This window comes from Paenibacillus sp. Y660 (genome assembly GCF_057221575.1).
Map to the genome: position 1 here is coordinate 1 of NZ_JBXBBJ010000020.1, position 57,671 is coordinate 57,671.

The window sequence follows — 57,671 nt, forward strand, 5'->3', positions numbered from 1 at the left end:
ATATTTCCCATAATGAAAAATGGGATTAAATGAAAAATCCCCCTACCCAAGTAGGAGGATGCTAATAAAGATGGTTCGAGGAAACCCTTGTCCCATCAGCCTCGGCAAATGCCGAGAGGCTATTTATCTATAAAAGGAGGCCGTGAAATGAACTATCGCATTGAAGAAAAAGAAGCATTTCGCATCATCGGGCTTAAGAAAAGGGTTCCGATTGTATTCCATGGCGTTAACCAGGAAATTGCTTCGATGTGGGGAAGCTTAAATGAAGAGTTGATTAATGTGCTTAAAAGCTTGTCAAATGTCGATCCGCTTGGTTTGCTTAGCGCATCCACCAACTTTTCTGAAGGCAGAATGGAGGAAAAGGGGGAGCTTGATCATTATATCGGCGTTGCAACGACGAGCGAGTGCCCAGCTGACTTGTCCCAGCTTGAAGTGCCTGCATTGTCATGGGCCGTATTCGAAGCGGTTGGACCGTTTCCTGCTGCGCTTCAAGAGGTGTGGGGACGCATTTATTCCGAATGGTTCCCATCCTCAAATTACGAACAAACAATGGGGCCAGAACTTCTGTGGAACGAGCATAAGGATGTAAGCTCACCGGCTTTTAGAAGCGAAATATGGATACCGGTTTTAAAAAAAGGAATGTAAGTGGACGATAAGAGCGGATGATTTTCCTGAGAAGATGGGACTCATCTGCTCTTGTTTTTTTGGAGATGGGGAGGGGAGTGAAACTTGAACATGAAAGGCGGTTCATTCGATCTTTTGGTTAGCGGAAAGCGGCAACATTTTATCAAGCGCGATGATTGCCACTCAAGTAAATTCGCATGCTACTTTTTTACGCAGGGTGATGCAGGCGCTTGCGACAGCAGGTATCGTAGAGTCCAAGGGAGGGAGAGAGGGAGGATATACATTAAGGAAATCCGCAGATCAGATTACACTAGGGGAGATATACTCGGCTGCTGAGCCCGAAGTCGATGTGGATTGTGGAGAAGCCGGACAGCAGTTGGATACGGAACTAGAGAAGATTCTCTTTGAAGCCGAGCAGAGAACGATTGAATATTTACAGAAGTATACCATTGTTGATGTGATGAAGAGAGTTGATTTTTTTTGCGATTTAACCATATACATCTAGGCGCTAGTAAAGCGCTTATCAACAGCAGTCAAACCAATGCGCATTTAAGCACATAGTTGGCGGAGGCGTAAACTGGGACTTCAGCGGAAAGAGAAACCTTTATTTTTTCTAATTCAACGATTATTGTGGCGTTCGCGGACTCAGGTTCCGCTAATCACTCAGAAAACCCCATTTTAACCTTGTTTAAGTGGACGGATCTCCTGTCCGCTCTTTCTCTGACACAAAACCGAAATACGGAATAAGCCAGACTCAAATATTTAATTGAAAAAGCCTCCAACCACACCTTGACAGTGGAGTTGGAGGCTCAGCTCTTTTATAATCCTCACTTCAACAGTGGACGAAAGAAACCATGATAAGGCTTTGGACCGCCTCTTTTTTAATGTGGGAAGCTTATGGTGACGGGACTTCAATTACGTAAGAGGTGATCTCTATTATTTTGGCATTTTTGGCTGCACTGCTGAACATATATACATTGCAAAAAGCATAGGTTTTGGACTTTTCATATTTGATTATTCCGTTTGCAGCTCCGGTATTTCCATGCGTAATGATGGTATTGATTTGTAATTCAATCGCTTTATTATTTTTCATTTGTTCCAGCGTTGCGGCTAGAACTTCTTTCCCTTGAATAACCAGCTGCTCACCGACTAAATTCCAGCGAACCTCACCCGAAATATTTTCATTAATAAAGCCAATATCGTAATTTGCAAAAGCGATGTTAAAATCCTTGATCAGCATTTTTTTAGGCGCATTTCCGCAATCTTCAGCGCAAATCACGTTTAGCTCTCCGTTTTTGAGTTGAGTATTGGACATTATTCACACTCCTAAGATTTGGTCGTATATTTGTTGCTGAACGAAGCAACATATGTAAAAGATGTTTGACATTTTATCAATTAATGCTATTCTGAATGTGAAAATATATTTCCATTATGTAGGTGTTTGTGTCGAAAAATACCATTAGAGATCAAAAAAGACGAAGGGCTTGTCGCAAATAACTAGTATGATCCTAGTTTACAATTTGCACTTACTTTGTCCAGAGTCTTAGGTCTTCCTATAGAGAAATTATTTATATTTCATTCGAAGGGAGTAATGAGTGAGAAGTGACAATCGTAAAAAAAATAAGTGTTATCTGCTCTCTGATTATAATCATTAGCACCGGTGGTTTAGCTGTATTTGAATGGATGACCAAGGAGACAATAAATTCTTCCACAATCTTTTTTGTTTTTTTAGGCATTGTATTTTTGTTTCAATCTATGACTTGGGGAGAACAGAATGGAAAACATGAAGGTAAAAAGGATGAATTGGATAAACAAATCACATTGATAAGTTCAAAAATAAGTTATTATGTATTACTTCTATTCATGCTAATCGTATTAATTGTTTCGGAAAGAGTTTTCGAAATAAATAACATTAAAAATATTCCGCTAGTCATCGCAATTGGGCTTGCATTTATAACACTTCCGATTACAGAGTTTATCGTTTCTAAAAAATATCGTTAGAAGGAAGAATGAAAAGGATACGAATAACACGATCCGAACCGCCTAGGTCTGGATAGAAGAAACCGTAACTAAGTCACAATGAAAAAAACAATCTGTCTCAGCTTAGATTTGTCCCGGAGCACCGGACATTCATGCCATGCATATACTATTCTGAAAGGGGATTTCATCCTAATGAATAGAAATTACGCATTAAGCCATGTGACTAGTGTTTATTTAGAAACTTACTACAATATCTTGAGTACGATGATAAGGAATATGACCATTGTACCCCTCACTACAAGTATTTCGAGCAACTTTATTAAGCAGATGATTCCTCACCATTTTGCAGCGATTGAAATGTCCAACAATATACTTAAGTACACAACAAATCTTGAGCTGCAAAGTATTGCCACATCAATTATTTCTGAACAAACAAAAAGCATCTCCAGCATGCAGGCCATACAATATAGCTGCAGCTTGATGACAAATACGAACCCCGATCTCTATCGATATCATAATCATTTCAATGAGATAGCTGAATCGATGTTTAGTAAAATGGCGTCAGCTCCTGTTACGAATGGTGTAAATGCTAATTTTGTACGAGAAATGATTCCTCACCACGAAGGCGCTGTTCAAATGTCAAACAACGCGCTTGCGTTTCCGATCTGTCCAGCACTTCAGTCTATTCTAAATGCCATTATCACTTCTCAGTCTGAGGGTATAGAAAAAATGAAATTGCTGCTTCTACAGCTTGATAACTGTTAAAACTCAAGAAGAGGGCCTTATTATTCAATTGAATAATGGTCTTCTTTTTCAATTCAAGGGCAATGCTATCTATTAAAAATAGTTCTTAGAGCGGAATAGTTGAGCTGAAAGTTCTATTCCTTATCTCGCAACATTGACACTAAAGTCCCGGATTTTACAATCTCTTAATATCCCCATAATACAACTAGCTTAATTGAAACTTACAATAACCTTAATTAGACAATTTCCTGTTTAATTCGACATTATACTCAATGGGGGCATGTAGTAATATGAAATCATTTCGATTCCTTATTCTTTTCCCGCTCATGATGACCATCTTACTGAATGGATGCGGATTAAAGGAAGAGCCTGCCGCACCCAAACGCCTGAAAGTTGGCATTATGCTTTCCAATGACGGTCTAGGAGACCAATCTTTCAGCGACGGGGCTTTCTCGGGACTGACGAAAGCGCGCGACGAGCTAGGCATTGAATTAGATTATCGAGAATTGGCGGATATAGAAAGCTTTGAACAAGGACTAACTGAGCTTGTTAACGAACAATGTGATCTGGTTGTAGGGCTAGGCTTCGCAGTAAAAGAAAGTTTGGAAAAGGTAGCAGAGCTATATCCGGAACAGCAATTTATTTTAATTGACGATGTTTCCGAGCTGCCTAATGTTGCATCATTAACCTTTAAAGACGATGAAGGCAGCTTCTTGGTCGGAGTTGTCGCCGGATTGAAAACACGTACCGATACGGTTGGATTCATCGGTGGGATGGACGTTCCCGTTATACATAAGTTCGGTCAAGGTTTTGTATCCGGCGTTAAGGCCGCGAATCCGAATGCAAAGGTCATTGTCGAATATGCCGGCGACTTCGGCAATGCTGAGCTCGGCAGCCAGCTTGCAGCCAAAATGAATGATGATCAAAACGTCGATATTATTTTCGCTGCTGCCGGATATACGGGTGTAGGCGTACTGCAAGAGGAGCAGAAGCGGGGCAAGTTTGCTATTGGCGTTGACAATGATCAATTTTTTATTGCTGAAAAAGCGGTCATTACGTCTATGCTGAAAAATGTGGATGTCGCCATCTATTCCGCTGTTGAAACGTTTCTCAAGGAGAAGAATTTCCCGGAAAAGCAGATCGTTTACGGGCTCAAAGAAAATGGCGTAGGAATGGCACCGCTCCGAATCACTTCATTTACGCCGGAAGAAAAGAAAACGTTTGAAAGCCTCAAAAGCACACTGCTCAGCGGAGGAATTACAATAACGACAAGCAAGCCTTAAGCGGAAAATGGAGGTAATGGACATTGAAACTTCGCGAAAAATTGTTAATGAACGCATTAGCTTCCTTAGTTCCTGCGATTTTAATTATTGTTTATATTATCGTTCGTATGACGAGCTTGCAGACCTCTAGCAATGGACAAGTCGAAACGATGATGAACATCCAACAACTAAAGGGAACGATGATTTTGAGTCAGCAATCACTAAGCAACTTTTCCTTCGTGACGAGTGAAAATAATAAATCGGAAGCAACAAGCATCTTCAATCAGTTGAATCAGCAAATCGAAGCATTAAACGGACAGATCACAGATCCTCATGAACAGAAGAGAATTATCGCGATTTCGGTGAAATTCCAGAAGCTAAAGGCTGATGCGGACAAAGCGCTAAACGAGGGGAATAGTGCGGAAGCAAAGCGGCAATCACTGCGTGCTGCTGGCATCCTGAACGATATTCATGAACTGGTTTTAACCTCTAACGACAATTACAAAACTGCAAACGAGCAGCTTAAGAAGCAGCTAAACCAAATATGGACGGTATCTGCGATCAGCGGAATCGCGCTTCTGTTACTGGCAGCCGCCTACAGTATAATTATGACCAAGCGGATGACTGATCCGATTTCCCAGCTCAATCAATGCGCAAGAGAAGTGTCCTCCGGCAACTTAAGTGTCCAGGTACCGCAGCTTAAGGGACGCGATGAAATCGTCGAGATGAGTCAATCATTTGCACTTATGGTCGGCAATCTGCATGCTATGGCGCAATCCTTAGGCGAAGCAGGTTCAAAAATTGATATCAATGCCAAGGAGATTGATTCCGACAATCAAATCTTATCGGAAATTGTCAGCCAAATTTCAATCGCAACCGATGAGCTGGCTAGAGGCAGTCAGGTCGTCTCCGAGGATTTGATGACTGTCGTTGGCTTAATGGAGGATGTACAGCAAGGCTTTACAACGAATGTGAAAGCATCGCTTCTATCAAGCCATTATAGTGAAGAGGCTGCGAATGCGGTGTCTATAGGCCAGGAGGCGATGAAGCAGCAGCAGCGATTAATTGGTCAAAATCGTGAATCGATGCAGACGATGCAGCAATCGGTGAAGGATTTGGCAGAAAGCGCCGCAGAAATTCAAACGTTAACAGGACTTGTTACCGGATTTGCACAGCAAACGAATTTGTTGTCCTTGAATGCTTCCATTGAAGCGGCACGGGCAGGTGAAGCGGGCCGCGGCTTCGCAGTTGTTGCCACCGAGGTCAAAAAGCTGGCGAACCAATCTACGCATACAGCATCGCACATTTTAAATTTAGTGAATCAAATTACAGAACGCATGGACAAGATGACGACCCTGATGGAAGATGGGCTCGAGCTTGCTAAGCAGCAAGTTTGCGCTATGGATGAAACATCGGATTCTTTCCAAGTCATTGAAGAGAAGGTAAAGTACATCGTTAATCAGCTCCAAAATCTAACGCAAGATATGAATGTCTCACAGGAAAAGAGCAGCCGTGTTCTGCAATCCGTAGAAAACATCAGCGCAGTTACACAGCAGTCGGCCGCCGGCAGCGAAGAGATTTCCGCATCTACGTTGGAACAGCAGCAAGCTTTCGAGTCTTCACGGAATAAAGTCAAGCATCTCATGCAAATTGCAAGCGAGCTTCACAGTCAGCTTGAACGATTTAAATTGCATGAAGAGAACACATTATGAAGCTCTGGCAGAAATTTGCTTTTAACGGGATTTTCCCATTAATGCTTGCCATCGTTATGGTCGCTTTCATTATTATTTCAATGCTGCAAATTCAAACCTCGACCAAAGAGGAAATGACTCGACTAATACGCGTCGAGAAACTAGAGAGCTCATTCGTTTCCTTGCAGCAAACGTTATCCAATTATTTCTACTCGACCTCGAATTACAACGAGGGCGAAATACGCAGCAAGCTGCAGCAGATCCATTCGGATATCAGGAATATGAATGAGATGCAGTTATATGCGGATGAAAAACAGTATTTGACTCACATAATGAAAAAGTTTGAGCAGCTTCGCAACGATGCGATGAAAATAATCGAATCTCATAATTGGTTGGAGGCTAGGCGCGTTTCATTTCGTGTGTCAGGCGTTTTGAACGATGTGTCACGTCTTAAGCATACATCTCAATTTTATTATGATGATAAAAACAATGAAATGCAGAAGCGCGTCCATTTAATCATTTCTTTTGCGATTATTAGCAGTATCGTAGTCTTATTTCTCTCCTCCGTTGTTTCGTGGCGAATTTATCGCACCATTTCAAGATCCATCAATGAGCTGCTGCAAGTGATTAAGCAGGTTGAGGTTGGAAATTTGGCGGTGCAATCCACGATATTCGATTATGACGAGCTTGGTGTTCTGGCAATCAAGTTCAATACGATGATTAGAGAACGAAAGGCATCGGAAGAGAAAGTCGCATATATGGCTTACCATGATCAATTGACGAATCTGACAAACCGTCATTTTTTCTACAAAAAGCTAAATGAAGCTATGGATGATGCAGAGCAAAGCCGGGTATTGGTTGGCATTATGTTTTTTGATCTCGATTTTTTTAAAAAATTTAACGATTCGCTCGGTCACACCTTCGGTGATAAGGTGCTGCAGCATGTGGCTGGTCGGTTAAGCGAATGCGTGGGAGAGCAGGCGACCGTATCACGCGTAGGGGGTGATGAATTTATGGTCATTATCCCGCATGCGGAGCAGTCGGAAATATCGTTGCTAGCGCATACGATGCTTACGGAAATCAAGAAGCCATTCTCCTTGCAAGGGATGAACATTCATCTATCAACAAGCATTGGCGTTTCAATCTACCCTTATGACGGTACGGATTCCGAAACGTTAATCAAAAACGCTGACATAGCGCTTTATCAAGCCAAGGAACGCGGCAGAGGCAGTATCCAATTTTTTAATCCTGAAATTACGGAGGAAGGGTTCGATTATTTGATTTTGGAGAGTGAGCTGCATAAGGCTTTGGCTTGTCAGGAGCTAGTCGTTTACTATCAGCCTCAGATTAACGTACATACGAATAAATTAAGCGGTTTGGAGGCGTTAGTACGTTGGCATCATCCGGAACGCGGAATGATTCCTCCTGGGAAATTCATACCGATCGCGGAGGAAACGGGACTTATCCACCAGATCGGCTCATGGGTACTGCTAGAATCATGTTTGCAAATGAAGCGTTGGATTGACCAAGGGCTGGCGCTTGATGTAAAAGTTTCGGTGAATATATCGACGAGACAATTTGTTAAGCAGAATCTTGTCGATGAGGTTCGGAAAGTATTGCAGGAAACGCATTTGCCACCGCATCTATTGGAAATTGAAATTACGGAAAGCATGACCATGAACGTCGAACATGCAATCTCTATGATGAGAGAGCTCACTCAATTGGGCGTCCATATCGCAATCGATGACTTTGGAACCGGGTATAGCTCGCTGCATTACCTGAAAAAATTTCCAATCGATAGATTGAAGATTGATCAATCCTTCGTCAGAGATTTGACATTCGATGAGAATGACCGAGCGATTGTCAGTACCATTATTTCTATGGCAAAGCATCTCGATCTGCTCGTAACCGCAGAGGGGGTAGAAACGGAAGAACAGCTCTCGTTCTTAAAAGAGCATCACTGCGATGAAGTACAGGGGTATCTGTTCAGCCGCCCGCTGCCTGTCGAAGATATGGAAAACTATATCCAACTCGCTGTTATGAAATCATAATGTTGATTTAAGCAACTTTGTTATTTTGCATTTATCTTTCCATGTACAAATATACAAAAGCCCCCATTCTCTTGTTGCAGAGAATGGGGGCTTTTTCTTGCTATTTCATTCGAAGCAGCATCGTCCAAAGATCAGAGCTCTCGTAGCCGAGCCGCCATGCAGCGACACCAGCAAGATCGTAAGCCTTTGCTAGATTGATGCGTGCTTTGACTGTGGCTTCCGTTTCCGCCCAGAATAGATAGGTGTAGCCATCCTTGATATATTTATATTTCATTTGTCCCGATTCTTTGTCTAAAACGCCTTGAGCGTTCGTATCAGCGATTAGCTTTGGAACTTCCTTCATGAAAATCGCACGGTTCCCGACCAGCTTGTTATTGCTATCGAGCTTCCACTCTCTGACATAGAACGGAATGCCAAGCATGAGCTTGCTCCGTGGAATACCATAGCTTAAAAATTGCTGTACGCCTTCCTCTACCCATTTCAAGCCCGCTACGGAGCCTGGCGTACTGCTCCCGCTCCAATGCTCGTCATAGGCCATAATGATGACCGTATCTACCACCGCTGAGAGAGAAACATGATCATATGCGGTCTGGTGATTCCAGCTTAAGCTTCCTCTTGGCAGGTCGATGGATAGCTGCATGCCTTTGGCATGAACCGCTTTCGCTAGTGCGGTAACGAAGGCGGTGTATGCCTTTCGATCGCTGCCTGCTACTTCCTCAAAGTCGAGATTGACGCCAGCTGCTCCAAGCTTTGAGAGTTTAGCTGCGAGATTGCCAATAAACTTCTGCTTTGCAGAGGCGTTGGCAAGAAACGCTGAGGTTAGCTTCTTATTGAATTGATTATGAACAAGCGGCATTACTTTAATGCCTTGCTTCTTAAGCATGCTTGCAGTGGCTTGATCCGATGTATCCGAAATGGAGCCATCTGCTGCGGCAAGCTCGAACCAGGTAGGAGAATCAATCGATAATCCTTGCGTATTGGCCACGTGACTTAAAACCGTTTGGCTTGTCGCGCTGCCATTCCATCCCAGATAGACGAGGGTTTTGGCGTTGCTCCACACTTTGCGGCCCTCACTCGTTCTTACGCTGCTGTTAGCATACGCTTTTGCAAACGCAATTGCGCTGCTTCGCGTGTTAAACGCTCTTCGTTTTATTTCACCTTGAAAAACGGATAGATAAGGAATGCCGGACCAATAGACGTAGCCTTTAAAATAAACCTCTGCATTCGGTGTTTTTTTTGCAAGCTGTACAGCGGCATCTAAACTGATGGTAGCGCTGACAACGGTACCATTTTGCTTAACGACATAATCTTGAACATTCGAATGAACGACCTTGCTTGTTGCTGTGTTAAGGACTTCACTGCCTGGGATATCAAAAGAAGCATTGATCGCATCAAGGAGGAAAGAAAAGAGCGGCTGCCCCTCAACAGGGATCCCATCCACCGTCATTTGATAGACAGGTCTCGCCTCTCGCAGCGCTTTGATTTGAGCATCCGTTTGGTTGCCCCAAACCCATTTGTTCGTCGACAGTTCGATTACATGCGCGTTGCCCCAATTTTCGGCTTCCTGTTTAGCTGCTGCAAGCGTAAGGAAGGACCAGCTCTCCTTTGTGTTATCGCCTTGGTATAGCTTGAATTTCGCATAAGATTGATAAGCCCAGCCGATGTTTTCAAGATCGCGAATATGTACATTGGTTAATTTCTTAGCAGCTGCCCATGCTTGATCATAGGTTCTAAACTCCCATTTTGAGTTCGTTTGGCCATTTTGATAAAGCTTATAGCGCGGGAAGTTATCCCATACCCAGCCGCGGTCAGCAATTTTCTCCACATGGCTGTATCCAAATTTTTTGGCATAAGCGATCGCCTGCGCCTGTGATGCGAATTCACGCAGCGCTTGGTCATTCTGGAAGACTCGAAATTTTGTCATTTGCGTCGCTGCAGCGTCTACGATACCGACAGTGCCTGTCATTAGCGTTTGGCAGAGCAACAGCAGCATCAAAGCTGCGCTCATTTTTCTTCTCATTAGCTGTCTCTACACTCTCCTCTCGCACATCTATAGTTAGACGCAAGAGGAGAAGGGAGGTTGCTGGAAATCTATCTTTATTTCACTAGTAATAATTAACAGACGAAGCGAATAGTCGGAAAAGCACAAAAAAAACATCCATGAGCCGCTTTATCAGAATGATAAAGACAAGCTTCTGGATGCTTTCCTGTTCTTACTCGGCAATGTCAGCCCAAAACTCCTCGTCAGCGTCCAGCGTAATGTTAGAGCGGAAGACGCGGAGATTATATTGCTTATAGATATATTGCTCGATAGCCTCGAGTATATTTGCCTCTATGATGAACTGGCTGCGGCCATTTACCCAAACCTCGGCCGTATATCCATACTCCTCTTCCCATGAGAGCTGCACTTCCACGTCCGTAGGGCTTACGCCCCTTCGATCGGCCATGTTCAGGCAGATGGCGTTTATAATTTCATCCGTATAAATACGCACGATTAGTAAGGTCTCCGTTGATCTGGAGGGTTACGCTTGCTGCGCAGATAGACGAACGCTACGCGGATCAGCATAATGATCGCGAATATAGCGAGCAAGTTAATCATTAAACCAAGAATATTGCCGAATGCGCCCATTCCGGCGAACAAGCTGCCGAACATCAGACCAGCCAAGCCGCCGATCATTAGGCCTTTCATTAGGCTGCCGCCGCTAAAAAAGCCTGGTTTTGTTGCTCCTGCATTCGTACCCGCATTTTTGCCGGGATTAGTTTGGCTAACATTTTCTGATTTCTTTGGGTTTTGCGTAACGCCTTGCTTTGGAGATTTAATGCCGCCGCGTGGTTTTGCATCGGCATATTGTCCGAACCCTAACGTAAAGAATAGCGCGAATGCCAGCATGACCATGAATCCCTTTTTCATCTGTCTTTTCTCCTCCTGATATGCTTGATAAGTCAATTGCTTACCAACTAAAATACGGCTAATAGGGGTTGCAGGTTTCATTTATTTATATAGGATTGGTTTAAATGTATGAAAGTATAAGCGACATATGCTAATATTTTTATAAAATAATGACAAAGCGTCATTACAATTTCGGCTTGCATGGAGGATGAAATGAATAATTTTCCCAATGCTTATATCACTTATTTGGTTGAATTCCATGCAACTCGAGATTATTTTGAATGTCACGAGCTGCTTGAGGAGTATTGGAAGGAGCATCCTGAAGATCCGTTAGCGGATACTTGGGTAGGGCTTATCCAACTGGCGGTAGGACTTTATCATGAACGGAGAGGCAATTTGCAGGGAGCTTTAAAAATGTTAGCACAAGCCCAGCGGAAATTATCGGCATCTCCGCTTGAGGAGCTTGGCATCGATAAGGACAGCTTGCAAAAGCAATTGATTCAGAGAATTGCTGCGCTTCAGATGGACAAAGATTCGATGTATGCGGATTTGAATCTGCAACTCTTGAGCGGGGATGTTTTTTCTTTATGTCAGGAAGCTTGCGAAAGCCGAGGCCTAATATGGGGTGCGCCTAGTCCGATGGACGATGATTCGATTATTCATCGACATACGAGAAGAGACCGCTCCGATGTTATCGCTGCAAGAATGGAAGCTTATACAGCAAAGAAAAGGGAGCGCAGCGGTCTGTCTTAACAGCCGTTATGCTCCCTTTTTCTATTAAACCTGTTGATAAGCGGGGTCAACCAGTTCTAGTCCGCCCGTTTCCGAATCAATGATTAATCCATGGACGAGGATGTTGGCCGGCAGCAATGGATGGTTGCGAATGATGCTTACGCTATTTATAACGCTGTCCCGCACATTGTCAAAGCCAGTAAGCCAGCGCATAAGATTTAGCCCGGAGTGCTTGAGCGTAGTAATGGTCTCGGTTGAAACGCCGCGTTCTTCCATGTGGTGAATAATTTGCTCGGGATTAATTCCGGTCATGCCGCAGTTCGTATGGCCCACGACAAACACCTCATCAGCTTGCAGCTCATATAACGCAACGAGGACACTTCGCATGATGTTGCCAAAGGGCTGAGTGACAATTGCACCTGCGTTTTTAATGATTTTGGCATCGCCATTTTTAAGATTCATCGCTTTAGGAAGCATTTCGGTTAGACGCGTATCCATACAGGTGACAATGACCATCCGTTTGTTCGGATATTTGCTCGTTGCATATTTTTCGTATTCGCGATCTTCTACAAATCGTTTGTTATAGGTTAAAATTTCGTCGATTTTGTTCATGCTGCACTTCCTTTTGTTATGAATCGAAGGTTAATCGTATATATTTGGCTGTCGCTCTTTAGACTAAAGCTGTCATTAACCGCGTTGTAATCGACCCGGAGCTGAGGCTCATAAAAAATCTCATGACGAGGTTCATAATAGAAGGGGAATGGTTCGCCTTGCGCAAGCTTGTCGTCGACCGATGGCTCGCTAATGAGCTGAAGCGCCGGAACGCCGCTAACGACACAGCCGCAGCCTTCCGTATCATGGAGCAGCTTTAGCTGATGTTTCCCGTCTTGTAAATAGGGAGATAACCGATCAATGGCTGCTTTCGAAAATAGGATATGCATATGGTTCCCTCTCTTTCTCTCTATTGCACAGTCTGTCTAGCAGGTTTAAGATGATTATAAGGATTGGAATAATGAAGATCAAGTGAAGTTCAGATGAATGGGACTAATCCGATAACAATATGGAAAGGCGGAATAACTGATGTCGACAAATCATAACGATGCTCTGCAGAGCTTTAAAGAAACGATTCGCAAAATATCCAGCTATGGAGAAGCGCTCGGGGTTCTCTACTGGGATTTGCGTACAGGCGCACCTCGCAAAGGGATGGATAATCGTTCCGAGGTTATAGGAGCCTTGTCCGCCGACCAATTTAAGCTTTCTACTTCGCCTGAGCTGGGCGAATGGCTGTCAACGCTTGAGGATAGCTCGGTTTATTCGGAGCTTACAGATATTGATCAGAGACTAGTGACGGAGACTCGCAAGGAATACGATCGCAGCGTCAAAATTCCTCCTAAGCTTTATCAAGAATATGTTGTTCTATCCTCGCAATCCGAATCGAAGTGGGAGGAAGCGAAAGCAAATAACGATTATGCGAGCTTCCAGCCGTATTTGGAGAAGGTTATTTCATACACGAATCAATTTATCGATCTTTGGGGGCTGCAAGCGACTCGCTACGATACGCTTCTCGATCAATATGAGCCAGGCATGACGGTAGCCGAACTCGACCGTGTATTCGGCGGCTTGCGTGCGCAGCTGGTTCCGCTCGCAGCAGCGATTGCAAATTCACCGCATCAGCCGGATGCATCCTTCCTTAAGCAGAATTATGATAAATCTGCGCAAAAAGCATTCAGCTTATACATATTGGAGCAAATGGGCTATAGCTTCGAAGCGGGACGATTGGATGAAAGCGTCCATCCATTTGCGACTGGTCTAAGTCCAGGCGATGTGCGCATTACGACCCGTTATCTAGAAGACGATGTAACGAGCGCCTTATTTGGCACAATTCACGAGGGCGGCCACGCGCTCTATGAGCAAAATATTATGGAAGAGCTGATCGGCACGACGCTATGCACAGGCACTTCCATGGGTATCCATGAGTCGCAATCCCGATTCTGGGAAAATGTGATTGGCCGCAGCAGGCCTTTCTGGAATCGTTATTTCGGTGAGCTGCAAAAGCGTTTTCCTGGTCAGCTTGATGTTAGCGTCGATCAGTTTTATCGCGGAAACAATGTTGTGCAGCCATCGCTTATCCGTATTGAAGCCGATGAGCTGACTTACAACCTGCATATTATTATTCGCTACGAAATGGAGAAGCTCATCTTCAATGAAGGTGTGAAGGCTGCTGATTTGCCTGCGATATGGAACGAGAAATATAAAGAGTATTTAGGCATAACCCCGCCAACCGATGCGGAAGGCGTCCTTCAGGACGTACACTGGTCAGGAGGAGCATTCGGCTACTTCCCATCCTACTCGCTTGGCAATATGTACGCGGCACAGATTGCAGATACGATGGAGCGTGAGCTGCAGGGCTTTTGGACGAATGTAAGCAATGGCGATTTGCTGCCCATCAAAAAATGGCTCGTCGAGCGCATTTACAAATACGGCAAGCTGAGAACGCCTTCCGAGCTTATTCAGAGCGTAACGGGCAAGCCGCTGGACCCACAGCATTTGGTTACGTATTTAACGAACAAATATACAGATATTTATAAGCTGTAAGCTGTACGGTATATTTCATCAAGAGTTCTGTTCCAGTTTCAAATCGAAGGCTGTCCGACCGTCAAATTGACGACACGCGGGCAGCCTTCTTTTTTTGCGCGCATTCACCGCGTATGGCACTACCGCATAGGCTGGAGTACATCTATTTAACGCAAAATGCGCAGGAGGGACCCAAAATGAAAAGACGTATGGTAATGTCGCTGCTGCTTTGTGTAACACTCGTCATGACTGCTGTATTGGCAGGCTGCGGCAAAGGGGATTCGGATAAAGTGAAAATCCGAATCGGAGAAGTAACACGCTCATTGTTTTATGCACCGGAGTATGTAGCGGTAGCGAAGGGCTTCTTTGAAGAGGAAGGGCTAGACGTGGAATTGACGACGACGCCGGGCGGCGACAAAACGATGACGGCATTGCTCTCGAACGCCATTGACGTTGCGCTAGTCGGCTCAGAAACGTCTATTTACGTCTATCAGCAAGGGACGGACGATCCAATCATCAACTTTGCTCAGCTTACGCAAACCGATGGGACGTTCCTTGTAGCCAGAGAGGCGGACGCCAATTTTGATTGGAATTCGTTAAAGGGAAGTGTTTTTCTAGGACAGAGAAAAGGCGGCATGCCTCAGATGGCTGGCGAATTTGCGCTGAAGAAGCTGGGCATCGATCCGAAGGCCGATTTGGAGCTGATCCAAAACGTTGATTTTGCGAACATTCCGGCAGCATTTGCATCAGGAACAGGCGATTATGTCCAGTTATTCGAGCCGACGGCTTCGATTTTTGAGAAGGAAGGCAAAGGTCAAGTTGTCGCATCATTTGGCGCTGAAAGCGGGCATCTGCCTTACACGGTCTTCATGGCGAAGCAGAGCTATATCCAGAAAAATAAAAAAGCGGTTCAATCGTTCACGAATGCGATCCATAAAGCGCAGCTTTGGGTTCAGGACAACGACGCCGAAGCGATTACGGAAGTCGTGCTTCCTTATTTTGAAAATGTAGATCGCGATATTTTAAAAAGCTCGATCGATCGTTACAAGCAGCAGGGCTCGTTCGCCACGGATCCGATCATTGACGAAGCGGAGTGGAATAACCTGCTTGACGTCATTACAACAGCGGGTGAACTGGAAAAACGGACGGAGCATAGCGAGCTGGTAGATACAAGCTTTGCTGAAAAAGCGATCGAAGCGGTGAAATAACCGCGAGGGCAGGAAATGGAGGCTTAGGCATGACGCATGTACCGGTGCTTGAGCTGCAGCAATTATCACATGTCTATGTGAATGAAAAGGGAGCCTCGCTCGCAGTTGAGCAAATAGAGCTAACGGTTGATCGCGGGGAGTTCATCAGCCTGGTCGGGCCAAGCGGCTGCGGTAAGACGACAGTGCTCAGCTTGCTCGCAGGCTTGTTTCCACCGACAAAGGGTCAAGTACTGCTTAATGGCGAGCGGGTGGTCGGCCCCTCGCCTAAAGTAGGCTATATGCTGCAGCAAGATTATTTGTTTCCATGGCGTTCGATTAGAGAAAACGCCGCAATCGGACTTGAAATAAGCGGCCAGAAGACAGAGAAGGCACTGCATGTCGTAGATAAGCTGCTAGGCGAGCTTGGCTTGCCTGAATCAGGCCGCAGATATCCGCATGAGCTTTCAGGGGGCATGCGGCAACGGGTAGCGCTGGCAAGAACGCTTGCGACTGAGCCGGAGGTGCTTCTGCTCGATGAGCCGTTCTCGGCGCTTGACCTTCATATAAAGCTTCAGCTTGAGGATTTGGTCCATCAGACGCTGAAGCGGCTTGGCAAAACAGCCGTACTCGTGACGCATGACTTGGCAGAAGCGGCTGCGATGAGCGATCGTGTAATCGTGCTTGGACGCAACCCGGGCCATATTAGATGCGAGGTAGAAATACCTGAAGAAATTCGCCGGGCAGCGCCAATGGCGGCCCGCAAGCTGCCGGGCTTTCAAGAGCTGTTCGAGCGCTTATGGGCGGAGCTGGAAAGGGATGAATTGGAAGGAGGTGGACAGAATGGATGAACGCAAGGGGACTGGACCTAACAAGGCGGAGAAACCGGATACCGCGGCTATCTCCGGCATTCATGAGGATCGGAGCCACTGGATGAGCGATCTGCATGCCCGCTTCAAAGAGCGGAAGCGACGCATTACGGCTGCGGTAGTGGCAACCCAAGCTGTCCTTCTCCTTTTATTTGTTAGTCTGTGGGAAGCTGCAGGGCGCAATGATTGGATTGATCCTTTGCTATTCAGTTATCCGTCCAAAATGTTATTGCAGCTTTGGAAAACGATGATAGACGGCTCGATTTGGCCGCATGTCGGCATGACGGTTACGGAAACGATTGTCGGTTTTGTGCTTGGAACGCTGCTTGGGACCGCGGTTGCGGCTGCGCTTTGGTGGTTTCCGTTTCTGTCGAGGGTGTTTGATCCTTATTTGGTCGTGCTAAACAGTATGCCGAAGGTGGCGCTTGGGCCGATTTTCATCGTGGGGCTTGGTCCGGGCTTTATGTCGATCGTGGCGATCACCTTGTCGGTTACTGTAATCATAACGACTTTGAATATATACAATCGTTTCCGAGAGATCGACTCGGGTTATATCAAGGTAGTTAGACTGTTCGGAGCCTCTCGCTTGCAATTGTTCAAGCTTGTAATTTTGCCTGGCTCATTCCCTGTTATTATATCGACCTTGAAGGTAAATGTCGGTTTGGCGTGGATCGGAGTGATCGTGGGCGAGTTTCTCGTTGCGAAGCTGGGTCTTGGCTATTTGATTATTTATGGCTTTCAAGTCTTCAACTTCACACTCGTATTATCCAGCTTGATTGTAATCGCATTAGTCGCAACGGTTATGTATCAGCTCGTTGCTGCGCTTGAGCGGCGGTTGACGGCTGGCTGGCGCGAGCGGTAGGATGTAGAAATAAATCCTATTGTACGCGAGGTTGAATCATGGGCATTCGTATTATCAAAACGGCGCTAGCCGCCATCGCAGCTATTTATACTGCTGTATATTTTGGGCTGGAGCCGCCGCTTGGCGCCGGTATACTTGCTATACTCGGCGTTGAAGTGACGCGGATGAAAGGGCTGAAGAGCGCATTTGTGCGATTTATCGCCTCAGTGCTCGGACTTTTTTTTGCATCGCTAATCTTTACGCTGTTCGGCTTTCACATTTGGGCGGTTGCCGTATTTATTCTCATCACCTTTCCCATATTGTCGCGATTTCAATTGAAGGATGGTATCGTCACAAGCTCTGTTATCGTCTTTCATCTATTTAATCATGGTGAGGTGACGACATGGGTTATCGGCAATGAAATCATGCTGCTGTTCGCCGGACTCGGATGGGCAACGATCTTGAACATCATCTACATGCCGAAGGATGAGCATCGTCTTAGCTCTTATCGTTCCGCAATAGAGCAAAACTTCGGCGTTATTTTTCAAGAAATGGCGTTCACGCTGCAAAATCCAGCGCATGTGTGGAATGGCGGCGAACTATTGGAAGCCTACAGGGCCATCGACGAAGGTGCGCTCCAATCCGTTCGAAATCGGGAAAATCGGCTTTGGGGTCAAGAGGAGTACTGGTCCAGTTATTTTGAGATGCGGAGGCAGCAGCTTGAATCGGTGCAGCAGATGCTCGTTGAGCTGGCGTTCGTCTATCAGAAATTTCCTCAAGCGGTCATGATTGCCGATTTGCTGGATCAGCTCTCGAGCGATGTGAAATCGGATGTGTACGAGGGAAATGTCGAAGATCGGCACACGAAGCTGGCGGAAGCATTCCAAGCGATGGAGCTGCCAAAAACACGCGATGAGTTCGAAGTGCGCGCGTCGCTTCTCATGCTTCTGCGAGAGCTGGAGCGGTATTTAGCCATTGCGAAGCGATTAAAAAAAAGAAAAGTCATGTCGTCCGAACTTTTGCCATAGAATGTAAAGGGAAAAATTCGTTGCGAAGGCAAGCGTATACGGCTGTGGCGGCAAGGGAGACGCAGCTATCGTATCGCGGAGAAATACAAGCGGAATTATAGTTCCAAACTGTAATATCTTGTATTTCAAGCGTATACGGCTGTGATGACCATAGGAGTCCCAGCAATCGTATCGCGGAGAAATACAAGCGTGATTATAGGAATAAACCTATAATATCTTGTATTTCAAGCGTATACGGCTGACGTCTACTAAGGCGGCGCAGCATACGTATAGCTGAGAAATATAAGCATCGGTATAAGTGTGAGACTTATGTATTCGTATTTTTCAAGCGTAACGGCGATATGAAGGCCTTGGGCGGTCTAGTATACGTTCCGCAAAGATCTATATGGATCGCTATAAGTATGAAACTTATATAATCTTATATTTCGAGAAAATAAACAGTCACCCTAGACGAATGTCCTGCATACACTTTAAATGAATGATTGTATGGAGGAGGTTAAATCAATGACTATTGCAGATAAGCAGCTCCAGTACAGAGAAATAATTACGAAAGCTGTCTGCGGCAAAGGTCGTAAGTTTTCCACTGTAACCCATACCGTAACGCCGCCTCATCATCCGACCAGTATTCTGGGCGCATGGATAATCAACCATCAGTATGAAGCGGTTCGTTCGGGCGACGGCATTGAGGTAATTGGTACTTACGATATCAACATTTGGTATTCGTACAGCAAAAACTCGCAGACAGACGTAGCTAAGGAATCCGTGCATTACGTCGAGCATGTCAACCTCTCCTATGTAGATCCGAAGCATCGGCCTTCTACAGTGGAAGTGTCTGCCGACGTGATTCAGGAGCCGAACTGTATTGAAGCGAATATTTCTTCGAACGGTTCTGGCGTAGTGATTCGTGTAGAGCGTGAGTTTTCGGTAGAGCTAATTGCCGAGACTAAGGTTTGCGTAGCAGTACTTCCAGGCGGTTGCGGCGACCTGGACGGCAAGGATTTGGAGTTCAGCCTCGGCGATAACGATTATGAGGATTTGGATCCAGACTTGCTGGACGACGAGCTGTAAGCAAGCCGGGAAGCTTTGCTGCCCTAAGGTATCATATGCTGCGGCTGCAGCAAATTCGAGGGCGAAAGCCCTCTTTTTTTTTGAAATCTTTGGAGGCATGACTTACCTTCAAGTAAAAAATGATTAAAGGCGGGAAGCAGGATGGCTTCGACGTGGATATGGCGAGGCAGCTACGATCGGCTGGAGAGCGTTGCACATAGCGGAAATGATCCGGCTGTTTCGGGTGAGCGAAGCGGAAAGCCGCTTCGTTCGAAGCCATGGACTGACGTGCTCGCGGGCGATGCGGTAATCGCGTGGTCGGATTCCCGAACGATCGATTGCAGCCGGTTCCCGGGCGCTTGGGTGCTGAATGTCAATGGCTTCATCGCGGCTAAAATGACGGATGAAAAGAAGCGGCATATTTGGCGAAGGGCGGGTCTTTGCGGCGGCTCTCCTATAGAGAGCGAGCGTTTGTTCCGCGTTGGCATCGTTCATTTGGAGCCGGTGGAGATGCAGCGCATCGACTCCTCAGGCAAAACGATGCCAAGCAAGCCGCTGCTGGCTGCGGGAACTGGCGGCTGGCCGGAGGACCCGGCGCTGCGGCGGGTGGTTCGAACAGCGGTATCTGCGCTGTACACGCTTGGCCTCGATATCGGTGAGGCCGAGATCGCCCTTGGCGGGGACGGGCGCACAGCCGTCCGCGCTGCCTGGCCGAAGTTGAGGGATACGAGGCTGGAGGCGGCGGCGCTGAAGCGATTCGCCGCTTGGCATGCGGCGGCGAGAGCGGGGGCTGCGGATCGGCAGCTGCTTATTGGCGCTGATCCGGAGTTTGTGCTTGTGACGCCGGCTGGCAAGATTGCGGCGGCGTCGCGTTTCTTTGGCGCTGGCGTCGGCGGGGCAGCCGGGGCCGACGCCGTCCTTGTGGGGCGACGGCTGCTGTATCCCGTCGCCGAGCTGCGGCCCGAGCCGGCCGATAGCCCGGCCGCGCTCGCCGCGAACGTGCGGCGGCTCCTGCTGCGCGCCGCCGACCGCATCAGCGAGCCCGCGCTGCGCTGGGCCGCTGGAGCCATGCCCGTGCCGGGGCTAGCGCTCGGCGGGCACATCCACCTCAGCGGAGCGCCGCTAACGAGCCGCTTGCTCCGCTTGCTCGACAGCTACGCGGCATTCCCGCTCGCGCTCGTAGAGGACCCCGCCGGGCGGGCCCGCCGTCCCCGTTACGGAACGCTCGGGGACTTCCGCCAGCAGCCGCATGGCGGGTTCGAATACCGGACGCTGCCGAGCTGGCTCGTCTCGCCGGCAACGGCCAAAGCCTCCTTCGCGTTAGTGCTGCTATGCGCCCGCGAAGCGCTAAACATTTCTTACATGCCAGCTTTGGAGGAGCGGTATGTAGAAGCTTATTACGCCGGCGACCGCTCCGAGCTGGCCGGCTGCCTGGACGGCCTCGCGAGTTCCATCGCCGCCACATCAAGCTACCCCGCGCTTGCCCCCTGCATCGAGCCGCTCTTCGAGGCGGCAAGGCGCGGAACGACTTGGGATGAGAACTCGGATATTCGCGTCAAGTGGCGGCTTCCGCTGTAATTCATTCCGTAAATTCTTATGTGTGTCAGATCACTTGAACACGTATACCATTCTTCCTTTCCAAGCGAATGCCTAACGTTCTTTCCTAGCTAAACCGTTTCGCTTATGGCGCACATCTGTTCCGCTTGCTATAATGGATATCTAATGTTTACTGCGTGGGAAGCAGCGCTTTAATGGGCTTGCGTATGTAATTAATGATATTAACTATAGGAATACGTACGATGCGTCATGATAGATACGTTATTGAGGAGGATCGGAATGGCTGGGTATACTCCAATGATTTTGCAATATCTTGCAATTAAAGAAGAAGCGAAGGACGCTTTTTTGTTCTTTCGATTAGGCGATTTTTATGAAATGTTTTTTGAGGATGCCATTGCGGCATCCCGCGAGCTGGAAATCACGCTGACGGGAAGAGAGGGCGGCGGCGAGCAGAAAATTCCAATGTGCGGCGTGCCGTATCATTCCGCCGAAAACTATATTAGCAGACTCGTTGATAAAGGCTACAAGGTAGCGATATGCGAGCAGGTAGAGGACCCGGCGGCGGCTAAGGGCGTTGTGCGCCGGGAAATTGTACGCATCATTACGCCGGGCACGGTTATGGAATCGAAGGCGCTTGAGGGCAAAACCAATAATTTCATTGCTGCCATTGTCAGACTTGGCGGCATTCTCGGCCTGTCCGCATGCGATTTATCGACAGGCGAGCTTTATGTCACTTCGTTTCCCGAGCATATCGAAGCGCTGATCGATGAGATAAACGTCTATCAGCCTTCTGAGCTCGTAGGCGACAGCGAGCTGCTTAGCCTTGTGCAAGCGGCAACGGTTTGGAATAAGCAGCTGCTGCTGACAGCTCGCGAGCCGATGGCCGTGGACAAGCTGGCAGAGCAGTTCGGCGAGCAAGAGCTTGCCAAAGTAACAGGCGCTCGGCTGCAGGCGGTCAGCGTCCTAACAGGCTACTTGGAGGAAACGCAAAAACGCTCGCTCGGTCATGTGCGTACAATAACGAGCTACGAGCCTAATCAATATATGATTTTGGATCATTATACAAGAAGAAATCTGGAGCTCACCGAAACCGTACGCGACCGCAATAAGAAGGGCTCGCTGCTTTGGCTGCTTGATCGCACGCAGACGTCGATGGGCGCGCGCATGCTGCGCCGCTGGATCGATAAGCCGCTGCTGAGCAGCGCCGCTGTAGAGGCACGCCTTGATGCGGTTGAGACCTTATACCTTGATTTGATATTGAGAGATGATATTCGATCGGAGCTTCAGCCGATTTACGATCTTGAGAGGCTGGTTGGCAGAGTAGCCTTCGGCAGCGCAAATGGACGCGATCTGAATGCTCTTCGCAGCTCGCTGCGACGTATTCCGCAGTTGACAGCATTATGTGAGCAATCCGGCTCGAAGGTGCTTCAGGCGCTTGTTGACGGCACGGATAACTGCTCTGAGCTGGCTGATCTTATCGAGACGGTGCTGGTCGACGAGCCGCCTGTAACGATTCGAGAAGGCGGGCTTATCCGGCCTGGTTATGACGCGTACTTGGATCAATTGCGCGAAGCGAGCACGAACGGCAAGAAATGGCTGGCTGAGCTCGAGCGGCAGGAGCGCGAGGCAACCGGCATCAAGACGCTCAAAATCGGCTACAACCGTATTTTCGGCTATTATTTAGAGGTTTCCAAGGCGAATTTGTCAAGCCTGCCTGAAGGCAGGTACGAGCGCAAGCAGACGCTTGCCAATGCAGAGCGATTTGTAACGCCCGAGCTGAAAGAGAAGGAAAGGCTAATTCTTGAAGCTGAGGACAAAATGGTCGATTTGGAGCATGAGCGCTTCATCGAGCTGAGAGACCATCTGTCGCAGCATTTGCACAGGCTTCAAAAAGCTGCCGCGATCATCGCCGAGCTTGACGTGTATCAATCGCTGGCAACGGTCAGCGCGGAGCGTCGTTTCTCCCGTCCGCAGGTGACGGAAAGCTATGACTTGCACATCGAGGATGGCAAGCATCCGGTCGTTGAAGCGATGATGGATGGCACGCCTTTTATATCGAACGGCACGGAGCTTCACAAGGACAAGCAGTGGATGCTGCTTATTACAGGTCCGAATATGGCTGGCAAAAGCACGTACATGCGCCAAGTGGCGCTTATTTGCATCATGGCGCAATTGGGCTGCTTCGTTCCGGCCAAGTCAGCGGTCATTCCGCTAATCGATCGCATTTTCACCCGTATTGGCGCAGCCGATGATCTCATTGGCGGCCAGAGCACGTTTATGGTGGAGATGAAGGACATTCAGCTGATGACGGAGAAGGCAACCTCGAACAGCCTCGTCATTATCGACGAGCTGGGCCGCGGCACCTCAACCGGCGAAGGAATGGCAATCGCGCAGGCGGTTATCGAGTACGTGCATCATCATATCGGCTGCAAAGCGCTCGTATCCACGCACTTTCATGAATTGGCGCATCTGGAGGAATCTTTGCCGTCGCTCACTAACGCACGTATGGCTGTTGAGGAAAGCGGCGATAATGTAACGTTTCTACGTAAGCTAATACCGGGCGCGGCAAGTACAAGCTACGGCATTTATTGCGCGCAATTGGCAGGCTTGCCGCAGTCGATTATCGGCAGAGCGTATGAGCTGCTGGATGAGACGGTTGAATTGGATTCGCAAAAGATAGCGCCGGTCGCTAAAGCAGCTTCACTTCATGCTGATTCTACCTATTCATATGAGCAGATCCCTTCCTTGCAAGCGGAAGGGAAGAAGCAAGCTGAGATGGCATTGGAGTCTCGCGGGATCGTTCAGCTCTCGATCTTTGACGAGCCTGCGGCTGCAAGGGAAGCTGAGCCCGCAAAGCGGAAAGCGAGTCCAAAGGCCGAGCAGCTTGCGGAGCAATTACGGAAGCTCGATCTGTTTAATTTAACGCCAATGCAAGCGATGCAATGGCTGAATGATATGAAAAGCAAGTTGAACGACTAGCCATGCGAGAGGGGGAGAGGTAACGAAATGGGAAAAATCAAAGTGCTGGACGAGCAGCTTGCCAACCAGATTGCAGCGGGCGAAGTAGTCGAACGACCGGCTTCGGTCGTAAAGGAACTGGTCGAGAACGCGGTAGACGCAGGCAGTACGACCGTCGATATTATGATTGAAGAAGGCGGACTGACGCTCATAAAGGTTATCGATAACGGCTATGGTATAGAAGCCTCAGATATCGTAACGGCTTTTCAACGGCATGCCACGAGCAAAATTTCGACGAGCAGCGATCTCTTTCGCATTGCGAGCTTGGGCTTTCGAGGCGAGGCGCTGCCGAGTATTGCCGCCGTTTCGCGGCTGCAGTGCATCTCATCGGAGACGTCAACGGGTCTTGCGCGCCGCATCGTCATAGAAGGCGGCAAGGTGACGATCGATGAACCGGCGAATGCGCCGCAAGGAACGGAAATGATCGTGCGGGACTTATTTTACAACACGCCTGCGCGGTTAAAATATATGAAGGCCATTCAAACCGAGCTTGGCCATATTTCCGATTATATTAACCGGATCGCGCTTGCTCACCCTGGCATCGCCTTTACGTTTAAGCATAACGGAAACGTGCTGCTGCGCACGCTTGGAACGGGCGACAGATTGCAAGTCATTGCTGCCGTGTACGGCTCTAATACAGCGAAGGTAATGCTTCCCATTGAAGCGGAAACCTCCGATTACGAGCTTCGCGGCTACATATCGAAACCGGAGCTGACCCGTGCGAATCGCAATGGCATTACCGCGATCGTTAACGGGCGTTATATACGCAGCCTTACGATTAACCAATCGCTGCTGCAAGCGTACCATACACTTTTGCCGATCAATCGTTTTCCGCTGGCGATATTGGAGCTTGGGATGCACCCAAGCTTGCTTGATGTCAACGTACATCCCTCCAAGATGGAGGTTAGATTCAGCAAGGAGCCTGAGCTTCGCGTGCTGATTGAGGATGCCATCAAAGCGGTGCTCGGACGCCAGCGGCATATTCCGGGACCGGATTCGAGCAGCAAGCAGGAGCGCTCCAAGCCGTTGTTCGTGCAGGACGCGATATCGTTTCACCGTCCTGAGCCGGCGGCGGATTCCTTTAAGCCGTTTCAGCCATCTCCATCGTCGAATAAATCGAATACTTCCTCGTATAAGCCGCCGGTAATTGAGCGAGAATACGTGCCGCGGAATGCTGCGGAGAAGCTGTATGCTCCGCCTGTCGCGAATGCGGAGCCGCTTGCCGTTCGGGAGGCTTCAGCTCCTTGGGCGCAAGCGGCAGCATCCATAGCCGAGCAGTCGATTGCAGAGACCGTGCAGCAGGATTTAATGAAAGAGACAGTAGAAGCAGAACCGCCTGTGGTTGACGCTTCCGTTAAAGAAGCAAATGCTACGCTTGATTTGCCTCCGGTTGAAGCGCCAGTCGCTCAACTGCCATCCGATGACGATGCTCCAAGCGGCGAGCCATCGTTCCCTGAGCTGTACTGGATCGGGCAGCATCACGGCACTTACATCGTTGCCCAGTCACAGGATGGACTTTATTTGATCGATCAGCACGCGGCTCATGAACGGATTAACTATGAATATTATTTCCATAAATTTGGCCATCCCGAAGCAGCGAGCCAGCAGCTGCTCGTTCCGCTTACACTTGAATTTACGACGGGCGAGGCTTCTCAGCTAAGAGATCTTATTCCTATGTTTGCACAAGCGGGAGTAGAGCTGGAGCCCTTCGGCGCGCAAACGTTTCTCGTTCGGTCTTATCCGGAATGGATGCCGCAGGGCGAGGAGCAGTCCTTGCTTGAGGAAATGGCGGAGCTGCTTATAACCGAGCGAAAGTCCATTGACATCGGCAAGCTGCGCGAGAAAGCGGCCATTATGTGCGCATGCAAAGCATCGATCAAGGCGAATGACCGGATGAACCGGGAGGAAGGCGAGACTTTGCTGGCAAGGCTTGCAAATTGCAAGCAGCCGTACACTTGTCCGCATGGACGACCTATCATCGTGCATCTTTCGACCTATCAGCTGGAGAAAATGTTCAAGCGGGTGATGTCGTGATCGTCACTACGACGGCCAAGCCGTCTGCCCGCGCGCTTGAGCAAGCGGAAAGGCTTTCTGCCGAGCTTGCTTCACCGCTCAAAGCACGCGGTAATTTGACGGTCAATAAGCTTCTAACGCTTAGCCATGACAGGAGATTGATTGTCGTGACCGAGGAAGAAGTCCGTTATTATGACAGTCAATCGGAGACGCCGCTTTATTTTCACCCGAGCATGGCTTTTGTCCGGGTCAAACGTTTGCGTCGAGGGGAGACCGATCCGCTCATACAGCTCTCTGGCTGCGCAGAAGGGGATCAAGTCATCGATTGCACAGCAGGATTTGCATCGGATTCGCTCGTATTCTCCTATGCCGCTGGACCTAGCGGCTTGGTTACAGCTCTCGAAAGCGAGCCTGTCCTTTGCGCAATCGTTCGAGAAGGATTGGCTGGCTATCAGACAAGTCTTCCCGATGTGAATGAGGCAATGAGACGCATTGCGATGAAATGCATGAATCATTTAAAATATTTGACAGGATTGCCTGACAACAGCGTTGACATCGTATATTTCGATCCGATGTTCAGACAGCCGATTCATGAATCAAGCGCCATGGAGCCGCTTCGCGCCGTTGCCAACATGGATGCGCTATCGAGTGAAGCGATTGAGCAGGCGAAGCGGGTTGCCCGCAAAAGCGTTGTGCTCAAGGAGCATCAAGCAAGTGAAGAATTTGCAAGGCTCGGCTTCGAACGTCGGCATGTAAATACTTCGAAAATCGCATATGGAGTGATACAGCTTTGAGTGAACAACTAAACATCGCGCAGGCAAATCATGATGGGAGCCCGACACGCAAGCTGCCGCTGCTCGTCCTTATTGGACCAACTGCGGTCGGCAAGACGCGCATGAGCCTCGACATAGCCAAAGCCTGGAATGCCGAAATTATTTCCGGTGATTCGATGCAGGTCTATCGGGGCATGGATATTGGAACAGCCAAAATCGCACGAGATGAGCGCGAGGGCATTCCGCATCATCTCATCGATATTTGCGAGCCGGATGAATCGTATTCAGCAGCCGATTTCCAAGCGGGGGCAACGGATGCGATTGCGCAAATTGCTGCAAGGGGAAAGCTGCCTTTTATCGTTGGCGGAACAGGCCTATATGTTGAATCGGTTTGTTATCAATTCCAGTTCGCTGACATTGGCTCCGATGAAGCGTTTCGCTTGGAGCAAGAGCGTTTTGCGGCAGAATTCGGTGCCGAAGCGCTGCATCAGAAGCTGGCCGCGATTGACCCGCCTGCCGGGGAGCGGCTGCACCCGAATGATCTGAGGCGTGTGATTCGCGCGCTTGAGGTATATCATTTGACAGGGCAGACCTTTTCTGAGCAGCAAACGGGGCAAACGAAGGAATCTCCCTACGAGCTTTGCATCATCGGTTTGACTATGGACCGTGCAGCGTTGTATCGTAGAATAGAGCAGCGGATAGATTTGATGATGGAGCAGGGTCTGGTAGATGAGGTGAGGCAGCTGCTAGAACGAGATTTGCCGCCTGCGGCAGTTGCAATGCAAGGTCTTGGCTACAAGGAAATCGCAGATTATTTGCGCGGTAATTGTACGCTGGAAGCAGCTGTCGAGAGGTTAAAAAGAGATACGCGCAGATTTGCCAAACGCCAGCTTTCATGGTTCCGCCATATGAATGACATTCATTGGATCGACATGGGGGAAAATTTTCACAACAATTTGGAAGTCGTTCATGCTATAATAGCAGGAAAGTTTCAAGTTAATCTTGAATATACTTCTAATCAATCTTTTTAAGACGGGGGTAACGTCCAATGAACAAATCGATCAATATTCAAGATACGTTCCTAAATCAGCTTCGCAAAGACAACATACCGGTTACGGTTTTTTTAATGAATGGCTTTCAAATTCGGGGCGTTATTAAAGCGTTCGATAACTTTACAATCATCATAGACAGCGAAGGTCGTCAACAAATGGTATATAAACACGCTATTTCGACGTTTACCCCGCAGCGCAACGTTTCTCTTATGCAGCAGGACCATAACGGATCCGACTCATAGGCAGGAGCAGTAGTGAAACTTTCTAACAACGTGTATCGTTTAACTAGATAGCGGCATGCAAGAGCAACCCGCTCCAAGCTGGGTTGCTCTTGTCGTTTTATGGCAAAAATAGATAGACGAACTTTGGATCAACAGGAGGGGAGTCGGCAATGGCTGAACGACCACGCAGACAGACTGCACCGAAACAGAAGAAGAAAAAGAAAATATCGGGGAAGAAATGGTTTTATGGTTTGTTCTTTACGGCGGTTATCGCTATCGTATGCGGTATTATCGGCTACTTGCTTATTGTATTGAACGGTGAGCGCGTGTTGACCGAGAATGCCAATAAGCTGGACTTTGGCGAAGCTTCAATTATTTATGATGCGAAAGGTGAAGAAGTAGCGAGATTGTCAGATCCGAACGAAAATCGCGAGCTTGCCGAGTTCTCGGAAATTCCGAAGCAATTGCTTAATGCGATTGTCGCAACGGAAGATCAGCGCTTCTATGAGCATTCGGGAATTGATTTCTTTGCCATCGGGCGAGCAGTAGTGAAGGACGTTATCGCCCGCAGTGCTGTTGAGGGTGCAAGTACGATTACCCAGCAGCTTGCCAAAAACGTATTTCTGACGGCAGACAAAACGTTCTTTCGTAAAGCGACTGAAGCATCAATCGCCGTAGCGCTTGAGAATCAAAAGTCCAAGGAAGAAATATTAGGCATGTATTTGAACCGGATCTTTTTCGGCAAAAGGGTTCATGGGGTCAAGGAAGCTGCGAGATATTATTTTGACAGCGATCTTGATAAGCTGGAGCTGTGGCAGATCGCTACGCTTGCAGCTATGCCTAAAGCGCCTAACCGCTACAATCCGATTAACCATCCAGAGGATTCGATGAACCGGAGAGCGGTCGTATTGAAGCTTATGTATGACCAAGGATATATTACGGCTGCTGAGATGGAGGAAGCGAAGGCGGTCGTATACGAGGTTCCAAAAAACTTTGATGAGAGAAATACGGACAAGTATGCCGCTTTTGTGGACTACGTTGTCGAAGAGGCGATGCTGAAAACAAATAAATCCGAGGAAGAGCTTCGGATCGGCGGCTACCGCATCTACACCTCTCTTAACCAGCAAGCGCAAATCGCGCTGGATGCGCAGTTTGCCAATGATAAAAACTTTGAGAAGAGCAAAGATGATCAGCAGGTGGAAGGCGCGATGATTATTATCGATCACCGCGACGGCACCATCCAGGCTTTATCAGGCGGCAGGGATTATGTGAAGAAGGGGCTCAATCGCGTTGAGGTTGCCCGTCAGCCCGGTTCTGCCTTCAAGCCAATCATTTCATACGGCCCAGCGCTTGAATCAGGCGATTACTACCCATGGACCGTACTTGCTAATGACCAGAAATGCTACGGCAATTATTGTCCGACCGATAGATGGGGAGCAACGCCGGTCTCGATGACCCAAGCGATCAAGGATTCGCGAAATTTGGCATCGGTCTGGATGCTGAATCAAGTAGGACTCAAGAGCGGATTTGCTTTTGCGAGCAAGCTTGGCTTCGCCTTGGAGAAGGATGACCGTAATCTAACGGCAGCGCTTGGTGGTTTGACTAAGGGCGCGACTCCTATGCAAATGGCAACTGCGTTTAGCGTCTTTGCTAACGGCGGCAAATCGGTAGATACGCATACGATCACTAAGATCGAAGGGAAAAAGATCACGCCGTACATCTATAAAGCTCCTGCACCGAAGCAGCTGATGTCTGCCGATACCGCCTATTATTTAACTGAAATGATGCAAACGGTCGTTCAGAAGGGCGGTACGGGTACGCGTGCGGCAATTGATCGTCCTTTGGCTGGCAAAACAGGCACAACTCAGCACGGTATTCCGGGTTATACAGGCTCGGGTATCCGTGACGCTTGGTTCGTCGGCTACACGCCGGAGTGGACAGCAGCGGTATGGATGGGATACGATAAGACAAATAAGGACCACATCCTAAAGACTGGCAGCAGCCAAGCCGCATCCATGTTCTCGAAGGTTATGAAGTCCGCAATGAAAAATGTACCGAAATCTAGCTTTATTAAACCGCAAGGCATTAAAGAAGATAAGCCGCCGACAGCTGTATCGAATTTTAATGCGATATACATTCCTGAAGAGATGAGAGTTCAATTGTCATGGGATCCTTATCCGGATGGAAAGGTCACTTATCAAGTATTCCGAAAGGAAGCTTCGGAGAGTGAATTCATTCAATTCGTAGATTCGCTTGTATCAACAGGGGTTGATGATATGAGCGCATTCCCGGGAATGACCTATGAATATTATGTCGTTGCTTATGATGCTAAGAATGATCAGGAAAGCCCGCCATCCCAGAAAATCAAGGTTGTCATTCCGGAGACGGAGATGATTCCTGAAATTCCGATGGAGCCTGATCCGAACAACCCTGACGGCGGTGAGATAACACCTCCAATCGACGGGGGAGAAGGTGAAGTCACACCTACTCCAGGTGACGGGACTGAACTTCCAGAAGTAACGGACAATCCCGTAACGGATATTCCAAGTCCTACACCAACTCCTGGAAATGGCGATGGTAACGGCAACAGCACCAATGCATCAGGAAACTCTGAAACCGGCGGCAATTCGCAAGGAACGGGTGGTTAGTAATGTTGAATAGAAAGAGAACGCGATTCCTTTCTTTGATCGCTATTGTCGCAGTCGTCATGCTTATGGCAAGCTGCGGCAAAAGCGGTTCAGGTCAAGCAGGCGGGAAGAGCGAAGCAGCTTCGACTAAGACGATGAGCTGGGACAAGATGCCGGAAATGCAGATTGATCTTGATAAATCGTATTTGGCGAAGTTTCAAACGACGAAAGGCGACTTTACCGTCGAGCTGTTTGCTGATGCAGCACCCGTAACAGTGAATAATTTTGTGTTTTTATCGCGGGAAGGTTTTTATGAAGGGTTGTCATTTCACAGCATTATCGAATCCTTTATGATCCAAAGCGGTGATCCCAAGGGCAATGGAACGGGTACGCCAGGCTATTCCATTCCGGATGAGCTGAGTACGGAAATCAAGTACGAAGAAGGCATTGTCGCAATGGCAAATGCGAGCAAGCCGAATTCAGGAGGCAGTCAGTTTTTTATTTGCACGGGGCCAGATGCGGCGAATTTAAACCGAGAGCCTAATTATACAATTTTTGGTAAAGTAAAGAGCGGTATGGATGTCGTACAAGCTATTTCGAAAACACCATTGAAAAACAATCAGCCTACCGAAAAAATTGTAATTCAAGCTATTGAAATTATCGAGCAATAATGGAAAATACCGCCTAATCGTGGCGGTATTTTTTCATTTTAGGACGAATAGCTTGGTTTATTTTGTCTGTCGGCTGGAGATGGACGTTAAGATATGGTAATCTTTTTTTATAGGTAAATTTCAACTGTCGTTAGTCGTGATTGGTTCATTGCTCAATCAAACCAAGGAAGAGCTGCGCATGTGATGGCATGCTATTCCCAAATGAACGGAAAGGTACGTTCCGTATGAAGAGAAAATTTTCAGACCGGGCAAACTGGCGGCGTATCTTGCGCAAAAGCTATTCGTGCCTAGCGCTTGACGGCGATGAGTTCAAAGGGCTCGTGACGTTTTATCGGATTCATGAATTGCGTGAGCCGTTATGGAAGGAATATAACGGACGGAAACTTTGTTTGGCCGATCGCGGCTATTTATGGATGCAGCATTTCCCGCGAGGCGAGCATTTTGTCGTGACGACGATGTTTGATGATAAGGGACGCGTCGTGCAATGGTATATCGATGTATGCAAAACACAAGGCTTAACGGATCAACAGGTGCCTTGGTTTGATGATCTTTATTTGGACGTAGTCGTGCTGCCAAGCGGTGAAGTATTCCTCATGGATGAAGATGAGCTGGAGGATGCGCTTAGGCAGGGAGACGTAAATGGCAAGGATGTGGCACTAGCGCGCAAAACAGCCGGCAAATTGCTCTCGAGCATCCGCAACGGCCGCTTCCGTTATTTTACGCTTAGTCTTAAGCATCGGAAGAGCCTGCTTGAGAGAACCGGGGAATTAAGCGAATCATGAACACGGCAACAGGTAGAAGGAGCAGACCGCGGAAACGAATGAAAAAGCGCCGTCCGTGGCTGCTCCTGTTTCGTGTTGTTGCCTGGACCATTTGTGCAGGCGTCTTTTGGTGCGGATATTTATTGTGGTTAATTAATGGTTTTCCTATGGATAAGCAGCTGGTCAAGGCGGATGCCGGCATCGTGCTGGGGGCTGCAATATGGAATGACGTACCGAGTCCAGCACTTAAGGAAAGATTGGACTTCGCGTACCGATTATACAAGACGGGATTGGTGGACAAGCTTATTTTGTCCGGCGGTCTTGACGGCAACGGTTCGGTGAAGACGGAAGCCGAAGGGATGCGCGACTATCTGATAGCAAAAGGTATTTCAGCTGACAAGCTGTTGCTAGAAAATAAAGCGACCAGCACCTATGAGAACCTGTCGTTCAGCAAGACGATTGCCGAGCAGCATAAGCTGTCTGAGCTAATGATTATTACGCATGATTATCATGCAGCCAGGTCAAAGGAAATTGCGAAAAAGCTTGATTTCAAGCCGTTTCAAGTCGCTGCGACAAAATCCAAAGTGCTCAATCCCGTATATAATGAGTCCCGTGAAGTACTTGCTTTTACCAAATGGAAGATTGATTCCCTGCTGCTCACTTTCGGTATTTCCTCTTCCGATTCGGCGCTGTAAATCTGCTAATATGCTGCTGCAAGGTAGAATAAACTTGTAGTGCGGTTTAGCCGCTACAGCTTTCGATGCAAAGGATAGGTGATGCGACAGATGAGTGGACACGTCATATCGGGACCCGGAAATGGCACCGCAAGGCCTTCCCGTCAAATTAATGTGGTCCTTAGAAGTCAAGAAACGTTTCAAACAGGTGCATCTGCTCATGCATTAGAAGCAGACCCGCTGCCGGCGGTCAAGCCGCTTCCAAGCGTAGATCATTATGCCGATATTCAGAAAGAGCTTGAGCCGATGATCGGCATGGAAAACGTGAAATCACTTGTATACGAAATATATGCCTTGCTCTATATTAGCCGAATGCGTTCTGAAGCGGGGCTATTTGGCGGCTCACATGTGTACCATATGATCTTCAAGGGCAACCCGGGAACGGGGAAGACGACGATCGCCCGAATAGTGGCGAAGCTTTTTCAGAAGATGGGCGTCCTTGCAAAGGGGCATTTAATCGAAGTTGAACGGGCTGACTTGGTTGGCGAATACATTGGCCATACGGCACAGAAGACGCGTGATCTTGTTCGCAAAGCGATTGGCGGCGTATTATTCGTGGATGAAGCCTATAGTCTAGCTCGTGGCGGAGAGAAGGATTTCGGCAAGGAAGCTATCGATACGCTGGTTAAAGCGATGGAGGATCATAAAAATCAATTTGTGCTTATTCTCGCCGGCTATCCAGCAGAGATTGATGATTTTCTGTTGACGAATCCTGGCTTGCCGTCTCGTTTTCCGATCCAGATCGAGTTCCCGGATTATTCGGTTGATCAATTGATTCAAATTAGCGAGCTTATGGCTAAGGATCGTGACTATATTTTGCAGCCGCAGACCCTATTTAAATTAAGGCAGCATTTGATGCAGGAGAAGCTCGGCACGATGTTCTCGTTCAGCAATGCCAGATACGTTAGAAATGCCATTGAGAAGGCGATTAGGTTTCAGGCCGTTCGTCTGCTTACGCAATATGCCAGCTCCGTTCCTGCCAAGCAGGAGCTTATGACGATTAGGCCTGAGGATTTGAAGTGGGACGCGAAGTCATAATGACAGCGTAGTTTAGAAGGAGTATGAGATGAGCGAGAAAACATACGATACCAATCCGGATATGATTGAAAAAGCAATACTGATAAGCTTAGTTACTTCGAAAGATAAGCGTAATGGCGGAGACCCTGAAATGTCGCTCCAAGAATTGGTGCAGCTAACCGAAACGGCTGGGGTCGAGGTCCTTACAACAATTACGCAAAATAAGGAAACGGTTGATTCCAAATGGTTTATTGGCAAAGGCAAGGTGCAGGAGGTTAAAGCGCTGGCAGATGAGCTTGGCGCGACAACGGCCATTTTCGATCAAGAGCTCTCTGGCGCCCAGGTCCGTAATCTTGAAGAGTCGCTTGATCTCAAAATCGTTGATCGGACGCAGCTGATTCTAGATATTTTCGCTGGCCGCGCCAAAACGCGTGAAGGCATTATTCAGGTTGAGCTCGCACAGCTCAGCTACCTGCTGCCGCGACTATCTGGGCAAAGCAAAAACCTGTCGCGTCTAGGCGGCGGCATCGGTACACGGGGACCGGGGGAAACGAAGCTTGAGACCGATCGCCGTCATATTCGTGATCGGATCTTTGATCTCAAGACAGTGCTTGAGGAGGTTGTTCGCCACCGGAAGCTTCATCGCGAGCGCCGTAAAAAATCAGGTGCGATCCAAGTCGCCTTGGTTGGCTATACAAACGCCGGAAAATCAACGCTGCTGCGGGAACTGACGCATGCAGACGTATACGTAGAGAACCAATTATTTGCTACGCTTGATCCGACATCAAGGACACTTGAGCTGCCTAATGGCAGAGAAATCGTACTTACAGATACGGTAGGATTTATTCAAAATCTGCCGCATGACCTCGTTGCTGCGTTCCGGGCAACGCTGGAGGAAGTATGCGAGGCAGATCTTGTGCTTCATGTCATTGACAGCAGCTCGCCGATGCGCGATGAACAAATTAAGGTCGTTAATAAAATATTAGGCGAGCTTGGCGCAGCAGATAAACCTTCCGTGATGGTCTATAATAAGAAGGATATGTGCGTCAATAATGGCACATTAACTGATTTGCCCATTACGGGCGGGGATAATCTTGTCATCAGCGCCTATGAATCGGAAGATCTTGAGCTTCTAAAACAAACTATTCAAGATAAGCTAAGCGGCGATACATTAACCTTCATCGTTCCAGCTGAGCGCGGCGATCTCATTGCGCTCGCCTATCGAAGCGGCGAGGTTATTAATCAAGAGGTCGATGAACAGTCGCTGCGTCTAACCGTTCATGTCAGTAAACAAGAATACGAGCAGCATGGGCATCGATTGAAACAATTTATAGAGTAGAGTTTTGCTTACGAAGTAAGTTTTGCATTCGCAAAACTAATCATATGCTTACGAAGTAAGTTTTGCATTCGCAAAACTAAGCTTATGCTTACGAAGTAAGTTTTGCATCCGCAAAACTAAGATTATGCTTACGAAGTAAGTTTTGCATTCGCAAAACTTTTTAAGGAGAAGATACCGGAATGAATTTGCAACATGAGAACCAGAAGCTGTGGGAGCATCTTGAGCAGCTGGCAGAGCAATCTGAGCTGCTGGCAGCAGATGCCTTTCGCAGTGTAGAACGGATAGCGGAGCGCAATCAGTGGAAAGTTATTGAAGCGTTTCAGCGGCATAAAGTAAGTGATTTTCATTTTACCGGCTCAACGGGCTATGGCTATAATGATCGCGGCCGTGAAATTCTCGATCTCGTCTATGCAGATGTGATGGGGGCAGAAGCTGCGATCGTTAGGCCTCATTTTGTTTCAGGCACGCATACGATCAGTTGTGCGTTGTTTGGGGTGCTTCGGCCGGGAGACGAGCTTCTCTATGTAACGGGAAGACCTTATGACACCCTTCATAAGGTAATTGGCAAGCCAGGTGATGGTTCCGGCTCCTTGCAGGACTGGGGTGTGAAATATTCTGAGGTTTCTCTGCTAGAGGACGGCGGCCTGGACTGGGAGCGTATTGAGCAATCGATTACAGCTGAAACGAAGGTAATCGGAATTCAACGCTCTCGCGGTTACGACTGGAGAGCATCATTCAACGTTGCCGAGATTGCTGATATTGTCAAGCGGGTAAAAGCTCTGAAATCGGATCTGCTAGTATTTGTTGATAATTGTTATGGGGAGTTTACAGAGCTGCTTGAGCCCACCCAAGTAGGTGTGGATCTAATGGCTGGCTCGCTAATCAAAAACCCGGGCGGAGGCTTAGCCGAAACCGGTGGTTATATCGCGGGTACAGCAGCAGCTGTTGAAGCGGCAGCCTATCGACTGACGGCGCCAGGTATTGGTGGCGAGGTTGGTGCGATGTTAGGAACGCTTCGCCCTATGTTCCAAGGATTGTTCTTGGCACCGCACTTAGTGGGCCAAGCCATTAAAGGCAGCGTGCTGGCTGCAGCTTTGTTTGAAGAGCTTGGATTTGTAACTAAACCAAGATGGAATGAGCCGAGAACCGATCTTATTCAAGCGGTTCGTTTTGGACAAGCTGAGCATCTGATCGCTTTCGTGCAGGGCATTCAGCAAGCAGCAGCTGTAGATTCACATGTCGTACCCGAGCCTTGGGACATGCCGGGCTACGAGAATGCCGTCATTATGGCGGCAGGTACGTTCATACAAGGAGGCAGCTTGGAGCTGTCGGCTGACGCGCCTATACGTGAACCTTACATCGCTTATATGCAAGGCGGCCTAACTTACGCTCATGCAAAGTACGGTGTTCTAACTGCGTTATATCGCCTTGTGGATAGCGGTTTAATTGTGATTAAACCTTACATAACTTGACACATTTGCATAGTAACGTTTAGAATGTAAGTATAAATGAGCGAGTGGAAGGTTGATGCGGCTTGGCTGATGATATTCGCAGAAATATGGCCTTATTCCCTATCGGCATCGTAATGAAGCTGACGGATTTAACGGCAAGGCAAATCCGGTATTATGAACAGCATGAATTGATCGTACCTGCAAGAACGGCAGGAAACCAGCGGTTATTTTCATTTAATGACGTAGAACGGCTTTTGGAAATAAAATCATTGATAGAGAAAGGCGTTAACATCGCTGGCATTAAGCAAGTGATGAATCCGGTATCGAAGGAATCGGATGATGCGACGATTGTCAGTGAGCAATCGGAAGTGAAGCGTCGCGAGCTGTCTGATCAGCAGCTGCACCGTTTGCTAAAGCAGCAGTTGCTCGAGAAAAGACCAGGTCAAGCATCGCTTATTCAAGGTCAATTGACTCGTTTCTTAAATAAGCGCTAGTTTGACTAATATAACAATCGATTTGCAAACTAAGGAGATGATTCTGTGAGTTACACTAAAGAGGATATTAGACGTATAGCACAGGAACAAAATGTTAGGTTTATTCGTTTGCAGTTTACGGATTTACTAGGAACGATTAAAAATGTTGAAATTCCAGTCAGTCAGCTAGAGAAGGCGCTTGACAACAAAATGATGTTTGATGGCTCTTCCATTGAAGGTTACGTACGTATTGAAGAATCAGACATGTACTTATACCCTGATTTAGATACTTGGGTTGTATTCCCATGGGTTACACAAGATCGTGTTGCCCGTTTGATTTGTGATATTTATATGCCAGACGGAACACCGTTTGCCGGAGATCCTCGCGGTATTTTGAAGCGTGCCTTGAAGGAAGCAGAAGAGCTTGGCTACACAGCAATGAATGTTGGACCTGAACCGGAATTTTTCTTGTTCAAAACCGATGATCGCGGTGAGCCGACTACTGAGCTAAATGACCAGGGCGGCTATTTCGACTTAGCACCGATGGATATGGGTGAAAACTGCCGTCGTGAAATCGTACTTACGCTTGAAGAGATGGGCTTCGAGATTGAAGCTTCTCACCATGAGGTAGCTCCTGGACAGCATGAAATCGATTTTAAATACGCAGATGCGATTAAAGCTGCTGACCAAATTCAAACGTTTAAGCTGGTAGTTAAAACGGTTGCACGCGAGCATGGCTTGCATGCATCGTTTATGCCAAAACCATTGTTCGGCGTAAATGGTTCTGGAATGCATTGCCACCAATCGTTGTTCCAAGGCGACACAAATATGTTCTACGATGAGAAGGACAAGCTTGGTCTTAGTGCGGTAGCTCGTCAATACATGGCAGGTATCTTGCTTCATGCTCGTGCTATGGCTGCTATCACGAATCCAACAATCAATTCCTATAAGCGTCTTGTACCTGGCTACGAAGCGCCTTGCTATGTCGCTTGGTCCGCAAGCAATCGCTCGCCAATGATTCGGATTCCAGCATCACGCGGTCTTAGCACGCGCGTCGAAGTTCGCAACCCAGATCCAGCTGCTAACCCATATTTGGCACTAGCTGTTATGCTAAGAGCTGGTCTTGATGGCATTCAGAACAAGCTTCCGTTGCCGGCTCCAACAGACCGCAACATCTACATCATGACGGAGGAAGAGCGTCAGGATGCAGGCATTCCAAGCTTGCCGCTTGATTTGAAGGAAGCTCTTGACGAAATGTTAAGAAGCGACATCGTTTGCGATGCGCTTGGCGACCATGCGCTTGCCCATTTCTATGAACTGAAAGAAATCGAGTGGGATATGTACCGGACACAAGTTCACCAATGGGAAAGAGATCAATACTTGACTCTTTACTAAGATCTGAATCCCTAAAGTTCATAACCTAATAATGACCCGCAAGAAAGACACTTTTCCAAAGGTGTCTCTCATGCGGGTCATTCTGTTTCTATCTCATTTTCGGATGTATTTTTCCCAATATAGTGTAGATAAATCAATTAAGTTTTATAAAAGCAAAGGCGTTCCTTCTAGTAAACTAGTAATCGGGGGAGCATTCTATACGCGCGGTTCGCAAAATGACTTATCCTAATTTGATTGGTTTGGTGGGGGTGTATATGGAGTGGGATTTACGGCCCGCCCATTCCTACTTTTGTTCACAATTCGTTGCAGAAACGATGCGGAAAAGCGGGATTCCGGTCTGTAACCGTCCATCGACGCTGGTTACACCTGATGATTTTCTGAATTACAGTCAATTTCATGTCGTCTATGAAGGACTGCTATATGATTATCCACAGCTTAATCTACAACAGCTTGTCCATCTTTCAAAAGCAAAAATGACTGTAGGCCAGCTTCGGAAGAGAGCCATATAAGATCTAGAATAGTGCGCAATAAAAATATGAGTCCACACAAAAAGACCCATAGTATGGGTCTTTTGCGAAGTTTAATGGTTGAATTAGTAGCCGCCGAAGCCGCAGCTGCATGCGATAATCACCAATAAAATGAATAGGACCAAAATTGTACCTAAGTTTGTAAAAGCTCCACCAACGTAACCGGACATTTTTTAGGTGCACCTCCTTACGTGTTGAATACATTATAGGTTATGCGGGCTAATCACTCATTGATTGGGTGTTTGTCATAGGGCAGGCAGGAGTGGGGAGAAAAAATTTACATTATTTGTGAAGAAAAATGAATCGAATGCCGAAAGATACACAATAGAAATAAATAGCAAAGAAGAGGCTGAGTCGACTATGCTTGCGCATATCGGATCAGCCTCTTCTTTATGTACGTTTACTTGCTTTAATGGATATCCCGGAAAAGTCCGATGACTTTGCCTAGAATGGTTACATTTTGGAGTAAAATCGGCTGCATTGTGGAATTTTCCGGCTGCAGGCGAATGTGATTTTTCTCCTTGTAGAACGTCTTGACCGTTGCTTCGTCATCCTCAGTCATTGCAACAACGATTTCTCCGTTATTAGCTGTTTGCTGCTGACGAACAATAACGTAATCTCCATCGTGAATACCGGCTTCGATCATACTCTCGCCCATGACATTCAAGATGAATACGCTGCTGTCACCTACAAAGTGTGAAGGAAGAGGGAAATACTCTTCGATGTTCTCTGTTGCGGTAATAGGCACACCCGCAGTAACTTTACCAACGATAGGTACTTTGGCAACGGAAAGGGGGATCATGCCATCCACACCTTCTTGATCTAAAATTTCAATAGCACGTGGTTTAGTGGGATCCCGGCGAATTAGGCCTTTCTTCTCCAAGCGGTCCAAATGACCGTGAACGGTTGAACTGGATAACAATCCAACAGCTTCGCCGATTTCTCGAACGGAAGGTGGATAGCCTTTCTCCCGGACTTCATTCTTAATAAATTCAAGAATAGAATGTTGTCGGTTAGAAATCTTCGACACTGTGATCACTCCATTAGTAGGTTTGTAGCAAATTATAACATAGAACCGGAGTTCGTACAAACATAAGTTCTCAAGTACAGAAGTTCGTATTTTTTTGTTGACTCCAAACGTTTGTTCGTGTATTCTAAAAACAGAACAAACGTTTGGGGTGCTGAATAATGATAACTAGTTCAAGTTTTAATAGAACGATACACAAACAAGAAACAGTTAAAACAACGGTGTTTAACCATTTGATCAGACGATTGATGAAGCGCCATGCAGCAAAGATTGTAGTCTGCTCAGCTGTGTTCGCACTTTTATTTACTAGCTTTCTGTTTATAGGAACAGCTGCTTCCGGCAGTTATCCAGCAGAAGCGACAGCTGGAGAAAATATGGTTATCGTGCATTCGGGTGACACACTTTGGGAAATCGCTAAGCAATATACCGATGGCAAGCAAGATATTCGATATGTCATTTATTTGATTAAAGATCGCAACAACCTGCAATCCTCGGAAATTATGCCAGGGCAAAAGCTAATTATTCCTAGCATTTAATTTGAGAGTCATTTACAATTAATAGAATTGTTTCATCATATACATAGCTTTCTGAATCAAGTAGATCAATGGAATCTACTTCTTTTAGAAAGTTTTTTTGTGTGAACTGCAGGGTTTTCCCTAGGTAAGTTCGTCTATTGAAGGGGATTGAAAGGAGAGGCTGAATTGTTACGTGTTGAAGAGCTATCCCATTCCTTCATGAATGGGAATGAAGCGACTGCTGTACTGCAGCATATTAGCTTTGATGTACATAAGGGAGAAATGATTGCGCTTTTAGGAAGCTCCGGCTCTGGCAAATCTACGCTGCTGAACTTAATGGCCGGCTTAATGAAGCCTACAGAGGGGCAAATCTTTATTGCAGACCACAATATCGTTACGATGAACGAAAATCGGTTGGCTGAGTTTAGACGAAAGCATATCGGGTTTATTTTTCAAGCGTATGAGCTGATTGCCAATTTGACCGTTAGAGAAAACGTCGAGCTGCCGCTCGTGTTTCAATCGATTCATCCTTCTATAAGGAAGAAAAAAGCGCTTGCTTTGCTTGAACAGGTGGGAATTCCGGATAAAGCGGAATTATTTCCATCACAGCTCTCAGGAGGACAGCAGCAGCGTGTCAGTATAGCCCGGTCATTGATCACTGAGCCATCGGTCATTTTTGCGGACGAGCCTACTGGTAATTTGGATACAAAAACAGAAGAAGAAATTATTATGATTTTGAAGCATTTGAACAAATCGATGGAAACGACTTTTATCATCGTTACACATGAACGTGAGGTTGCAGCCCAAACGGAAAAAATTATTACGCTGCGGGATGGTTACCTCGTGACGGAGCAGGAAGCCGCTCAAGAAAGATTGCTTGCGGGGGGAACGCAAATTGAGAATAAGTGATATTACACGATTGTCTTGGGATCAAGTCAAGCGCAGGAAGGTCGTAACGGCACTTTGTGCGGCAGGTATTTCGATTGGCTGTGCTGCCATTATTGTAGCTATGAGTATAGGCGAATCTGCGCAAATTTATGTCGAGCAGCAGATGAACAGCTATTTAAAAATGGATGAGATTACGGTAACAGCAAATACAGGTGCTGGAGCTGGCAGCAAAACCCCTGCAAATGAAAGTGAAAGCGAATCGCTGAAACAAGGGAAATTGACGCAGCAAAAGCTTGATATTATGAAGAAAATCAAGCATGTGACGGCAGCAGCTCCTTTTCAGCAGCTTGAATATATGGAGCTGACGACTTTAGATGGGCTTGCTTCACAAAATCAAACCCAATTGATCGGTACGGATTTGGAGATGCTTACAGCTTTCGGAAATGAATTCATGCAAGGCGGGCCATCTAATCTTGAGGACATGATTGTGCTTAACTATGGCGCTACTATGGGTCTGATCGATGATATAACCAAACAAAATATACAAGAGCAGCTAAACTCGAATCCATATGATGATGCAGTGTTCGAGCAATATCAAAGCTTAAACAGTATTCCAACCGTTTTATATCAGAAGCAAATACAGTTTCGCTATTATTCGTCTGAAGGTCAGGTTCTAAGCAGGCCGCTGCGTGTTGTTGGTGTCCTGAAAAAACCAAGCGGTCTCAAGGATGATCAGATTATGTACGACAAGAAGGGCTACATATCGATTGAGACGGCAGCGCTCCTTAAGAAAGAGCTTAAGCTGCCTGGCGATCAGCAGGAATCCTATAATTCGATTATCGTGAAGGTCGATAATCAATCCAAAATCGAGCAAGTAGAGCGACAGCTTCAAAAGCTTGTCGTGTCAACGCAAACTAATTTATTTCAAAAGGAACGGCTTGCGAATGAATTTAAAATTATAAAAGCAGCCGCACTTGGCATCGGTGTTTTTATTCTCATTATCGCTTCTATTTCAATTGTCGTAGCTATGACGATGTCTACCTATCAAAGGCGAAGGCAAATTGGCATCATGAAGGTGCTTGGCGCTAACCTTAGCCAAATTCGAAATATGTTTATTGTAGAAGCAGCGTTGCTGGGTCTGCTTGGCGGATTGCTTGGCGTATTATTTTCATACTGGATCGTATGGGGTATTAATGGTCTGATTACGAACTTATCCAACGAACAGGATTCGGTCATTATATTTGTTCCTTTATTAACGATTCCAATCGGTATGGCATTCGCGCTTGCCACTGGCATATTTTCAGGAATTTATCCAGCTATTAGCGCATCACGTACAGATGCTCTGACAGCGATAAGACGAGATTAATTTAAAGTTGAAGAAGGAGCATAAAGATGAAGAAGAAAATAAAGTGGGCAATAATTGGTCTTATTATTATCGGCATCAGCTTTGTACTATATAGAATTGGAAATCCATCAAGGCCCGCAGACCTAATGGCAACAGACTCGCAGCCGATTACGTTTCAAGTGACGAAAGAGACGATTGCGAGTACAGTTGAGGTGAAAGGAAAGTCGCTGTATGAGCAGGAGACGCTCGTATATGCCCCCTTTGGCTCAAAGGTCACAGAGTGGGCAATTGAGGACGGCCAGCAGGTGAAGAAGGGCGATGTGCTGTTTAAGCTCGATCAGACAGCGGTGCAAAACGAGATTTTGCAGGCGGAGGCAGTACTGCATAAAGCTAAACTCGAGGCTGATCTGAATGACTATTTAAGTCAGGTGGATGACGAATCGAGCCCGTTGGAATCTACTGAAGAGGGGCGCAAAAAGGTTTTTGTTAATAAGGAAATAGCTCGCTTGACGAAGGAATTGAATGATGTGACGTCGAGCATTCAAGTGAAGGAGCTGCTTGTGAAGAAAAACAAGCTGAAAGATTCCAGCTTACGCTCACCGGCCACAGGAATCTTTTTATTTGATAATGCCAACAAACGGCCGCAAGCTTTAACAGACAATGAATATGTGGGCAAGGTCGTTGATTTGAACAAATTGCAATTCATTGCGCTAGTTGGGGAACAGGATGTTTTTCGCATCAAGCCCGGCATGCCGGTTCAGGTTAAGATGAATGCGATGAAGGAACTGAAGCTGAAGGGGAAAGTACTGAAAGTATCTAAATTTGCGAAAACAGGAACGGATCAAAATAATTTAAATCAAGCTGCTCAGTTTGAGGTCGTCATCATTCTTGAGCCTAGCGAGTATTTGATAGCAGGTCTGAGCTTGAATGGTGCAATAGAGACTGAGCGCAAGGAAAATACAACTGCGGTTCCATCGATTGCAATCATTCGTGAAAAAGATAAGCATTTTGTCATGAAGGATACGGGTAATGGCCAGTATGAGCGGAAAGAAATTAAAATCGGGCTCGAAACGCCCGAGCTGACGGAAGTGCTTAAAGGATTAAAAGCTGGCGATCAGGTCGTTCTACAATAATAGCAGTGCTCTAACTCCATAGATTACCGATGAAGCCTCTACGATTCCTTGACAACTGAACGTTGAAAATGTCAAAGTATAGTGTAGAGGTTTTTTCATCATGAGAGGAGTAGAGCAAGCAATGGAATTCTCGAAAATAATTGAACGTATTAACGAGCTGGCTCGTAAAAATAAATCGGTAGGTTTAACCGATGAAGAAACGGTCGAAAGAGATGAGCTGCGCAAGCAATATATGACTAACTTCAAAAATAATTTTCGTCAACAGCTGGATCAGATTGAAATTGTTGATGATAAGGACAATATCAAGCATTAATAAAGGTCAGTGGTACTCATTAAATATCCATGGGAGGGTGTTTATATGAAATATAATTTGCTTGGCAAAAGTGGACTAGCCGTATCCGAGTTATGTTTGGGAACGATGACATTTTGCAATACGACAAGTGAAGAGGATTCAATCGATATGATTGATCGCTTTGTTGATCGCGGGGGCAATTTCCTCGATACAGCCGACGTTTATGTGAGCGGCCGATCTGAGGAGATCGTAGGCAAAGCCATTAAAAACAAGCGTTCCGACATCGTCCTTGCTACAAAGGTGCGTATGACCACTTCGGGTAATATCAACGGAGTGGGCTTATCACGCAAGCATATTATGGATGGCGTCGAAGCTAGCCTTAAGCGTCTGCAAACCGATTATATCGACTTGTACCAGGTCCATGTGTGGGATCATGCTACTCCAATCGAGGAAACGCTCCGCACGCTTGATGACCTTGTCACTTCCGGCAAGGTGCGTTACATAGGCTGCTCTAATTTCTTTGCATGGCAGCTAATGAAGTCACTAGCCTATAGCGATGCTAGCCGTTATGTGCGTTTTGTGTCCATTCAGCCCCAATATAGCTTGGTAAGCAGACAAATGGATCGCGAGATGCTGTCGCTTTGCTTAGAGGAGAAGGTAGGCATTATTCCTTGGGCTCCTATCGGCGGCGGTTTCCTGACTGGCCGTTACAGCAGGGAAGAGCCAACAGAAGGACGTTTAACCTCTAAGGTAGGGGAGAGCGCATGGGTTAATCGTGCCCTCGATAAAAACTTTGTCATTCTTGATGCTTTGCTTGAAGCAGCGAAAGAGCTTGATAAAACTCCCGCACAGGTTGCGCTCCGCTGGCTCATTCAGCGGGAAGGCATTACTTCACCGATATTCGGCGCCAGCAAATTAGAGCAATTTGAGGATAATATCGGAGCAATAGGCTGGGAGATGCCAAGCGAGGTATGGAATCGTTTGGAGCAAATAAGCGCGCTGCCGGAGGATTATCCAAATCGCTTCATTGAAAAATTCCGCAGACCGTTTGAATAGCTTTTACAATTAGGAGGAATGTCAGCTTGTCACGATCTTGGGAGCGCAAAGTGCGCAAAAACATGAATGTTGTAAACAAACAACGCAAGAAGCAAGGAGATGGTCAAATCGTCTTTAATGCCGAGAAGTCTGAGAAGATCGTTGGGCGTAATTTCATTGCCCCAATCTTATTGATTTTATTTATCGGCATGTACATCATCCTTATGCAAGGCGCAGAGCAATTCAAAATGGATACGATGTTCTGGGTAACCGTTGGCTGTTATATTTTGCTGGCTGCATTATTCTTTTTCCGCAGACCCTACATAACGATTGGCAAAGATTTTGTACAGTCACGCCGTATGACTGGCGACAAACGAATCCCTGTGTCCAACATCAAAGGCATTAGCGTTCAAAAGGGTTATGTGATTATAGAGCAGCACAAAGGCGGAAACTGGGTATTCTCAAAATTGACTAACCGTTTCCCGACTGAAGAAATGGGCGAGAAGCTTAAAGTCTTCGCACAAGCGAACGGCATTTCTTTCTCGCAAAAATAAATAGGCAGGAGAGTTCGATCAACGATGGCTAAACAAGCAGTATTATTTGATTTGGACGACACGTTGCTGTGGGATGACCGCAGTGTAAAGGAAGCCTTTGAAGCGACATGCCAAGCGGCAGCGGCAGCGACAGGGGTAGATCCTAATGAGCTTGAGGAATCGGTTCGCCGTGAAGCAAGAGCGCTTTATGAGTCATATGAAACATTCCCATTTACGAAGCTGATCGGAATCAACCCGTTTGAAGGACTTTGGGCGCCTTTCCGTGAAGGCGAGCAAGAGGAATTCCGCAAGCTAGAGAGCCTTGCACCCGGCTATCGCAAAGCAGCTTGGACACAAGGCTTGAAAGCTGTTGGTGTTGATGATGAGGAGCTAGGCGCAAAGCTAGCTGAGCAGTTCCCTGCCGAAAGACGTGCGCGTCCGATCGTATATGAAGAAACGTTCTCTGTTCTGGATGCGCTTAAAGGCAAATACAAGCTGCTTCTATTGACGAACGGATCACCTGACTTGCAGCGAGAGAAGCTGGCAGGCGTGCCGGAACTGATTCCTTATTTCGATCATATTATAATTTCGGGTGAATTCGGACTCGGTAAGCCAGCCGCATCGATTTTTGAGCATGCGCTTGAGCGTCTTGGCATCGAAACCGATCATGCCATCATGGTGGGCGATAAGCTCACAACGGATATTCTTGGCGCAAACACGATTGGGATGACCTCGGTTTGGATCAATCGCCATGGCGCTGTACGCAATGACGAGATCGTTCCTACTCATGAAATCAAGCATTTAGAAGAGCTGCTTCCGCTGCTCGTCTCTTAAAGTATAGCAATAAAAAGCCCCTCGCAGACAGCTTAAGCTGCTAACGAGGGGCTTGCATTATGTTAGAATGACATTAGGCGTTGCTCGATGCAAACTTCTCGTCAGCAAATGGGTGAGCGATCCAGCCTTCTGTTTCGATGAAAAGACGAACAGCTACGATTTGACGGTTTTCCATCAGCGTAAAGAAATGCGGCTTGTACTCCGGAACGGAAATAACATCGCCAGCTTCCAGCTCAACGTCAAAATAACCAACATCGTCAGTACCTTTGATGATGAAGATGCCGCGTCCTGCCGTAATAGCACGAACCTCATCTTCTGTGTGCGTATGCACGTTTTCGAATTTTTTTAGAAGCTCATCCAGGTTAGGGGTAGCATCAGACAACGCGATAATATCCCATGTTTTATAGCCGCGACGCGCAGCCAAATCTTGAATTTCTTCGTCATAAGTTGCTAATATTTGCTGTTTCTCTTCATCGGAGAGTACAAATTTTTGCTGTAAACCTTCTTCTAGCTTCGCTGGATTCCAATGCTCGTAAAGCACCTCTTGCTTTTCTAGAAATGCACGGACAGCTTCTTCACCTTGAATCCGTTCTTCTGTATTGCGAATTCTAATTTCAGCCATGAACATTCCCTCTTTTCCTATAGAAATTAAATGATATAATTATTATAGATCAAAATAAATCGATTGTCGATGGATTTACCTTTTCACATAAAAGGTATTCTGATAAACTATGGGTTAATGATTTTGGGAAGGGTGTAGTAAATTGTCGAAACCGACCATACAACAAATGCTTCAGGAGCGCATACTCATTTTGGACGGCGCGATGGGTACGATGATTCAGCAAGCGAATTTAAATGAGGATGATTTTGGCGGAGCGGAGCTTGACGGCTGTAATGAAATGCTCGTTCTGACTCGTCCCGATGTTATACAATTGATTCATGAGCAGTACTTAGAAGCAGGCGCAGATATTTTGGAAACGAATACGTTTGGCGCTACAAGCGTTGTTTTGGCGGATTACGATATTCCCAAAAAAGCGAGAGAAATCAATTTGGCTGCCGCGAAGCTTGCACGCGATGCATGCGACAAATACAGTACGCCAGACAAGCCCCGTTATGTAGCCGGTGCGCTTGGACCTACAACCAAAACATTGTCGGTAACCGGAGGCGTAACTTTCGATGAGCTGGTTGAGAGCTATTATGAGCAAGCGCTTGCTTTGATTGAAGCAGACGTGGATGCGCTGCTGCTCGAAACCTCTCAGGATACGCTTAATGTAAAAGCAGGAAGCATCGGCATTCGCAATGCGTTTGACAAGCTTGGCAAAGAGCTTCCGATTATGATTTCCGGCACGATTGAGCCGATGGGCACAACGCTCGCCGGACAAACGATAGAATCGTTCTACATTTCCTTGGAGCACCTTAAGCCGATCTCGATTGGTCTAAACTGTGCGACTGGCCCGGAGTTTATGCGTGACCACCTGCGGACACTCAGTGAAATCGCAAATTCTGCGATCAGCTGTTATCCAAATGCCGGCTTGCCGGATGAGAATGGACATTATCATGAATCGCCGGAATCGCTTGCGAAGAAGATGTCGGCATTCGCTGAGCAGGGCTGGTTGAATATTGCCGGCGGCTGCTGCGGCACGACTCCGGAGCATATTCGGGTTATGGCGGAGACGATGTCTGCGTACGCTCCGCGTACTAAAATGGGTTCGCATCCGAATGCCGTATCCGGCATTGAGACGGTATTTATCGAACCGGAAAATCGCCCGATTATGATCGGGGAACGGACAAATATTTCCGGTTCGCGCAAGTTCAAGCGGCTTCTGAAGGAAGAGAAGTTTGATGAAGCTTCGGAGATCGCTAGGGCGCAAGTCAAAGGCGGCGCGCATGTTATCGATATTAACTTGCAGGATACCGATATCGATGAGGCTTACGCGGTCCATCAATTTTTGCCGCAGGTCGTCAAAAAAATTAAAGCGCCGCTCATGCTCGATTCCACCTATGATCATATTATTGAGCTGGGTCTTAAATATTCCCAAGGCAAAGCGATTATCAACTCCATTAACCTGGAGGATGGCGAATCGAAGTTTGAGCAGATTTTGCCGTTGATTCACCGTTATGGTGCGGCTGTCGTTATGATTCTAATCGATGAGCGCGGCCAAGCTGTAACTCGCGAGGCGAAGATGGAGGTTGCGGAGCGATCCTATAACCTGCTGACACAGAAATATAAGATGAATCCTGAGGATATTATTTTTGATCCGAATATGTTCCCTGTCGGCTCGGGAGATCCGCAATACATCGGTTCGGCTGTCGAGACGCTTGAAGGCATTCGGATGATTAAGGAAAAGTTCCCGCTCGCCAAAACGATCCTCGGACTCAGCAACATTTCCTTCGGTTTGCCGGATGCGGGACGCGAGGTGCTCAATTCCGTATACCTGTATCATGCAACTAAGGCAGGCCTAGACTATGCGATCGTGAACACAGAGAAGCTGGAGCGTTACGCTTCGATTCCCGATGAAGAGCGCCGCTTGGCAGAGGAGCTTATTTACAATACGACGGACGAGACGCTGGCTTCGTTCGTTGCCGCTTTCCGCGACAAGAAAGTAGAAAAGAAAGAAAAAATCTCGAATCTTACGCTGGAGGAGCGTCTTGGTTCCTATGTTGTAGAGGGAACGAAGGAAGGGCTCATCCCCGACCTCGACGAGGCGCTCAAAAAATATTCGGCTATGGAAGTCATCAACGGGCCGCTCATGCGCGGAATGGAAGAGGTTGGCCGCTTATTTAACGGCAATGAGCTTATCGTAGCGGAAGTGCTGCAAAGCGCTGAGGTTATGAAAGCTTCTGTAACCTACTTAGAGTCTTTCATGGAGAAAAACGAATCGTCCGTAAAAGGTAAAATCATTTTGGCAACGGTTAAGGGCGATGTGCATGATATCGGCAAAAACCTGGTTGAAATTATTTTGTCGAACAACGGTTACAAAATCATTAATTTGGGCATAAAAGTACCGCCAGAGCAGTTGATCGAAGCCTATCGCAAGGAGAAGGTCGACGCGATCGGGCTGTCGGGCTTGCTCGTAAAATCAGCACAGCAAATGGTCATTACTGCACAGGATTTGCGAACAGCAGGCATTGATGCGCCTATCCTTGTAGGTGGCGCTGCGCTGACGCGGAAATTTACGAAAACAAGAATCGGCCCTGAATATGACGGTCTCGTCCTATATGCGAAGGATGCGATGGATGGCCTCGATATAGCGAACAAGCTGATGGACCCTGAGCATCGCTCGCGGCTTGAGGAAGAAATGGCCGCTTACAAAGCTTCTGGCGGATTGGAAGAGGAAGAGAAAAAGCCATTGCCAGAATTGACGCGTGCCGTCCGTTCCAAAATTTCGCCGGATGCACCTGTGTTTACGCCGCCGGATCTAGACCGTCACGTGCTGCGCGATGTTCCGCTTCCTCATGTTATACCTTATGTGAATATGCAGATGCTGCTTGGCCATCACTTGGGGCTTAAAGGCAATGTCGATAATTTGCTTAAAGAAGGCAATGAAAAAGCGCTGCAGCTCAAAGCAACCGTAGATGATATTTTGCAAAAGGGAACCTCGGACGGTATCGTGAAGACTCACGGCATGTATCGCTTCTTCCCGGCACAGTCATCAGGCAACGACGTTATTATTTATAACCCGGCAGATCCGCTGCAGGAGATCAAGCGGTTCACATTCCCGCGCCAGCAGGTTGAGCCATTCCTATGCCTTGCTGATTTCTTGAAATCAGTGGACAGCGGCGTCATGGACTATGTTGGTTTCCTAGTCGTAACGGCAGGCCACGGCATACGCGAGCTGGCGAATGAGTGGAAGGATAACGGCGATTATTTGCGGTCGCATGCGCTGCAATCTGTTGCGCTTGAAGTAGCGGAGGGGATGGCCGAGCGTGTCCACCATATTATGCGTGACATTTGCGGCTATCCAGATCCAGCTGAAATGACGATGAAGCAGCGCCATGGCGCTCGTTATCAAGGTATTCGCGTATCATTCGGCTACCCGGCATGTCCGAACCTTGAGGATCAAGAGCCGTTGTTCGATTTGATGAGACCGCAGGATATTGGCGTCGAATTGACGGAAGGGTGTATGATGGAGCCGGAAGCATCAGTTTCTGCGATGGTATTTGCCCATCCTGAAGCGCAATATTTTAACGTTGAGAAACTATAGATTATAATGATGAAAGAGCCCTCTGGCGTTCGGTAAAACGAGCTGGAGAGGGCTCTTCGTTTCCATTTACGCAGTAAAAAAGCAGTTGCTAATCGTGAGGTGGTCGAAGTTATGAATATGTGGTTTTTGGGGACAGGTGCCGGCAGACCGTCCAAGTATCGGAATGTGACAGCTGCTGCGCTGCAGCATCCTGAGCCAGGCTGCAGCTGGTGGCTGTTCGATGCCGGCGAAGCCACGCAGCATCAGCTGATGCAAACGCCGCTGAAGCTGAACAAGATGGAGGCTGTGTTTATTACTCATTTGCACGGAGACCATATTTACGGCCTGCCAGGCTTGCTAAGCAGCCGTTCGTTCGATGGCGGAGTGACGCCTGTTCAGCTCTATGGTCCAATCGGCATCAAACGCTATATCGATACGATATTTTCCATCAGCGCTACACAGCTGGACTATGAGCTTGTGATCCATGAGCTATCAGGCGATGAAGGTATTATTTTTGAGGATGATCGGTTTAAGGTAGAGGTTGGCTTGCTTGAGCATCGCGTAATCAGCTTTGGCTACCGCATAACGGAGCGTGATCAGCCTGGCAAGCTGCTTGTTCATAAGCTGGAAGAGCTTGGGTTTGAAGCAGGGCCTTTATACGGGAAGCTAAAGCAAGGGGAATCCGTCACATCGCCAAGCGGAGTAATTGTACGGCCTGAAGACGTTACCGGACCTTCTCTTGTCGGCAGAGTGATTACGATTCTTGGAGACACGAAGCCTTGCGACAACGCCTTTAAACTGGCAATCGGCGCCGATCTGTTGGTGCATGAAGCTACTTTTGCCGCGGGCTTGGAGGAGAAAGCGCATGAATTCGGACATTGTACGACCAGGGAGGCGGCAGAAGCAGCGGCAAAGGCGGATGCGAAGCAGCTCGTTATGACGCATTTTAGCGGACGATACAGTAATGAGGATCTTAGCCAATTAGAGGCGGAGGCAGCGATTTATTTTCCACAAGTAAAAGCGGCAACGGATTTTCTCCACATCGAAATTCACCGGGGTTTGCCTAAAGAGTAAAACAAAAAAACGCGGGGTGCGACCACGCGTTTTTTTTATTTGCTATCCTTCCCAAAGTGAAACGACAAGTAAACGGATGCGAGCACGACCATGACGAAAATACCGAAGAAGAGGATCGTATGATAGGGGGCAGGAACGAATGTAGCCGCAATCATCAGCAAGCCGCCGATTAAATAAAATTTGGCTGCGCTCTTGTGCGTCTTTCTCCAATTACTCTCGCTTGCAAGCGTATATGTCGTTCTGATTCCGATAAAGCTGTTGGGCTGGAATCGCGGCATATGATAGCCTGTGATGGCGAGCAATATGCCAACCATCGGCAGGATTACTTTTGCAATATTGAACGACACGCCGTAGCCAAAAGCAATCGTAACGCTATGCAGGACGAGCAAGCAGAGAAGCGTAACATTTTGCACAATATGTATGCCGGGCTTGTGAATTTGATAGTTTTGCTTTTTTGGAAGGACAACAATTAGAATGACCATTAAAGCGGGCAGCAGCAGCAGAGCAAAAGCTTTGTGCGCGAAGCCGTTGATTTCATTGCTCACATTCCAGTGAATAGCCATTTGCTCAGGCATGTATGGATAAGCAGCGAAGCTTCCGATCAAGGCAATTGAGATGATGATCCAAGATAATACGCTAGATTTCATTCCTCTTCATTCCCTCCGGATCTGATTGCTGAAAGGAGACAAACCATTTTAACAGGTCTTGGAAAACGGTAGTGTTGAGGGAATAATAAATATGCTGGCCTTTCCGTTCATCCCATACAAGCTCCGCCTGCTTAAGCAAGTTGAGGTGATGGGAGATGCTAGGCTTTGTCATTTGAAAGTGGTCGGCAATTTCCCCAGCGGTCAGATCGCGCTCGCGCAGTAAATCCAATATGATGCGCCTAGTCGGATCAGAAAGAGCTTTAAAGGCAAGATTAGTCGTCATTTATTCATCCTTCCCAAATTAACCTATACATGGGTTAGAGATTTAGATAATTATCTAAATATAATTTACATTACTATAACGTTTCGTGTCGGCGCTGTCAATTTGGGAGGAAACGGCCAAACCCTCAAGACAAATAATCATTTTAAATGAAGACCATCATTACCCACTATCTAGTCAAGCGAACAAATATTCGCTAAAATGGTTGTTATAAAGAGGTGAATCAGCCATGTTCAAAAAGAAGACTCTAGCAGACATCATTCAAGATCTGCGGGGTAATGAGAATATCGTAAATTGGCATGAAATAGAACCACAAGACGCCAAATATAAGCCTATTCCAGATACAGTAGACGCTAGAATTGCCGATGCGCTTGCTAGGCGAGGCATAGATCAGCTTTACTCGCACCAATATTCAGCCTACAAGGCAGTAGAAAAGGGCGAGAACATTGTAGCCGTTACCCCAACAGCTTCCGGGAAAACGATGTGCTACAATCTGCCTGTTCTGCAAGCCATTGCGGCAGATGAAACGAGCAGAGCGCTGTATCTTTTTCCGACTAAAGCATTATCGCAAGATCAAAAAAGCGAATTGACTGAAATGATAGATGAGATGGGCATTGACATAAAAAGCTTTACTTATGACGGGGATACGTCGCCGGCCATTCGCCAGAAAGTAAGAATGGCAGGGCATATTGTCATAACGAATCCGGACATGCTCCATTCCGGGATCTTGCCGCATCATACGAAATGGGTAAGCCTTTTTGAAAATTTAAAGTATATCGTGATCGACGAATTGCATACATATCGGGGCGTATTTGGCAGCCATGTCGCTAATGTTCTGAGGCGATTAAAACGGATTTGCAAATTTTATGGCAGCAACCCTACATTTATATGCACATCGGCTACGATTGCAAACCCAAAGGAATTGGCCGAGCAGCTAACAGGGGAGCCAATGCGTTTAATTGACGACAACGGAGCGCCTAGAGGAAGAAAACATTTTGTTTTCTACAACCCGCCAATCGTAAACCAGCCTCTTAATATAAGAAAAAGCGCGACGGTCGAGGTCAATCATTTGGCTACAGAGTTTTTGAAAAATAAAATTCAAACGATTATTTTTGCCAGAAGCCGGGTGCGTGTCGAGTTAATTCTCAGTCATATCCAGGAGCTTGTAAAAAATCAGATAGGCGCAAAATCGATTCGCGGCTATCGCGGCGGTTATTTGCCAAATCAGCGGCGCGAAATTGAAAAGGGATTGCGGGCAGGCGATATACTCGGCGTAGTGAGCACGAATGCGCTTGAGCTTGGCGTAGATATCGGACAGCTGCAGGTATGCGTCATGACCGGCTATCCAGGCAGCGTAGCCAGCACTTGGCAGCAAGCAGGCCGAGCGGGACGAAGACACGGTGAAGCTCTTATATTGATGGTAGCCAGCTCGACGCCTATTGACCAGCACATCGTTCAAAACCCCGATTACTTTTTTGACCGGAACCCGGAAGCGGCTCGGATAAATCCTGAGAATCTGCTTATTCTCGTGGACCATCTGCGATGCGCGGCCTATGAGCTGCCTTTCAAAGCCGCTGAGCCATTTGGTCCTGTCGATGTGGTTGAAATCATGGAGTATTTAGTAGAGGAAAGAATATTACATCGCAACGGCGATACCTTCTACTGGGCCAATCAGTCTTTCCCGGCAAGCAACATCAGTTTGCGTTCTGCTTCACAAGAGAATGTCGTTATTATCGATCAAAGCAATGTAGCCGACGTAAAAATTATTGGCGAGATGGATCGATTCAGCGCGATGACCCTTTTGCATGATGAAGCGATTTATTTGCATGAAGGGGTTCAATTCCAAGTTGAAAAGCTGGACTGGGACCATAAGAAGGCTTATGTGCGGGAAGTGGATGTTGAGTATTATACGGATGCCAATTTAGCCGTAAATTTAAAGGTTTTGCAGATTGATAAAACGACGGACAGAGAGCATACTTCATTAAATTTTGGAGATGTCGCCATAAATGCTGTGCCTACCATTTTCAAAAAAATCAAATTATCGAGTGGAGAAAATATCGGCTCTGGGCCCATCCATTTGCCAGAAGAGGAGCTGCACACCAGTGCGGCATGGATGGAATTAAAGCAGGTAGACCCTGAAATAGGGGAGAAGACGTTGGAGCAGCTTCTGCTGGGAATTGCGAATGTTATGCGTCATATTGCGCCTGTACTCGTCATGTGTGACCGGAGCGATATACATGTCGTATCTCAAATTAAAGCGGCGCATACCGGACTGCCTACCGTTTTCCTATACGATCATTACCCCGGAGGCATCGGCCTCGCTGAAGATGTCTATAAGCGATTCGATGAAATAAAAAACGCGGCAAAACATTTAATTCAAAAATGCTCATGCAAGGATGGGTGCCCGGCATGTATTGGGACAGAGATCGAAGGCATCAATGGGAAATACAGAAGCATACAGCTGCTAGACCAGTTCTAAATGGCGTATTGGGAGGGATAAATGATGAGCAGCATGCGTGAACGTATGAATCGGCTGCGCGGAGAGAGCACGGAGAAGGACAGCCAGGTAGAAACAGCAGCTGCTGTGAGCGAGGAGCTGATCTCGCAGGAAGAGAATAAGGAGCAGCTTTCGCCTGTATGGGAGACTTTCGATGTGTTGCTGATGGAGAACGATACGGGCAGCTTCCTGCTTCGGAAAATCGTTTATCCGATCAATTATCGCCATGGTCATCATGCTATAGAAGAGCTTACCAAGGCGGCGCCTGGATTGTCGGCCTTCCATCCTTTGCGTGAAACATTTGCTGAGCAAATTTTGTTTCTCGATCTGGAAACGACTGGGCTCGGCGTAGGAGCGGGTAACATTCCTTTCATGGTCGGCATAGGATATATGTCGAAAGGGCAATTTGTCATCGAGCAAACGTTGATCAGACATCCTGCCGAAGAGAGAGCGATGCTGATGTATTTGGCGGAGAAGCTGAACCATTTCACTTTTCTGGCAACGTACAATGGCAAAACCTTTGATTGGCCGCTCGTTCAAAACCGTTTTATTATGCATGGGCTTAGCCGCAATCTGTGGGAACCGAGGCATCTCGATTTTTTGCATCCTTCGAGGTCATTATGGAAAAACACGCTCGTTTCCTGCAAGCTAAGCCATGTCGAAGAGGAGAGGCTGGGCATTCACCGCGAGGACGATGTGCCAGGCTCGCTTGCGCCGCAGCTATATTTTCAGTTTTTGGCGGATGGAGATCCTGCTCCGCTCGAGGGCGTTTTTCGACATAATGAAATCGATATGCTCTCGCTAGCCTGTCTCGCGATTCGATTTGGGCATTTGCTAAATGGAAATCTCGCGTCTTATATACCTTTGCCGGATGAGCCGGAGGAAATGGTACGTACTGGACTGTGGCTGGAGCGCATGGGAAAAAGCGAGCTTCCCGGCCTATTATTTGTTATGGCAATGAAAGAGGAGCAGGCGAATCCATCAACCCTTATCATGCTCGCCGAGCGTGACAAGAAGGCTGGAAATTGGGTGCGTGCTGTGTTATTGTGGCAGAAGGCTCTTATTCATTCCAAGGCTCATTTCGGGGCGGCAGCCCATGAAGCGAGCATTGAGCTTGCGATGTATTACGAGCATAAGCTCAAAGATTATGAATCAGCTTTAGGGCACGCGAATCTAGCGTTTGAGCATGCATTAAATCATTCGATGCTCGCTCGCCGGGACACCAAAAAAAGAGCGGAGCTTGAAGCGCTGCGCAATCGGATTTCAAGGCTGCGCCGAAAGACAGAAAAACAATTCAAATAATCGGGAAACCTTACTATAGAGCAGATGCGTAAAGCAGACAGCTGCAGTTTAATTGTATTTTATAATGAAAATGTAAGCTTAACAACCGGAATCCAGCAGCTGCCGCTTGCGCATGAGAGGACATACGCTATGACAGTGAAACAAGCAGCAATGCGCGGATTACTTATCGACCTAGACGGCACGTTATATCACGGTACGCATCGTATTGATGGTGCAGACACCTTGATTACTTACTTGCGCGAAACGAAGCTTCCTTTTCGCTTTGTAACCAATAATTCATCGGCAACGCCTGCTGAGGTGGCTGAAAGACTGTTGAAAATGGGGATTCCGGCTTCCGCTGAAGAGGTTTGTACATCCGCGCAAGCGGCGGCTGAGCATATTGCATTCCTGAAGCCAGGCGCTTCTGTGTTTGTAGTTGGTGAGGCTGGTTTAAGGAAAGCCGTTCAAGAGGCGGGCTTATTGCTGACGGAGGAGCAGCCGGATTTTGTCCTGCAAGGGATTGACCGCTCATTCACCTACGAACGGTTGACGAAAGCAGTTCGCTATATTCATAACGGAGCGACATTTATAATGACGAACCCTGATTTGCTGCTGCCATCGAGCGATGGACTCATTCCAGGAGCGGGCTCCATAGGCGCAATGCTTAAGGCTGCAGGAGGCAAAGAGCCTATCCTAATTGGCAAGCCTTCTTCTATTCTTATGAACTATTCCTTAAGGGAGATCGGATTAAAAGCTGACGAAGCATGGGTAGTTGGCGATAATATGGCAACGGACATTGCATTTGGAGTGGCTGCAGGCTGCGGCACGATATTAGTATTAACTGGTCTTACAACGGCTCAAAATATGGAATACTATATGGAACAAGCCGGCTGCAAGCCAACGATTATATGCAAAGACTTAGAAGACCTTCGTTTGTATATTTCTGACCATAAAGAGATA

Annotated in this window: 52 protein-coding genes and 1 pseudogene (1 of these 53 running past the window's edge); 43 read left to right on the forward strand and 10 right to left on the reverse strand. The window is 47.2% G+C overall.

The window, feature by feature from the left end; translation table 11 throughout:
- Positions 1-123: 123 nt before the first annotated feature.
- Positions 124-645, forward strand: a pseudogene (locus tag AC2TDN_RS19565) (GyrI-like domain-containing protein); the annotation flags it as partial.
- Positions 646-754: 109 nt separating this feature from the next.
- Positions 755-1,129 carry an RrF2 family transcriptional regulator gene (locus tag AC2TDN_RS19570; protein WP_484689957.1) on the forward strand — a complete coding sequence of 125 codons (375 nt, stop codon included), beginning with the start codon at positions 755-757 and terminating at the stop codon, positions 1,127-1,129.
- Between the two features lie 390 nt (positions 1,130-1,519).
- Here the strand turns inward: AC2TDN_RS19570 and AC2TDN_RS19575 are convergent, their stop codons facing one another.
- Complete coding sequence (locus AC2TDN_RS19575) at positions 1,520-1,939, reverse strand: hypothetical protein (protein WP_484689885.1); 420 nt, start codon at positions 1,937-1,939, stop codon at positions 1,520-1,522.
- Positions 1,940-2,226: 287 nt separating this feature from the next.
- Between AC2TDN_RS19575 and AC2TDN_RS19580 the strand changes: the two genes are divergently transcribed.
- The 5 genes from AC2TDN_RS19580 (at position 2,227) to AC2TDN_RS19600 (ending at position 8,352) form a co-directional block, all read left to right on the forward strand.
- On the forward strand, positions 2,227-2,625 hold the full coding sequence (locus AC2TDN_RS19580) for a hypothetical protein (protein WP_482065765.1): 399 nt from the start codon (positions 2,227-2,229) through the stop codon (positions 2,623-2,625).
- Between the two features lie 171 nt (positions 2,626-2,796).
- Positions 2,797-3,369, forward strand: coding sequence for a DUF305 domain-containing protein (locus tag AC2TDN_RS19585; protein WP_482065766.1), 573 nt, complete (start codon positions 2,797-2,799; stop codon positions 3,367-3,369).
- Positions 3,370-3,638: 269 nt separating this feature from the next.
- A complete protein-coding gene (locus AC2TDN_RS19590) occupies positions 3,639-4,631 on the forward strand; it encodes a BMP family lipoprotein (protein ID WP_484689887.1) in 993 nt (330 codons plus the stop codon).
- Between the two features lie 23 nt (positions 4,632-4,654).
- Positions 4,655-6,322, forward strand: a complete 1,668-nt coding sequence (locus tag AC2TDN_RS19595; protein ID WP_482065768.1) for a methyl-accepting chemotaxis protein — start codon at positions 4,655-4,657, stop codon at positions 6,320-6,322.
- Complete coding sequence (locus AC2TDN_RS19600; RefSeq protein WP_484689888.1) at positions 6,319-8,352, forward strand: putative bifunctional diguanylate cyclase/phosphodiesterase; 2,034 nt, start codon at positions 6,319-6,321, stop codon at positions 8,350-8,352. The genes AC2TDN_RS19595 and AC2TDN_RS19600 overlap by 4 nt, the downstream gene beginning before the upstream one ends.
- Positions 8,353-8,452: 100 nt before the next feature.
- Here AC2TDN_RS19600 and AC2TDN_RS19605 read toward each other — a convergent pair whose 3' ends face one another.
- The 3 genes from AC2TDN_RS19605 to AC2TDN_RS19615 form a co-directional block, all read right to left on the reverse strand.
- Positions 8,453-10,360 carry a glycosyl hydrolase family 18 protein gene (locus AC2TDN_RS19605; protein WP_484689890.1) on the reverse strand — a complete coding sequence of 636 codons (1,908 nt, stop codon included), beginning with the start codon at positions 10,358-10,360 and terminating at the stop codon, positions 8,453-8,455.
- Positions 10,361-10,565: 205 nt separating this feature from the next.
- Complete coding sequence (locus tag AC2TDN_RS19610) at positions 10,566-10,847, reverse strand: YxcD family protein (RefSeq protein ID WP_482065979.1); 282 nt, start codon at positions 10,845-10,847, stop codon at positions 10,566-10,568.
- Positions 10,847-11,263: a hypothetical protein gene (locus AC2TDN_RS19615; protein WP_482065771.1), complete on the reverse strand. Its 417-nt coding sequence runs from the start codon at positions 11,261-11,263 to the stop codon at positions 10,847-10,849. Before AC2TDN_RS19615 ends, AC2TDN_RS19610 begins: the two co-directional genes overlap by 1 nt.
- 192 nt (positions 11,264-11,455) lie before the next feature.
- On the opposite strand from AC2TDN_RS19615, the gene AC2TDN_RS19620 reads away from it, so the two are divergent.
- Complete coding sequence (locus tag AC2TDN_RS19620) at positions 11,456-11,995, forward strand: DUF309 domain-containing protein (protein WP_482065772.1); 540 nt, start codon at positions 11,456-11,458, stop codon at positions 11,993-11,995.
- 24 nt (positions 11,996-12,019) lie between these two features.
- Here the strand turns inward: AC2TDN_RS19620 and AC2TDN_RS19625 are convergent, their stop codons facing one another.
- Together AC2TDN_RS19625 and AC2TDN_RS19630 are read right to left on the reverse strand one after the other, a co-directional pair.
- Positions 12,020-12,586 (reverse strand): beta-class carbonic anhydrase, encoded by a 567-nt coding sequence (locus tag AC2TDN_RS19625; RefSeq protein ID WP_482065773.1) that lies wholly within the window; start codon positions 12,584-12,586, stop codon positions 12,020-12,022.
- The gene (locus AC2TDN_RS19630) at positions 12,583-12,915 is read right to left on the reverse strand and encodes an iron-sulfur cluster biosynthesis family protein (protein ID WP_482065774.1); all 333 of its coding nucleotides are present in this window, start codon (positions 12,913-12,915) and stop codon (positions 12,583-12,585) included. The genes AC2TDN_RS19625 and AC2TDN_RS19630 overlap by 4 nt, the downstream gene beginning before the upstream one ends.
- Positions 12,916-13,054: 139 nt before the next feature.
- Here AC2TDN_RS19630 and AC2TDN_RS19635 point away from each other — a divergent pair, with 139 nt between their 5' ends.
- From AC2TDN_RS19635 to AC2TDN_RS19740, 22 genes are all read left to right on the forward strand, one after another.
- Complete coding sequence (locus AC2TDN_RS19635; protein WP_484689892.1) at positions 13,055-14,569, forward strand: carboxypeptidase M32; 1,515 nt, start codon at positions 13,055-13,057, stop codon at positions 14,567-14,569.
- 176 nt (positions 14,570-14,745) lie between these two features.
- On the forward strand, positions 14,746-15,756 hold the full coding sequence (locus tag AC2TDN_RS19640; RefSeq protein WP_484689894.1) for an ABC transporter substrate-binding protein: 1,011 nt from the start codon (positions 14,746-14,748) through the stop codon (positions 15,754-15,756).
- A gap of 29 nt (positions 15,757-15,785) precedes the next feature.
- Positions 15,786-16,583 carry an ABC transporter ATP-binding protein gene (locus AC2TDN_RS19645; protein ID WP_484689896.1) on the forward strand — a complete coding sequence of 266 codons (798 nt, stop codon included), beginning with the start codon at positions 15,786-15,788 and terminating at the stop codon, positions 16,581-16,583.
- 82 nt (positions 16,584-16,665) lie between these two features.
- Positions 16,666-17,463, forward strand: coding sequence for an ABC transporter permease (locus AC2TDN_RS19650; RefSeq protein WP_484689958.1), 798 nt, complete (start codon positions 16,666-16,668; stop codon positions 17,461-17,463).
- A 38-nt stretch (positions 17,464-17,501) separates the two neighbouring features.
- A complete protein-coding gene (locus tag AC2TDN_RS19655) occupies positions 17,502-18,470 on the forward strand; it encodes an aromatic acid exporter family protein (RefSeq protein WP_484689897.1) in 969 nt (322 codons plus the stop codon).
- A 504-nt stretch (positions 18,471-18,974) separates the two neighbouring features.
- Positions 18,975-19,538 (forward strand): outer spore coat protein CotE, encoded by a 564-nt coding sequence (locus AC2TDN_RS19660; protein ID WP_482065780.1) that lies wholly within the window; start codon positions 18,975-18,977, stop codon positions 19,536-19,538.
- A 141-nt stretch (positions 19,539-19,679) separates the two neighbouring features.
- Positions 19,680-21,095: a putative amidoligase domain-containing protein gene (locus AC2TDN_RS19665; protein ID WP_484689898.1), complete on the forward strand. Its 1,416-nt coding sequence runs from the start codon at positions 19,680-19,682 to the stop codon at positions 21,093-21,095.
- Between the two features lie 258 nt (positions 21,096-21,353).
- Positions 21,354-24,053, forward strand: a complete 2,700-nt coding sequence (gene mutS / locus AC2TDN_RS19670) for a DNA mismatch repair protein MutS (protein WP_484689900.1) — start codon at positions 21,354-21,356, stop codon at positions 24,051-24,053.
- A gap of 27 nt (positions 24,054-24,080) precedes the next feature.
- Positions 24,081-26,126, forward strand: coding sequence for a DNA mismatch repair endonuclease MutL (gene mutL, locus AC2TDN_RS19675; protein ID WP_484689902.1), 2,046 nt, complete (start codon positions 24,081-24,083; stop codon positions 26,124-26,126).
- Positions 26,048-26,899 carry a class I SAM-dependent methyltransferase gene (locus tag AC2TDN_RS19680; protein WP_484689903.1) on the forward strand — a complete coding sequence of 284 codons (852 nt, stop codon included), beginning with the start codon at positions 26,048-26,050 and terminating at the stop codon, positions 26,897-26,899. Before mutL ends, AC2TDN_RS19680 begins: the two co-directional genes overlap by 79 nt.
- Positions 26,896-27,909: a tRNA (adenosine(37)-N6)-dimethylallyltransferase MiaA gene (gene miaA / locus AC2TDN_RS19685; protein WP_484689905.1), complete on the forward strand. Its 1,014-nt coding sequence runs from the start codon at positions 26,896-26,898 to the stop codon at positions 27,907-27,909. The genes AC2TDN_RS19680 and miaA overlap by 4 nt, the downstream gene beginning before the upstream one ends.
- A gap of 17 nt (positions 27,910-27,926) precedes the next feature.
- Complete coding sequence (gene hfq / locus AC2TDN_RS19690) at positions 27,927-28,172, forward strand: RNA chaperone Hfq (RefSeq protein WP_169081614.1); 246 nt, start codon at positions 27,927-27,929, stop codon at positions 28,170-28,172.
- A 149-nt stretch (positions 28,173-28,321) separates the two neighbouring features.
- Entirely contained in the window at positions 28,322-30,799 is a 2,478-nt protein-coding gene (locus tag AC2TDN_RS19695) for a transglycosylase domain-containing protein (RefSeq protein ID WP_484689906.1), read from the forward strand.
- A 2-nt stretch (positions 30,800-30,801) separates the two neighbouring features.
- Positions 30,802-31,449: a peptidylprolyl isomerase gene (locus tag AC2TDN_RS19700; protein WP_482065787.1), complete on the forward strand. Its 648-nt coding sequence runs from the start codon at positions 30,802-30,804 to the stop codon at positions 31,447-31,449.
- 224 nt (positions 31,450-31,673) lie between these two features.
- Entirely contained in the window at positions 31,674-32,231 is a 558-nt protein-coding gene (locus AC2TDN_RS19705; RefSeq protein ID WP_482065788.1) for a ribonuclease FAU-1 family protein, read from the forward strand.
- Positions 32,228-32,905, forward strand: a complete 678-nt coding sequence (locus AC2TDN_RS19710; RefSeq protein WP_484689908.1) for a YdcF family protein — start codon at positions 32,228-32,230, stop codon at positions 32,903-32,905. The genes AC2TDN_RS19705 and AC2TDN_RS19710 overlap by 4 nt, the downstream gene beginning before the upstream one ends.
- Positions 32,906-32,995: 90 nt before the next feature.
- A complete protein-coding gene (locus AC2TDN_RS19715) occupies positions 32,996-33,982 on the forward strand; it encodes an AAA family ATPase (protein WP_484689909.1) in 987 nt (328 codons plus the stop codon).
- Between the two features lie 28 nt (positions 33,983-34,010).
- Complete coding sequence (hflX, locus tag AC2TDN_RS19720) at positions 34,011-35,300, forward strand: GTPase HflX (protein ID WP_482065791.1); 1,290 nt, start codon at positions 34,011-34,013, stop codon at positions 35,298-35,300.
- A gap of 179 nt (positions 35,301-35,479) precedes the next feature.
- Positions 35,480-36,772 (forward strand): methionine gamma-lyase family protein, encoded by a 1,293-nt coding sequence (locus tag AC2TDN_RS19725; protein ID WP_482065792.1) that lies wholly within the window; start codon positions 35,480-35,482, stop codon positions 36,770-36,772.
- A gap of 62 nt (positions 36,773-36,834) precedes the next feature.
- Positions 36,835-37,245, forward strand: a complete 411-nt coding sequence (locus AC2TDN_RS19730) for a MerR family transcriptional regulator (RefSeq protein ID WP_053376247.1) — start codon at positions 36,835-36,837, stop codon at positions 37,243-37,245.
- Between the two features lie 45 nt (positions 37,246-37,290).
- Entirely contained in the window at positions 37,291-38,619 is a 1,329-nt protein-coding gene (glnA, locus tag AC2TDN_RS19735) for a type I glutamate--ammonia ligase (protein ID WP_482065793.1), read from the forward strand.
- A gap of 254 nt (positions 38,620-38,873) precedes the next feature.
- Entirely contained in the window at positions 38,874-39,128 is a 255-nt protein-coding gene (locus AC2TDN_RS19740) for a hypothetical protein (RefSeq protein ID WP_482065794.1), read from the forward strand.
- A 427-nt stretch (positions 39,129-39,555) separates the two neighbouring features.
- On the opposite strand, the gene lexA is transcribed toward AC2TDN_RS19740, so the two are convergent.
- Complete coding sequence (gene lexA, locus AC2TDN_RS19745) at positions 39,556-40,176, reverse strand: transcriptional repressor LexA (RefSeq protein WP_482065795.1); 621 nt, start codon at positions 40,174-40,176, stop codon at positions 39,556-39,558.
- Between the two features lie 158 nt (positions 40,177-40,334).
- On the opposite strand from lexA, the gene yneA reads away from it, so the two are divergent.
- The 8 genes from yneA (at position 40,335) to AC2TDN_RS19785 (ending at position 46,748) form a co-directional block, all read left to right on the forward strand.
- Positions 40,335-40,709 carry a cell division suppressor protein YneA gene (gene yneA, locus AC2TDN_RS19750; RefSeq protein WP_484689912.1) on the forward strand — a complete coding sequence of 125 codons (375 nt, stop codon included), beginning with the start codon at positions 40,335-40,337 and terminating at the stop codon, positions 40,707-40,709.
- Between the two features lie 165 nt (positions 40,710-40,874).
- On the forward strand, positions 40,875-41,597 hold the full coding sequence (locus tag AC2TDN_RS19755) for an ABC transporter ATP-binding protein (protein WP_484689914.1): 723 nt from the start codon (positions 40,875-40,877) through the stop codon (positions 41,595-41,597).
- Positions 41,584-42,942, forward strand: coding sequence for an ABC transporter permease (locus AC2TDN_RS19760; protein ID WP_484689916.1), 1,359 nt, complete (start codon positions 41,584-41,586; stop codon positions 42,940-42,942). Before AC2TDN_RS19755 ends, AC2TDN_RS19760 begins: the two co-directional genes overlap by 14 nt.
- A 26-nt stretch (positions 42,943-42,968) precedes the next feature.
- Complete coding sequence (locus AC2TDN_RS19765) at positions 42,969-44,054, forward strand: efflux RND transporter periplasmic adaptor subunit (RefSeq protein ID WP_484689917.1); 1,086 nt, start codon at positions 42,969-42,971, stop codon at positions 44,052-44,054.
- 100 nt (positions 44,055-44,154) lie between these two features.
- Positions 44,155-44,367 (forward strand): DUF896 domain-containing protein, encoded by a 213-nt coding sequence (locus AC2TDN_RS19770; RefSeq protein ID WP_484689918.1) that lies wholly within the window; start codon positions 44,155-44,157, stop codon positions 44,365-44,367.
- Between the two features lie 45 nt (positions 44,368-44,412).
- Positions 44,413-45,402, forward strand: a complete 990-nt coding sequence (locus AC2TDN_RS19775; protein ID WP_484689920.1) for an aldo/keto reductase — start codon at positions 44,413-44,415, stop codon at positions 45,400-45,402.
- 26 nt (positions 45,403-45,428) lie between these two features.
- Complete coding sequence (locus AC2TDN_RS19780; RefSeq protein WP_482065802.1) at positions 45,429-45,935, forward strand: hypothetical protein; 507 nt, start codon at positions 45,429-45,431, stop codon at positions 45,933-45,935.
- Between the two features lie 24 nt (positions 45,936-45,959).
- The gene (locus AC2TDN_RS19785; protein ID WP_484689922.1) at positions 45,960-46,748 is read left to right on the forward strand and encodes an HAD family hydrolase; all 789 of its coding nucleotides are present in this window, start codon (positions 45,960-45,962) and stop codon (positions 46,746-46,748) included.
- Positions 46,749-46,821: 73 nt separating this feature from the next.
- On the opposite strand, the gene AC2TDN_RS19790 is transcribed toward AC2TDN_RS19785, so the two are convergent.
- Positions 46,822-47,370 carry a 1,2-dihydroxy-3-keto-5-methylthiopentene dioxygenase gene (locus tag AC2TDN_RS19790; protein ID WP_484689924.1) on the reverse strand — a complete coding sequence of 183 codons (549 nt, stop codon included), beginning with the start codon at positions 47,368-47,370 and terminating at the stop codon, positions 46,822-46,824.
- Between the two features lie 142 nt (positions 47,371-47,512).
- On the opposite strand from AC2TDN_RS19790, the gene metH reads away from it, so the two are divergent.
- Together metH and rnz are read left to right on the forward strand one after the other, a co-directional pair.
- Positions 47,513-50,953, forward strand: a complete 3,441-nt coding sequence (gene metH, locus AC2TDN_RS19795) for a methionine synthase (RefSeq protein WP_484689926.1) — start codon at positions 47,513-47,515, stop codon at positions 50,951-50,953.
- Between the two features lie 111 nt (positions 50,954-51,064).
- Positions 51,065-52,006 carry a ribonuclease Z gene (gene rnz / locus AC2TDN_RS19800; RefSeq protein WP_484689928.1) on the forward strand — a complete coding sequence of 314 codons (942 nt, stop codon included), beginning with the start codon at positions 51,065-51,067 and terminating at the stop codon, positions 52,004-52,006.
- A gap of 35 nt (positions 52,007-52,041) precedes the next feature.
- On the opposite strand, the gene AC2TDN_RS19805 is transcribed toward rnz, so the two are convergent.
- Together AC2TDN_RS19805 and AC2TDN_RS19810 are read right to left on the reverse strand one after the other, a co-directional pair.
- Positions 52,042-52,653, reverse strand: coding sequence for an SdpI family protein (locus AC2TDN_RS19805; RefSeq protein WP_484689930.1), 612 nt, complete (start codon positions 52,651-52,653; stop codon positions 52,042-52,044).
- Positions 52,643-52,936, reverse strand: a complete 294-nt coding sequence (locus tag AC2TDN_RS19810) for an autorepressor SdpR family transcription factor (RefSeq protein ID WP_484689932.1) — start codon at positions 52,934-52,936, stop codon at positions 52,643-52,645. Before AC2TDN_RS19810 ends, AC2TDN_RS19805 begins: the two co-directional genes overlap by 11 nt.
- A gap of 226 nt (positions 52,937-53,162) precedes the next feature.
- Between AC2TDN_RS19810 and AC2TDN_RS19815 the strand changes: the two genes are divergently transcribed.
- The 3 genes from AC2TDN_RS19815 to AC2TDN_RS19825 form a co-directional block, all read left to right on the forward strand.
- Positions 53,163-55,412, forward strand: a complete 2,250-nt coding sequence (locus tag AC2TDN_RS19815; RefSeq protein ID WP_484689933.1) for a DEAD/DEAH box helicase — start codon at positions 53,163-53,165, stop codon at positions 55,410-55,412.
- A gap of 21 nt (positions 55,413-55,433) precedes the next feature.
- The gene (locus AC2TDN_RS19820) at positions 55,434-56,732 is read left to right on the forward strand and encodes a ribonuclease H-like domain-containing protein (RefSeq protein WP_484689935.1); all 1,299 of its coding nucleotides are present in this window, start codon (positions 55,434-55,436) and stop codon (positions 56,730-56,732) included.
- 129 nt (positions 56,733-56,861) lie between these two features.
- On the forward strand, positions 56,862-57,671 hold the 5' portion of the coding sequence (locus tag AC2TDN_RS19825) for a TIGR01457 family HAD-type hydrolase (protein WP_484689936.1). Its footprint extends 3 nt past the window's final position; the window shows 810 of its 813 coding nt (coding positions 1-810); its start codon is at positions 56,862-56,864; its stop codon lies beyond the right edge, outside the window.

What these genes read in the sequence shown, in the direction of transcription:
- AC2TDN_RS19645 (WP_484689896.1), top strand. Translation starts at nt 15,786, where the DNA reads ATGACGCATGTACCGGTGCTTGAGCTGCAGCAATTATCACATGTCTAT.
- hfq (WP_169081614.1), top strand. Translation starts at nt 27,927, where the DNA reads ATGAACAAATCGATCAATATTCAAGATACGTTCCTAAATCAGCTTCGC.
- AC2TDN_RS19765 (WP_484689917.1), top strand. Translation starts at nt 42,969, where the DNA reads ATGAAGAAGAAAATAAAGTGGGCAATAATTGGTCTTATTATTATCGGC.
- AC2TDN_RS19630 (WP_482065774.1), bottom strand. Translation starts at nt 12,915, where the DNA reads ATGCATATCCTATTTTCGAAAGCAGCCATTGATCGGTTATCTCCCTAT.
- AC2TDN_RS19785 (WP_484689922.1), top strand. Translation starts at nt 45,960, where the DNA reads ATGGCTAAACAAGCAGTATTATTTGATTTGGACGACACGTTGCTGTGG.
- AC2TDN_RS19620 (WP_482065772.1), top strand. Translation starts at nt 11,456, where the DNA reads ATGAATAATTTTCCCAATGCTTATATCACTTATTTGGTTGAATTCCAT.
- AC2TDN_RS19585 (WP_482065766.1), top strand. Translation starts at nt 2,797, where the DNA reads ATGAATAGAAATTACGCATTAAGCCATGTGACTAGTGTTTATTTAGAA.
- AC2TDN_RS19615 (WP_482065771.1), bottom strand. Translation starts at nt 11,263, where the DNA reads ATGAAAAAGGGATTCATGGTCATGCTGGCATTCGCGCTATTCTTTACG.
- AC2TDN_RS19770 (WP_484689918.1), top strand. Translation starts at nt 44,155, where the DNA reads ATGAGAGGAGTAGAGCAAGCAATGGAATTCTCGAAAATAATTGAACGT.
- AC2TDN_RS19600 (WP_484689888.1), top strand. Translation starts at nt 6,319, where the DNA reads ATGAAGCTCTGGCAGAAATTTGCTTTTAACGGGATTTTCCCATTAATG.
- AC2TDN_RS19715 (WP_484689909.1), top strand. Translation starts at nt 32,996, where the DNA reads ATGAGTGGACACGTCATATCGGGACCCGGAAATGGCACCGCAAGGCCT.
- AC2TDN_RS19590 (WP_484689887.1), top strand. Translation starts at nt 3,639, where the DNA reads ATGAAATCATTTCGATTCCTTATTCTTTTCCCGCTCATGATGACCATC.
- AC2TDN_RS19575 (WP_484689885.1), bottom strand. Translation starts at nt 1,939, where the DNA reads ATGTCCAATACTCAACTCAAAAACGGAGAGCTAAACGTGATTTGCGCT.
- mutL (WP_484689902.1), top strand. Translation starts at nt 24,081, where the DNA reads ATGGGAAAAATCAAAGTGCTGGACGAGCAGCTTGCCAACCAGATTGCA.
- AC2TDN_RS19710 (WP_484689908.1), top strand. Translation starts at nt 32,228, where the DNA reads ATGAACACGGCAACAGGTAGAAGGAGCAGACCGCGGAAACGAATGAAA.
- AC2TDN_RS19790 (WP_484689924.1), bottom strand. Translation starts at nt 47,370, where the DNA reads ATGGCTGAAATTAGAATTCGCAATACAGAAGAACGGATTCAAGGTGAA.
- yneA (WP_484689912.1), top strand. Translation starts at nt 40,335, where the DNA reads ATGATAACTAGTTCAAGTTTTAATAGAACGATACACAAACAAGAAACA.
- rnz (WP_484689928.1), top strand. Translation starts at nt 51,065, where the DNA reads ATGAATATGTGGTTTTTGGGGACAGGTGCCGGCAGACCGTCCAAGTAT.
- AC2TDN_RS19815 (WP_484689933.1), top strand. Translation starts at nt 53,163, where the DNA reads ATGTTCAAAAAGAAGACTCTAGCAGACATCATTCAAGATCTGCGGGGT.
- AC2TDN_RS19625 (WP_482065773.1), bottom strand. Translation starts at nt 12,586, where the DNA reads ATGAACAAAATCGACGAAATTTTAACCTATAACAAACGATTTGTAGAA.
- AC2TDN_RS19820 (WP_484689935.1), top strand. Translation starts at nt 55,434, where the DNA reads ATGATGAGCAGCATGCGTGAACGTATGAATCGGCTGCGCGGAGAGAGC.
- AC2TDN_RS19655 (WP_484689897.1), top strand. Translation starts at nt 17,502, where the DNA reads ATGGGCATTCGTATTATCAAAACGGCGCTAGCCGCCATCGCAGCTATT.
- AC2TDN_RS19695 (WP_484689906.1), top strand. Translation starts at nt 28,322, where the DNA reads ATGGCTGAACGACCACGCAGACAGACTGCACCGAAACAGAAGAAGAAA.
- AC2TDN_RS19805 (WP_484689930.1), bottom strand. Translation starts at nt 52,653, where the DNA reads ATGAAATCTAGCGTATTATCTTGGATCATCATCTCAATTGCCTTGATC.
- AC2TDN_RS19650 (WP_484689958.1), top strand. Translation starts at nt 16,666, where the DNA reads ATGAGCGATCTGCATGCCCGCTTCAAAGAGCGGAAGCGACGCATTACG.
- AC2TDN_RS19700 (WP_482065787.1), top strand. Translation starts at nt 30,802, where the DNA reads ATGTTGAATAGAAAGAGAACGCGATTCCTTTCTTTGATCGCTATTGTC.
- AC2TDN_RS19640 (WP_484689894.1), top strand. Translation starts at nt 14,746, where the DNA reads ATGAAAAGACGTATGGTAATGTCGCTGCTGCTTTGTGTAACACTCGTC.
- hflX (WP_482065791.1), top strand. Translation starts at nt 34,011, where the DNA reads ATGAGCGAGAAAACATACGATACCAATCCGGATATGATTGAAAAAGCA.
- AC2TDN_RS19810 (WP_484689932.1), bottom strand. Translation starts at nt 52,936, where the DNA reads ATGACGACTAATCTTGCCTTTAAAGCTCTTTCTGATCCGACTAGGCGC.
- AC2TDN_RS19725 (WP_482065792.1), top strand. Translation starts at nt 35,480, where the DNA reads ATGAATTTGCAACATGAGAACCAGAAGCTGTGGGAGCATCTTGAGCAG.
- AC2TDN_RS19605 (WP_484689890.1), bottom strand. Translation starts at nt 10,360, where the DNA reads ATGAGCGCAGCTTTGATGCTGCTGTTGCTCTGCCAAACGCTAATGACA.
- AC2TDN_RS19705 (WP_482065788.1), top strand. Translation starts at nt 31,674, where the DNA reads ATGAAGAGAAAATTTTCAGACCGGGCAAACTGGCGGCGTATCTTGCGC.
- AC2TDN_RS19665 (WP_484689898.1), top strand. Translation starts at nt 19,680, where the DNA reads ATGGCTTCGACGTGGATATGGCGAGGCAGCTACGATCGGCTGGAGAGC.
- AC2TDN_RS19635 (WP_484689892.1), top strand. Translation starts at nt 13,055, where the DNA reads ATGTCGACAAATCATAACGATGCTCTGCAGAGCTTTAAAGAAACGATT.
- AC2TDN_RS19775 (WP_484689920.1), top strand. Translation starts at nt 44,413, where the DNA reads ATGAAATATAATTTGCTTGGCAAAAGTGGACTAGCCGTATCCGAGTTA.
- mutS (WP_484689900.1), top strand. Translation starts at nt 21,354, where the DNA reads ATGGCTGGGTATACTCCAATGATTTTGCAATATCTTGCAATTAAAGAA.
- AC2TDN_RS19740 (WP_482065794.1), top strand. Translation starts at nt 38,874, where the DNA reads ATGGAGTGGGATTTACGGCCCGCCCATTCCTACTTTTGTTCACAATTC.
- AC2TDN_RS19660 (WP_482065780.1), top strand. Translation starts at nt 18,975, where the DNA reads ATGACTATTGCAGATAAGCAGCTCCAGTACAGAGAAATAATTACGAAA.